This window comes from Streptomyces thermospinosisporus (genome assembly GCF_039526425.1).
Classification (GTDB): Bacteria; Actinomycetota; Actinomycetes; order Streptomycetales; family Streptomycetaceae; genus Streptomyces; species Streptomyces thermocarboxydovorans.
In genome coordinates this window covers 15,126-71,621 of sequence record NZ_BAAAIZ010000008.1, presented here as the reverse complement: position 1 = coordinate 71,621, position 56,496 = coordinate 15,126, and the positions used below count along the sequence as shown (strand labels likewise).

General features: G+C 72.6%; 51 protein-coding genes (1 of these 51 cut by a window edge). 33 read left to right on the top strand and 18 right to left on the bottom strand.

Features of this window, described 5'->3' with window-relative positions:
• Positions 1-486: the 3' portion of a LysR family transcriptional regulator gene (locus ABD207_RS03335; RefSeq protein WP_344009899.1), read on the top strand. It extends 450 nt beyond the left edge of the window; 486 of the gene's 936 nt are visible here — the last part of the coding sequence; the start codon falls outside the window, past its left edge; it ends in the stop codon at positions 484-486.
• A gap of 801 nt (positions 487-1,287) precedes the next feature.
• Here the strand turns inward: ABD207_RS03335 and ABD207_RS03330 are convergent.
• The 3 genes from ABD207_RS03330 to ABD207_RS03320 form a co-directional block, all read right to left on the bottom strand.
• Positions 1,288-1,977 (bottom strand): gamma-glutamyl-gamma-aminobutyrate hydrolase family protein, encoded by a 690-nt coding sequence (locus ABD207_RS03330; protein WP_344009897.1) that lies wholly within the window; start codon positions 1,975-1,977, stop codon positions 1,288-1,290.
• 23 nt (positions 1,978-2,000) lie between these two features.
• A complete protein-coding gene (gene eat, locus ABD207_RS03325) occupies positions 2,001-3,455 on the bottom strand; it encodes an ethanolamine permease (RefSeq protein WP_344009895.1) in 1,455 nt (484 codons plus the stop codon).
• 249 nt (positions 3,456-3,704) lie between these two features.
• Positions 3,705-4,439: a FadR/GntR family transcriptional regulator gene (locus ABD207_RS03320; protein WP_344009893.1), complete on the bottom strand. Its 735-nt coding sequence runs from the start codon at positions 4,437-4,439 to the stop codon at positions 3,705-3,707.
• Between the two features lie 107 nt (positions 4,440-4,546).
• Here ABD207_RS03320 and ABD207_RS03315 point away from each other — a divergent pair, with 107 nt between their 5' ends.
• From ABD207_RS03315 to ABD207_RS03300, 4 genes are read left to right on the top strand one after another with little or no spacing between them, the layout of a single operon-like run.
• A complete protein-coding gene (locus tag ABD207_RS03315; protein WP_344009891.1) occupies positions 4,547-5,908 on the top strand; it encodes a glutamine synthetase family protein in 1,362 nt (453 codons plus the stop codon).
• An 8-nt stretch (positions 5,909-5,916) separates the two neighbouring features.
• Positions 5,917-7,296: an aldehyde dehydrogenase family protein gene (locus ABD207_RS03310; protein WP_344009889.1), complete on the top strand. Its 1,380-nt coding sequence runs from the start codon at positions 5,917-5,919 to the stop codon at positions 7,294-7,296.
• Positions 7,293-8,075: a 3-oxoacyl-ACP reductase gene (locus ABD207_RS03305; protein ID WP_343997798.1), complete on the top strand. Its 783-nt coding sequence runs from the start codon at positions 7,293-7,295 to the stop codon at positions 8,073-8,075. Before ABD207_RS03310 ends, ABD207_RS03305 begins: the two co-directional genes overlap by 4 nt.
• 27 nt (positions 8,076-8,102) lie before the next feature.
• Entirely contained in the window at positions 8,103-9,107 is a 1,005-nt protein-coding gene (locus ABD207_RS03300) for a DUF2510 domain-containing protein (protein ID WP_344010062.1), read from the top strand.
• 27 nt (positions 9,108-9,134) lie between these two features.
• Here the strand turns inward: ABD207_RS03300 and ABD207_RS03295 are convergent, their stop codons facing one another.
• Positions 9,135-10,337: an amino acid deaminase/aldolase gene (locus ABD207_RS03295; RefSeq protein ID WP_344009888.1), complete on the bottom strand. Its 1,203-nt coding sequence runs from the start codon at positions 10,335-10,337 to the stop codon at positions 9,135-9,137.
• 1,241 nt (positions 10,338-11,578) lie between these two features.
• Between ABD207_RS03295 and ABD207_RS03290 the strand changes: the two genes are divergently transcribed.
• The 3 genes from ABD207_RS03290 (at position 11,579) to ABD207_RS03280 (ending at position 14,841) form a co-directional block, all read left to right on the top strand.
• Positions 11,579-12,820, top strand: a complete 1,242-nt coding sequence (locus tag ABD207_RS03290) for a hypothetical protein (RefSeq protein WP_344009887.1) — start codon at positions 11,579-11,581, stop codon at positions 12,818-12,820.
• Entirely contained in the window at positions 12,817-14,040 is a 1,224-nt protein-coding gene (gene mycP, locus ABD207_RS03285; protein ID WP_344009886.1) for a type VII secretion-associated serine protease mycosin, read from the top strand. The genes ABD207_RS03290 and mycP overlap by 4 nt, the downstream gene beginning before the upstream one ends.
• A 69-nt stretch (positions 14,041-14,109) precedes the next feature.
• On the top strand, positions 14,110-14,841 hold the full coding sequence (locus ABD207_RS03280; RefSeq protein WP_344009884.1) for an SseB family protein: 732 nt from the start codon (positions 14,110-14,112) through the stop codon (positions 14,839-14,841).
• Between the two features lie 51 nt (positions 14,842-14,892).
• Here the strand turns inward: ABD207_RS03280 and ABD207_RS03275 are convergent, their stop codons facing one another.
• Positions 14,893-15,273 carry a DUF1844 domain-containing protein gene (locus ABD207_RS03275; protein ID WP_167990523.1) on the bottom strand — a complete coding sequence of 127 codons (381 nt, stop codon included), beginning with the start codon at positions 15,271-15,273 and terminating at the stop codon, positions 14,893-14,895.
• Positions 15,274-15,631: 358 nt separating this feature from the next.
• On the opposite strand from ABD207_RS03275, the gene infC reads away from it, so the two are divergent.
• The 9 genes from infC to ABD207_RS03230 all read left to right on the top strand — a co-directional run bounded on the left by infC (position 15,632) and on the right by ABD207_RS03230 (position 25,606).
• Positions 15,632-16,246 carry a translation initiation factor IF-3 gene (gene infC, locus ABD207_RS03270; protein ID WP_167990828.1) on the top strand — a complete coding sequence of 205 codons (615 nt, stop codon included), beginning with the start codon at positions 15,632-15,634 and terminating at the stop codon, positions 16,244-16,246.
• A gap of 111 nt (positions 16,247-16,357) precedes the next feature.
• Positions 16,358-16,552, top strand: coding sequence for a 50S ribosomal protein L35 (gene rpmI, locus ABD207_RS03265; RefSeq protein ID WP_003977225.1), 195 nt, complete (start codon positions 16,358-16,360; stop codon positions 16,550-16,552).
• Positions 16,553-16,651: 99 nt separating this feature from the next.
• Positions 16,652-17,035, top strand: a complete 384-nt coding sequence (rplT, locus tag ABD207_RS03260; protein ID WP_167990525.1) for a 50S ribosomal protein L20 — start codon at positions 16,652-16,654, stop codon at positions 17,033-17,035.
• A 202-nt stretch (positions 17,036-17,237) separates the two neighbouring features.
• Positions 17,238-18,086, top strand: a complete 849-nt coding sequence (locus ABD207_RS03255) for a TrmH family RNA methyltransferase (protein WP_344009882.1) — start codon at positions 17,238-17,240, stop codon at positions 18,084-18,086.
• 53 nt (positions 18,087-18,139) lie between these two features.
• Complete coding sequence (locus ABD207_RS03250) at positions 18,140-19,297, top strand: sensor histidine kinase (RefSeq protein WP_344009881.1); 1,158 nt, start codon at positions 18,140-18,142, stop codon at positions 19,295-19,297.
• Positions 19,298-19,477: 180 nt separating this feature from the next.
• The gene (gene pheS / locus ABD207_RS03245) at positions 19,478-20,599 is read left to right on the top strand and encodes a phenylalanine--tRNA ligase subunit alpha (protein WP_344009880.1); all 1,122 of its coding nucleotides are present in this window, start codon (positions 19,478-19,480) and stop codon (positions 20,597-20,599) included.
• Positions 20,599-23,112, top strand: coding sequence for a phenylalanine--tRNA ligase subunit beta (gene pheT / locus ABD207_RS03240; RefSeq protein WP_344009879.1), 2,514 nt, complete (start codon positions 20,599-20,601; stop codon positions 23,110-23,112). The genes pheS and pheT overlap by 1 nt, the downstream gene beginning before the upstream one ends.
• Positions 23,113-23,630: 518 nt before the next feature.
• Positions 23,631-24,971: an NsdA family TPR-like regulatory protein gene (locus tag ABD207_RS03235; RefSeq protein WP_344009877.1), complete on the top strand. Its 1,341-nt coding sequence runs from the start codon at positions 23,631-23,633 to the stop codon at positions 24,969-24,971.
• A gap of 107 nt (positions 24,972-25,078) precedes the next feature.
• Complete coding sequence (locus ABD207_RS03230; protein WP_167990537.1) at positions 25,079-25,606, top strand: NUDIX hydrolase; 528 nt, start codon at positions 25,079-25,081, stop codon at positions 25,604-25,606.
• 36 nt (positions 25,607-25,642) lie between these two features.
• On the opposite strand, the gene ABD207_RS03225 is transcribed toward ABD207_RS03230, so the two are convergent.
• Together ABD207_RS03225 and ABD207_RS03220 are read right to left on the bottom strand one after the other, a co-directional pair.
• On the bottom strand, positions 25,643-25,900 hold the full coding sequence (locus ABD207_RS03225; protein ID WP_344009876.1) for a hypothetical protein: 258 nt from the start codon (positions 25,898-25,900) through the stop codon (positions 25,643-25,645).
• 181 nt (positions 25,901-26,081) lie between these two features.
• Positions 26,082-26,942 (bottom strand): 3-hydroxybutyryl-CoA dehydrogenase, encoded by an 861-nt coding sequence (locus ABD207_RS03220; protein WP_344009875.1) that lies wholly within the window; start codon positions 26,940-26,942, stop codon positions 26,082-26,084.
• A gap of 191 nt (positions 26,943-27,133) precedes the next feature.
• On the opposite strand from ABD207_RS03220, the gene ABD207_RS03215 reads away from it, so the two are divergent.
• Positions 27,134-28,411: a glycoside hydrolase family 10-like protein gene (locus ABD207_RS03215; RefSeq protein WP_344009873.1), complete on the top strand. Its 1,278-nt coding sequence runs from the start codon at positions 27,134-27,136 to the stop codon at positions 28,409-28,411.
• Here ABD207_RS03215 and ABD207_RS03210 read toward each other — a convergent pair.
• Both ABD207_RS03210 and ABD207_RS03205 read right to left on the bottom strand, forming a co-directional pair.
• Positions 28,383-28,580, bottom strand: a complete 198-nt coding sequence (locus ABD207_RS03210; RefSeq protein ID WP_344009871.1) for a DUF1918 domain-containing protein — start codon at positions 28,578-28,580, stop codon at positions 28,383-28,385. The genes ABD207_RS03215 and ABD207_RS03210 overlap by 29 nt on opposite strands.
• 92 nt (positions 28,581-28,672) lie before the next feature.
• Complete coding sequence (locus ABD207_RS03205; RefSeq protein ID WP_344009870.1) at positions 28,673-29,614, bottom strand: DMT family transporter; 942 nt, start codon at positions 29,612-29,614, stop codon at positions 28,673-28,675.
• Between ABD207_RS03205 and ABD207_RS03200 the strand changes: the two genes are divergently transcribed.
• The 3 genes from ABD207_RS03200 (at position 29,613) to ABD207_RS03190 (ending at position 32,413) form a co-directional block, all read left to right on the top strand.
• On the top strand, positions 29,613-31,073 hold the full coding sequence (locus ABD207_RS03200; RefSeq protein ID WP_344009868.1) for an aminotransferase-like domain-containing protein: 1,461 nt from the start codon (positions 29,613-29,615) through the stop codon (positions 31,071-31,073). The two genes, ABD207_RS03205 and ABD207_RS03200, sit on opposite strands and share 2 nt — an antisense overlap.
• 40 nt (positions 31,074-31,113) lie before the next feature.
• Positions 31,114-31,557, top strand: a complete 444-nt coding sequence (locus ABD207_RS03195) for a GNAT family N-acetyltransferase (protein WP_344009866.1) — start codon at positions 31,114-31,116, stop codon at positions 31,555-31,557.
• A gap of 256 nt (positions 31,558-31,813) precedes the next feature.
• Positions 31,814-32,413: a histidine phosphatase family protein gene (locus ABD207_RS03190; RefSeq protein ID WP_344009864.1), complete on the top strand. Its 600-nt coding sequence runs from the start codon at positions 31,814-31,816 to the stop codon at positions 32,411-32,413.
• Between the two features lie 11 nt (positions 32,414-32,424).
• On the opposite strand, the gene ABD207_RS03185 is transcribed toward ABD207_RS03190, so the two are convergent.
• Positions 32,425-32,865: a DUF6314 family protein gene (locus ABD207_RS03185; RefSeq protein ID WP_344009863.1), complete on the bottom strand. Its 441-nt coding sequence runs from the start codon at positions 32,863-32,865 to the stop codon at positions 32,425-32,427.
• A gap of 234 nt (positions 32,866-33,099) precedes the next feature.
• On the opposite strand from ABD207_RS03185, the gene ABD207_RS03180 reads away from it, so the two are divergent.
• Positions 33,100-33,603, top strand: a complete 504-nt coding sequence (locus tag ABD207_RS03180; protein WP_344009861.1) for a nucleoside deaminase — start codon at positions 33,100-33,102, stop codon at positions 33,601-33,603.
• A gap of 86 nt (positions 33,604-33,689) precedes the next feature.
• Here the strand turns inward: ABD207_RS03180 and xdhC are convergent, their stop codons facing one another.
• The 3 genes from xdhC to ABD207_RS03165 are packed head-to-tail and all read right to left on the bottom strand — an operon-like array spanning position 33,690 to position 38,384.
• The gene (gene xdhC / locus ABD207_RS03175; protein ID WP_344010060.1) at positions 33,690-34,499 is read right to left on the bottom strand and encodes a xanthine dehydrogenase accessory protein XdhC; all 810 of its coding nucleotides are present in this window, start codon (positions 34,497-34,499) and stop codon (positions 33,690-33,692) included.
• A 1-nt stretch (position 34,500) separates the two neighbouring features.
• Positions 34,501-36,912, bottom strand: a complete 2,412-nt coding sequence (gene xdhB / locus ABD207_RS03170) for a xanthine dehydrogenase molybdopterin binding subunit (protein WP_344009860.1) — start codon at positions 36,910-36,912, stop codon at positions 34,501-34,503.
• Positions 36,909-38,384: a xanthine dehydrogenase small subunit gene (locus ABD207_RS03165; protein ID WP_344009859.1), complete on the bottom strand. Its 1,476-nt coding sequence runs from the start codon at positions 38,382-38,384 to the stop codon at positions 36,909-36,911. The genes xdhB and ABD207_RS03165 overlap by 4 nt, the downstream gene beginning before the upstream one ends.
• Before the next feature lie 540 nt (positions 38,385-38,924).
• Here ABD207_RS03165 and argC point away from each other — a divergent pair.
• The 5 genes from argC (at position 38,925) to ABD207_RS03140 (ending at position 43,844) form a co-directional block, all read left to right on the top strand.
• Entirely contained in the window at positions 38,925-39,953 is a 1,029-nt protein-coding gene (argC, locus tag ABD207_RS03160) for an N-acetyl-gamma-glutamyl-phosphate reductase (RefSeq protein ID WP_344009858.1), read from the top strand.
• A gap of 82 nt (positions 39,954-40,035) precedes the next feature.
• Positions 40,036-41,187, top strand: coding sequence for a bifunctional glutamate N-acetyltransferase/amino-acid acetyltransferase ArgJ (gene argJ / locus ABD207_RS03155; protein ID WP_344009856.1), 1,152 nt, complete (start codon positions 40,036-40,038; stop codon positions 41,185-41,187).
• Entirely contained in the window at positions 41,184-42,095 is a 912-nt protein-coding gene (gene argB, locus ABD207_RS03150; protein WP_343997771.1) for an acetylglutamate kinase, read from the top strand. Before argJ ends, argB begins: the two co-directional genes overlap by 4 nt.
• Positions 42,092-43,288, top strand: coding sequence for an acetylornithine transaminase (locus ABD207_RS03145; RefSeq protein ID WP_344009854.1), 1,197 nt, complete (start codon positions 42,092-42,094; stop codon positions 43,286-43,288). Before argB ends, ABD207_RS03145 begins: the two co-directional genes overlap by 4 nt.
• Before the next feature lie 7 nt (positions 43,289-43,295).
• Positions 43,296-43,844: an arginine repressor gene (locus tag ABD207_RS03140; RefSeq protein WP_343997769.1), complete on the top strand. Its 549-nt coding sequence runs from the start codon at positions 43,296-43,298 to the stop codon at positions 43,842-43,844.
• A 174-nt stretch (positions 43,845-44,018) separates the two neighbouring features.
• Here ABD207_RS03140 and ABD207_RS03135 read toward each other — a convergent pair whose 3' ends face one another.
• The 4 genes from ABD207_RS03135 to ABD207_RS03120 form a co-directional block, all read right to left on the bottom strand.
• On the bottom strand, positions 44,019-44,756 hold the full coding sequence (locus ABD207_RS03135) for an FAD:protein FMN transferase (protein ID WP_344010059.1): 738 nt from the start codon (positions 44,754-44,756) through the stop codon (positions 44,019-44,021).
• A gap of 55 nt (positions 44,757-44,811) precedes the next feature.
• Entirely contained in the window at positions 44,812-45,564 is a 753-nt protein-coding gene (locus ABD207_RS03130) for an FMN-binding protein (protein ID WP_344009853.1), read from the bottom strand.
• A gap of 61 nt (positions 45,565-45,625) precedes the next feature.
• Entirely contained in the window at positions 45,626-47,008 is a 1,383-nt protein-coding gene (locus ABD207_RS03125) for a ferredoxin reductase family protein (protein WP_344009852.1), read from the bottom strand.
• A 123-nt stretch (positions 47,009-47,131) separates the two neighbouring features.
• A complete protein-coding gene (locus ABD207_RS03120) occupies positions 47,132-47,836 on the bottom strand; it encodes a L,D-transpeptidase family protein (RefSeq protein WP_344009850.1) in 705 nt (234 codons plus the stop codon).
• Between the two features lie 201 nt (positions 47,837-48,037).
• Between ABD207_RS03120 and ABD207_RS03115 the strand changes: the two genes are divergently transcribed.
• The 5 genes from ABD207_RS03115 (at position 48,038) to ABD207_RS03095 (ending at position 54,053) form a co-directional block, all read left to right on the top strand.
• Positions 48,038-49,231, top strand: coding sequence for an argininosuccinate synthase (locus ABD207_RS03115; RefSeq protein ID WP_344009849.1), 1,194 nt, complete (start codon positions 48,038-48,040; stop codon positions 49,229-49,231).
• Between the two features lie 88 nt (positions 49,232-49,319).
• Complete coding sequence (argH, locus tag ABD207_RS03110) at positions 49,320-50,753, top strand: argininosuccinate lyase (RefSeq protein ID WP_344009848.1); 1,434 nt, start codon at positions 49,320-49,322, stop codon at positions 50,751-50,753.
• A 103-nt stretch (positions 50,754-50,856) separates the two neighbouring features.
• Positions 50,857-51,828, top strand: a complete 972-nt coding sequence (locus ABD207_RS03105) for an aldo/keto reductase (RefSeq protein WP_344009847.1) — start codon at positions 50,857-50,859, stop codon at positions 51,826-51,828.
• Positions 51,829-51,951: 123 nt separating this feature from the next.
• Positions 51,952-52,533 (top strand): TetR/AcrR family transcriptional regulator, encoded by a 582-nt coding sequence (locus ABD207_RS03100; RefSeq protein WP_344009845.1) that lies wholly within the window; start codon positions 51,952-51,954, stop codon positions 52,531-52,533.
• Positions 52,530-54,053 carry an MFS transporter gene (locus tag ABD207_RS03095; RefSeq protein WP_344009844.1) on the top strand — a complete coding sequence of 508 codons (1,524 nt, stop codon included), beginning with the start codon at positions 52,530-52,532 and terminating at the stop codon, positions 54,051-54,053. Before ABD207_RS03100 ends, ABD207_RS03095 begins: the two co-directional genes overlap by 4 nt.
• 130 nt (positions 54,054-54,183) lie before the next feature.
• Here the strand turns inward: ABD207_RS03095 and ABD207_RS03090 are convergent, their stop codons facing one another.
• Positions 54,184-54,858 (bottom strand): lysophospholipid acyltransferase family protein, encoded by a 675-nt coding sequence (locus tag ABD207_RS03090; RefSeq protein WP_167990580.1) that lies wholly within the window; start codon positions 54,856-54,858, stop codon positions 54,184-54,186.
• Positions 54,859-55,261: 403 nt separating this feature from the next.
• On the opposite strand from ABD207_RS03090, the gene ABD207_RS03085 reads away from it, so the two are divergent.
• Entirely contained in the window at positions 55,262-56,461 is a 1,200-nt protein-coding gene (locus tag ABD207_RS03085) for a glycerophosphodiester phosphodiesterase (protein ID WP_344009842.1), read from the top strand.
• Positions 56,462-56,496 lie beyond the last annotated feature (35 nt).

Here is a 56,496-nt window from a genome sequence, read left to right as displayed (position 1 = left end):
TCGGCCGCGGTGGCCGAGCGGCTGCTGTCCGGGGTAGCCGACCTGGGCTTCGTGGAGGGGCTGACCGTCCCGTCGGGCCTGGACTCGGTGGTGGTCGCGCACGACCGGCTGATCGTGGTGACGGCCCCGGCCCACCCCTGGGCCCGCCGCAGACGCCCGCTGGCCGGCGAGGAGCTGGCGGCCACACCGCTGATCCTGCGGGAGAAGGGCTCCGGCACCCGGCAGGTGCTGGACGCGGCACTGGGCGGACTGGCGCGGCCGCTGATCGAGGTGTCCTCCACCACCGCGGTCAAGGCGGCGGCGGTCGGCGGCGCGGGCCCCGCGGTCCTCAGCGAACTCGCCGTCGGCGAGGAACTGGCGATGCGCCGCCTCGTCCGCATCCCGGTCGACGGCATCGCCCTCACCCGCGACCTGCGAGCCGTCTGGCCCATGGGCCACCGCCCCACGGGCCCGGCCCGCGACCTGCTGTCGCTGACGAGGGGGTAGGCGCCGGCCGGCGCCTGGTTCGAGGCAGACCATCCGGCGGGGCGGCTGCGCCGTCCGTGCCGGTCTCCGCCGTCCGTGCCGGTCTCCGCCGTCCGTGCCGGTCTCCGCCGTCCGTGCCGGTCTCCGCCGTCCATGCCGGTCTCCAGCCGGGAGCGACGTGCCGGCGGCGCGGCCGGCGGTCGGCAGAGGTCGCGCGTGCGGATGAGCCGGAGGGCAGCCTCCAGTGGTGCGTCGAGCCGGTCCGGTGGTCGTGCGGGGCTGCGTCCCGCGAGGCGTGCGCGTGTTCTGTCGGCACCGGGGCGGCGGTGGGCGGTCGGCGCGGCGGTCCGCACCGACCGTGGTCCGGCCGCCGCCCGCCGGGGCGGTCGTCCGGCGGCGCAGGGGCGTGACGGACGGGCCGGAGGGCGACCGGGCCGAGCGGAGACCGGCCGGGTGCAGCGGATCAGGTGTTGGCTGCTGCGGTGACTGCGGAGGTCGCGCGCGCGGGTGAGTAAGAGGGCAGCCTCCAGTGGTGCGTCGAGCCGGTCCGGTGGTCGTGCGGGGCTGCGTCCCGCGAGGCGTGCGCGTGTTCTGCCGGCACCGGGGCGGCGGTGGGCGGTCGGCGCGGCGGTCCGCACCGACCGTGGTCCGGCCGCCGCCCGCCGGGGCGGTCGTCCGGCGGCGCAGGGGCGTGACGGACGGGCCGGAGGCGGGCCGGGGCGGACGGGCCGGAGGCGGGCCGGGGCGGACGGGCCGGAGGCGGGCCGGGGCGGACGGCTCGGAGGCGGGCGGGGCGGGCGGAGAGCGGCCGGGTGCTGCTGGTCAGATGTAGGCCGCTGCGGTGACCAGGGACTGGACGACTCTGAGGTCGTCGTCCATTTCGGGGTGCCACTGGACGCCCAGGGTCCAGGGCGCCTTGGGGAGTTCGATGGCTTCGGCCGTGCCGTCCTCCGCGTGGGCCGAGGGGATGAGGCCGGTGCCCAGGCGGTCCACCGACTGGTGGTGGTAGGTGGGGACCTCGGTCTCCTCGGGGACGATGGAGGCGTAGCGCGTGCCGGGCACCGGCTTGACCGGGTGGCGGCCGAAGACACCCGGGGTGCCGGCATGGCCGTCGATGTGCTGGACCAGCGTGCCGCCGAGGGCGACGTTCAGCAGCTGCATGCCCCGGCAGATGCCGAGCAGCGGCAGCTCGCGCTTGAGCGCCGCCCGGATCAGCGCCAGCTCCCAGGCGTCCCGCGCCCGCGCGGGCGGCCCGGTGCGCGGGTCCGGCTCGGCGCCGTAGTGGACCGGTTCGATGTCCGGGCCGCCTGCGATCACCAGGCCGTCCAGCCGGGACACGGCCGCCTCGGCCAGCTCCGGCGCGTCCGGCGGGAGCATCGCGGCCAGGCCGCCCGCCCGCTGTACCAGCCGTGGGTATCCGGCGGGCAGCAGCGCGGCGTCCAGCTGCCACACTCCCCAGCGCACGCCGGACTCCGCGTAGGTGCTGATGCCGATGAGCGGCCTGGACGTCATCTGCTTGATTCCTCCTGCTCTCGTCAGTCCCGTGACAACTCTGCCTCGGCCGCGGCCAGTGCCGCGAACTCTTCCTCCGGCGCCTTCGCGACCAGGTGCTTGCGGCTGTAGAGGCCGAAGTAGGCGAGGGCCACCAGGTACACGGCGAGCGCGATGAACGCCGCCGTCACATCCACCAGGAACGTCGCCACCAGCGCCGCGCAGGCCAGCACCAGCGCCACCGACGACGTCCACACACCGCCCGGCGTCCGGTACGGCCGCGGCAGCTCCGGCTCGCGGCGGCGCAGCACGATGTGGGAGAGGGACATCAGCGCGTAGGAGATGGTCGCGCCGAAGACCGCGATGTTCAGCATGCGCGCGCCGTTGCCGGTGCCCGCCGCCAGCGCGAAGCCGATCGCTCCGGGCACCAGCAGACCGAGGTAGGGCGCCTTGCGGCTGCTGGTCAGGGACAGGAACTTCGGCAGGTACCCGGCCCGGGAGAGCGCGAACAGCTGGCGCGAACCGGCGTAGATCAGCGAGAAGAAGGAGGCGACCAGGCCCGCCAGGCCCGCGTAGTTGACGATGCGGCTCAGCGCGGTCGGCTCGCCGTCCGGCTGGAGCGCCTCCACCAGCGGGTTGCCGGCGTCCTGGATGGCCGAGGAACCCCGTGCGCCCGCCGCCGTGAAGAAGGTCAGCAGGGCCAGCGCCACCAGGATGCCCATGGACCAGCGGATCGCCCGGGGCAGCGTACGGGCCGGCTCCTTGGTCTCCTCCGCTGCCAGCGGCACGCCCTCCACGCCCAGGAAGAACCACATGCCGAACGGGAACGCCGCCCAGATGCCGAGCAGCCCCATCGGCAGCCAGGAACTCGCACCGAACGCCGAGGAGTCGACCGGGATGTCGTCCAGCGAGGAGGCGTCGAACCCGGGCAGCGCGCCCAGGGCGAACACCAGCAGCGCGGCCACCGCGATACCGGTGACGACGAAGCTGAAGCGCAGCGCCTCACCGACGCCCCACAGGTGGATGCCGATGAAGACGATGAAACAGGCGAGATAGACCGGCCAGCCCGACTCCAGGCCGAAGAGGCCGAGCGACTCGACGTAGTCGCCGATGAAGATGGAGATCGCGGCGGGCGCCAGCACGTACTCGATGAGGATGGCCGTGCCGGTGAGGAAGCCGCCCCAGGGCCCGAGCGCCCGGCGGGCGAAGCCGTAGCCGCCGCCGGCGGTGGGCAGGATCGACGACAGCTCGGCCAGGGCGAAGACCATGCAGGTGTACATGGTGCCCATCAGCACCATGGCGATCGCCAGGCCGCCGAAGCCGCCCTCGGCGAGGCCGAAGTTCCAGCCGGAGTAGTCGCCGGAGACGACATAGGCGACGCCGAGCCCGGTCAGCAGCAGCCAGCCGGCGCTGCCGCGGCGCAGCTTCCGGCGCTCCAGGTAGTCGTCCGGTTCGGTGGCGGATCGTCGGGAGTCACGAGACGTGGACGGAACGGTCATGGGGCTACTCCCCAGGGGGCGGTGGAGATGACGGAGGCAAGCAATGGCATGGATCCAGACCTTTGTGGGCCCATACCTTCGTGGGCCCGGCGGCCGGAACGCAAGACCCTTGCGTGAAGCCGCTGTGAACTCTCACCGCCCCGGCGCATGCCGAGCCCGCTCGCCTCACGCCCGGCGCGCCGCTCTCCTCACGCCCGACGGGCCGCGCTTCTGGCCTCCGGTGAGTCCGCTCGCCCGCGCCCGCCGGTGTCACGCCAGGAAGCCACGCAGCAGCGCCGCCGTCCCCGCGCAGTGCTCGTGCATCATCTCCCGCGCCCCGTCCACGTCACCCTCCAGCACCGCCTCGACCAGCGCCGTGTGCTGCTGCTGGGAGTGCTCCAGGTTGCGCACCAGCAGCGGGATGCAGTCCAGCAGGTCGTTGACCCTGGCCCGCACCGCCGCGTACTGCGCGGTGAGCGTGGGGGAGCCGCTCAGCTCGGCCAGGGTGAGGTGGAAGAGCGTGTCCAGGCGCCGGTAGTCGGCCAGCGGGGCGTCCCGCGTGCCGGCCAGCGCCTCCCGAAGCCGTGCCGCCTGCTCGTCCGTCAGGCCGTGCGCCGCGCACAGTTCCGCGGCGCCCACCTCCAGCACCTCCCGGAACCGCAGCACGTCCTCGATGTCGACCTCGGCGGTCCGCCGCCGCAGCTCGTCACCGCCGGTGTCCGTGGGCCGGGGCAGCACGAAGGTGCCGCCGTAGCGCCCGCGCCGGGACTCCACAAGACCCTGGTCCTGGAGCACCTTCAGCACCTCGCGCAGCGTCACCCGGCTGATGCCCAGCCGGTCGGCCAGCTCCCGTTCGGCCGGCAGCCGCTCGCCCGCGGGCACCAGGCCCAGGCGCACCACCTGGAGGATCTGCTCCAGCGCCTCCTCGAAACCGTTGCCCGCCCGCACCGGCCGCAGCACCGGCGCCAGCCGGTCCCCGAGCCCCTCGACGACTTCCCCGGTCATCTGGCCGTGCCCCCTTCCCAACCAATGGTTCTCGGCAATACCTTATGGCTCCCGACCGGTCACGGACGACCGGGAATCAGCTCACAGCAGCCCGAGGAGGCCCTCCCGTGGCAGACCGCACACCACCACTCGGCGTCGAGGAGCTGCGCACCCTCGTCGCGAGCGGTGAGATCGACACTGTCGTCCTGGCCTTTCCCGACATGCAAGGGCGGCTGCAGGGCAAGCGCTTCGCCGCACCCTTCTTCCTGGACGAGGTCCTCCATCACGGCACCGAGGGCTGCAACTACCTGCTCGCCGTCGACGCCGAGATGAACACCGTCGACGGCTACGCCATGTCGTCCTGGGACAACGGCTACGGCGACTTCGCCATGCACCCGGACCTGGCCACCCTGCGCCGCGTGCCCTGGAACGAGGGCACCGCCCTGGTCATCGCCGACCTCGGCTGGGCCGACGGCTCCCCCGTGCACGCCGCACCCCGCCAGATCCTGCGCCGCCAGCTGGAGCGCCTCGCGGAACACGGCCTCACCGCCCAGGTCGGCACCGAGCTGGAGTTCATCGTCTTCAAGGACACCTACGAGCAGGCCTGGGACGCCGGCTACCGGAACCTCACCCCGGCCAACCAGTACAACGTCGACTACTCCGTCCTCGGCACCGGACGCATCGAGCCGCTGCTGCGCCGCATCCGCAACGAGATGGCCGGCGCCGGCCTCACCGTGGAGTCCGCCAAGGGCGAGTGCAACCCCGGCCAGCACGAGATCGCCTTCCGCTACGACGAGGCCCTGGTCACCTGCGACCAGCACGCCATCTACAAGACCGGCGCCAAGGAGATCGCCGCCCAGGAGGGCGTCTCCCTCACCTTCATGGCCAAGTACAACGAGCGGGAGGGCAACTCCTGCCACATCCACCTCTCGCTGGCCGACGCCGACGGCAACAACGCCATGTGCGACCCCGACGGCGGCATGTCCGCGCTGATGCGGCACTTCCTTGCCGGGCAGCTCGCCGCCCTGCGCGAGTTCTCCCTGCTCTACGCGCCCAACATCAACTCCTACAAGCGGTTCCAGCCGGGCTCCTTCGCCCCGACCGCCGTCGCCTGGGGCCACGACAACCGCACCTGCGCGCTGCGCGTCGTCGGCCACGGCCGCTCGCTGCGCTTCGAGAACCGCCTGCCCGGCGGTGACGTCAACCCGCACCTCGCCGTGGCCGGCATGGTCGCGGCCGGCCTCTACGGCATCGAGCAGCGGCTGGAGCTCCCCGAACCCTGCCCCGGCAACGCCTACACCGCCGACTTCGAGCACGTGCCCACCACGCTGCGCGAGGCCGCCGAGCTGTGGGAGACGTCCGCCATCGCCAAGGACGCCTTCGGCGACGAGGTCGTCGCCCACTACCGCAACATGGCGCGGGTCGAGCTGGACGCCTTCGACGCCGCGGTGACCGACTGGGAGCTGCGCCGCTCCTTCGAACGCATGTGAGGCCCTTCTTGTCCCACGAGCACGAGCTGCAGGTACTCAACCCCGCCACCGAGGAGGTCGTCGCCACCGTCCCGGCCGCCGGCCCGGCCGACGTGGACGCCGCCGTCGCCCGCGCCACGGCGGCGCAGACCGCCTGGGCCGCCCTCGCGCCCGGCGACCGCGCCCGGACGCTGCGCCGCTTCGCCGCCGCCGTCGACGCCCATGTCGAGGAACTGGCCCAGCTGGAGGTCCGCGAGGCCGGGCACACCGTCGGCAACGCCCGCTGGGAGGCGGGCAACGTCCGCGACCTGCTGGACTACGCGGCCGGGGGAGTGGAGCGGCTGACCGGACGTCAGATCCCGGTGCCCGGCGGCCTGGACGTCACCATCCTCGAACCGCTCGGCGTGGTCGGCGTGATCGCCCCCTGGAACTTCCCCATGCCCATCGCGGCCTGGGGCACCGCCCCCGCGCTCGCCGCCGGCAACGCGGTCATCCTCAAACCGGCGGAGACCACCCCGCTCACCGCGCTGCGGCTGGCCGAACTGGCCCTGGAGGCCGGGCTGCCCGAGGGACTGTTCCAGGTGCTGCCCGGACACGGCCCGGTCGCCGGCAACGCGCTCGTCGAGCATCCCGGCGTCGCGAAGATCGTCTTCACGGGGTCCACCGCGGTCGGCAAACAGGTGCTGGCCAAGGGCTCGGAGCGGCTCAAGCGGGTCACCCTCGAACTCGGCGGCAAGAGCCCCAACATCGTCTTCGCCGACGCCGACCTCGAGGCCGCCGCGGCGGCTGCCCCCATGTCCTTCCTCGACAACGCCGGCCAGGACTGCTGCGCCCGCACGCGCATCCTGGTCCAGCGCTCCGTCCACGACCGGTTCCTCGAGCTGCTCGCCCCCGCGATCGAGGCGGTGCTGGTCGGCGACCCGGCCGACGAGAAGACCCAGATGGGCCCGCTGATCTCCCGGACCCAGCTCGACCGCGTCCGCTCCTACGTCCCCGACGACATGGAGGGGATCCGCGGCAAGGCCCCCGAGGGCCCCGGCTTCTGGTTCCCGCCCACCGTCCTCACCGGCGCCGGCCCGCGCGACCGCGTCGCCGTCGAGGAGGTCTTCGGCCCCGTCGCCGTCGTCCTTCCCTTCGACGACGAGGCCGAGGCCGTGAAGCTCGCCAACGCCACCGACTACGGCCTGTCCGGCTCCATCTGGACCCGGGACGTCGGCCGCGCCCTCAGGGTGTCCCAGGCGGTCCGGGCCGGAAACCTGTCCGTCAACTCCCACTCCAGCGTCCGCTACTGGACACCCTTCGGCGGATTCAAGCAGTCCGGCATCGGCCGCGAGCTGGGCCCGGACGCCCTGACCGCCTTCACCGAGACCAAGAACGTCTTCATCAGCACGGAAGGCCCCGCACAGTGACCGAAGAGATCATCTGCCGCCGGCTCGTCGGCCGCACCGCCGTCGTCACCGGAGCCGGCAGCGGCATCGGCCTCGCCGCCGCCCGCCGGCTCGCCTCCGAGGGCGCCAACGTCGTCTGCGGCGACGTGGACGAGGCCCGCGGCAAGGCCGCCGCCGAGGAGACCGGCGGGATCTTCGCCGGCGTCGACGTCACCGACCCCGAGCAGGTCGAGGCGCTGTTCAAGACCGCGTACGACACCTACGGCAGCGTCGACATCGCCTTCAACAACGCCGGCATCTCGCCCCCCGACGACGACTCCATCCTGGAGACCGGGCTTGAGGCCTGGAAGCGCGTCCAGGAGGTCAACCTCACCTCCGTCTACCTGTGCTGCAAGGCCGTGATCCCCTACATGCGGCGCCAGGGCAAGGGCTCCATCATCAACACCGCGTCCTTCGTGGCCCGGATGGGAGCGGCCACCAGCCAGATCTCCTACACCGCGTCCAAGGGCGGCGTCCTCGCCCTGTCCCGCGAGCTCGGCGTCCAGTTCGCCCGCGACGGTATCCGCGTCAACGCGCTGTGCCCCGGCCCGGTCAACACCCCGCTGCTGCAGGAACTCTTCGCCAAGGACCCCGAGCGCGCCGCGCGCCGCCTTGTGCACATCCCGCTGGGCCGGTTCGCCGAGGCCGAGGAGATCGCCGCCGCCGTCGCCTTCCTGGCCAGCGACGACTCCTCCTTCGTCAACGCCACCGACTTCCTCGTCGACGGCGGAATCTCGGGGGCCTATGTCACACCGCTGTAGACCGCGTCCTACAGTGCCGGAATGAGCATGACGCCCCCGCCCGGCTGGTACCCCGATCCCAAGGCACCCCACCTGGAGCGCTGGTGGGACGGCACGGCCTGGACCGAGCACCGCCGCACCCCCGAGGCCGCCCCCGGGGCACCGGGGGCACCCGGGGTACCCGTGGCGCCGGTGCCCCCCGCCCAGGGCGGTCCCGTCGGTCCCGGCGGTCCCGTCGGTCCCGTCGGTTCCGGCGGTCCCGGCGGCACCGGCCGCTCCAAGGTGATCGCCCTGACGACCGCGGGGGCGGTGCTGGTGGCCGCCATCGTCACCGGAGCGGTGTTCCTCGGCCGGGACGACGGCGAACCCCGGGCCCGCACCGAGGCCTCGTCCGGTGCCGACCCGGTACCGGGCGGTGGCTCGGCCTCCCCGAGCGAGACGCCGTCGCCGTCCGCGTCCTCGTCCGAGCCCTCGGCCGACGACCCGGCCGTCGTCGAGGACCCCCTGAACGGCATCACCTTCCCCCTCCTCGACGGCTGGATCCGCCCGAAGCACGTCGCCGACGACGACGTGGTGATGACCACCGACGGCACCTACGACTGCCCCGGCGAGGGCATCGTCTGCCGTCACGGCACGGTGATCTCCCGCACCATCACCGGGACCGACGAGACCTCGCCCGAGGTGCTCGCCAAGGAGGACATCTCCGACGCGGCCCAGGACGCCTTCGACGAGGACGAGCTCGGCCAGCGCCCCTACGGCGGCCTGAAGTCCCACACCGTCGTCAAGTCCGGCCCGGTCGCGGTGGCCGGCCGCGCCGGCTACCTGGTGCGCTGGCGGGTCACCACCGGCAAGGGCCCCGGCGGCTATGTGCAGTCCATGGTCTTCCCGTCCAGCGTCGGCACCGAGTCGCCCGTCGTGGTGCGGTACGTCTTCGACGCCGGCGAGGACGGCCCGCCGCCGGCCGACATGGACCGCATCACCAAGGGCATCCGCTCCATCGACGACGCCGGCTCGGGCGGCGGAGTGGGCAGCAGCATCGGCCCCGAGGACTGACCGGCGCAGCCGGAGGGCCGGGCGGGGCTACAGGAAGGTGCGGCCCTCGCCGCGATACGTCGGCACCGTGTCCGTCACCGCCTCGCCCTCCACCAGGTGCAGCGCGTCGAACCGCTCGCACAGCTCGCCCGCCTTGGCATGCCGGAACCACACCTTGTCGCCGATCAGCAGATCGTCGGCGGGTGAACCCAGCAGCGGCGTCTGCACCTCACCGGCCGCCTCCTGCGGGTCGTAGCGCAGCCCCTCGGGCAGATACGGCATCGGCAGCCGGTCGGCACCCGGCGCGCCGGAGGCCGGATACCCGCCGCCGAGCACCGTCACCACGCCGACGCCGGGCCGGCGGACCACGGGCAGCGCGAACAGGGCCGCCGGGCGGCCGGTGAACGAGGTGTAGTGGTCGAACAGCCTCGGCACATACAGCCCCGAACCTGCGGCGACCTCCGTGACCGCCTCCTCGGCGGCGGTGTGCTGCACACTGCCCGTGCCGCCGCCGTTGACGAACTCCAGATCCGGCACCACGGCACGCACCGCACGCACCGCAGCCGCCCGCCGTTCGGCCAGCTCCCGCCGGGCCGCCGCCTGCATCAGCCGGATCGCCCGGGAGCGCAGCGGCCGCCCGGCCACCGCGTCGCCGACCCCGGCGACATGACCCTCGTACGCCATGATCCCCACGACCCGGAACCCCGGTCGCCGGTCCACCGCCCGTGCCACATCGGCGAGTTGCGCGGGGGAGTGCAGCGGGGAGCGCCGGGCGCCCACCCGCACTCGCCCGCCGAGCAGCTTCAGCGAGGTGTCCAACTCCAGGCACACCCGCACCTCTTCGCCTCCGCCGGAACGCGAGGCGTCGATGAGGTCCAGTTGCGCCGGATCGTCGATCATCACCGTGACGGCCGAGGCGAGCTTGGGATCGGCGGTGAGCTCGGTGTACCCGGCGCGGTCGGCGGAGGGGTAGGCCAGCAGCACGTCGTCGAACCCGGAGCGGGCCAGCCACAGCGACTCGGCGAGCGTGAACGACATGATCCCCGCGAACCCGTCCCGGGCGAGGACCCGTTCGAGCAGCGCACGACAGCGCACGGACTTGCTCGCCACCCGGATCGGCTTTCCGCCGGCCCTGCGGACCAGATCGTCCGCGTTCGCGTCGAAGGCGGCCAGATCCACGATCGCCAGCGGGGCGTCGAGATGGGCGGTGGCCCGGTCGTAACGGGCCCGGTCAAAGGCGCGCGCAGTCATGGACGCAGCCTGCCAGACCGGATTACCGCAGGGTAGGGGGACGTTCCGGGCAGATGCCGCCGCCATGCGGACCGGTTCCCGTTCGGGTGGCACCACGCCGTAGAGTGACGCGCACGCAGGGCGGCCCGCCACCGGCAGCGTGAACGCGCCGGGATGACGGACCGCCGGTGCGGGTATCTGTGCGACGAGGAGACGGGGGGTGCATGAGCACGGAAGCCCAGCGCACTCCCTACCCCCCGCGCCCGGCGACCCCGCCGCCTCCGCCGCATCCCCCGGCCGCGGCCCCCACCGACGCGCCCGGCACCGGCCCTCGCCGCCGGCCCGCGGGCCCCACGCCCGACGGCCACGGCCCTACGCCCCCGGCGTCGGCCCCCTTCGGCCTCGCCGACCGCACGCCACCCGGCACCGGCCGCCCGCCGGCCCCTCGCCGTCCGGCGGCGGGCGAGACCGGCGAGGCCACGAACGCGTCCGGTGCGGCGCCCTGGTCCCGTACGGCGGCGGGCGAGTTCCGTGCTGCTGGGACCGGCGGTCGTGCCGCGCCGGGAGAGCAGCGTCCGACGGCGAGTGAGGGCCGGGCGGGCACGGCCGGATTCCGCGCGGCGAACGAGCCTCGTGCCACGGGCGACCAGCGTTCGGCGGCAGGCGACGCCCGGGCCACCGATGCGGCGGCGCATGCGCCTCGCAGTGCGGTGGACGAGTTCCGGACGACCGCGAACGACCGCCGCGGAACAGGAGATCAGCGCCCCGCGATGAACGCCCCCCGTTCGACGGTCGATGACGGTCGCCCCGTGGCCGGCAACCGCCGCCCGGCCGCGGGTGAGACCCGCGCGGCGGTCCACGACGCTCGTGCGGCGGTGGACGCTCCCGGCCCGGCGGGGCGTGACCCCCGTGCGTCGGTGAACGACTTCCGCGCAGCCGGCGACGGTCGGACCGCGACGGGAAACCAGGGCGCGGCGACGGGCGACGCCCGCGGCCCGATGAACGATGGCCGCCGGGCGGCTGATGCCCCCCGTTCCGCGGCGCATGATCTCCGCACGTCGGCGAATGATGGTCGCGCGGTGGTGAATACGTCCCGCCAGGCGGCCGATGACGGTCGCGGCGCGGCGGGAGATCAGCGCGCGGCGGTGAACGAGGCCCGTTCGGCGGGCGCCTCCGGGACGGCGGCGCGGGATGCGCGCTCGGCCGGCCACGGTGTCCGCACCGCGGCGGATGACGCTCGCCCCCAGCGCGGCGGAGAGGCCGTGTCGAAGGACGCCGGACCGCACGGAGCCGGTGCCCGTGCCTCCGCCGACACGGCGGATTCCGCACGGGCTCCCCGCTACCCGAGCTTCGGTGCCGGGCTGCCGGCCGGCAGGGAACCCATGGCGCCGCCTCCACCGCAGGCGTCCGCCCGGTTCCCCGACTCCCCGCCGACCGTCGGCCGGGGCCTCCGGTCCACGGCCGTACCACGGCAGCCGCACCACCGCCCCGGCACCGGCGACGCGGACACCCTCGACAGGACCTCGCCCGCGCCGGATCCCGGGCCGCCCTCCGCGCCGCCGCGGCCGGCGGCGTCCGCGTACCCGCTGCCCGACCCCGCCCTGTCCTGGAGCGCCACCTCCCCCGCGCATGCGGGCATGACGGGCGAGGTGCCCGTACGGCAGGCGTCGCAGACGACACAGACGACACAGACGACACAGACGACGCAGACGGCGTCGATGTGGCCGCGCAGGGCCACGGCCCGGGGGCAGGCCGTTGCCGCCGCGGTGTGTCTGGTGCTCGGGATCGGGCTCATCGGGGGAGCGGTGACCGGAAGCTATCTGTCCGGGGACTCCGAGGAGGCGGGCCGGCGCACGGGATTCGCCGCCGGGCGGGACCTGTGGCACAGCGTGCCGGTGGACCAGCTGTTCCCGCCGGTCGTCAAGGGGACCGGTGCGGGACCCGGCGAGGCCGACCGGATCTGGACGCGGATAGCCGTGGCCCCGGACAGCGGCTGCAAGGACGCCTTCGACCCGCTGCTGCGCAAGGTCCTCGCGCCCGTCGGCTGCGAACGCCTGCTGCGCGCCACCTACACCGACGCCACCCAGAGCCATGTCACCACCGTGGGCCTGCTGTTCACCAAGGCCGACCCCGCCGGGATGACCGTCCTGGCCCGCCGTTTCGAACGCGAGCGCCTGGACCGGCGTACCGATCTGATGCCCCTGCCGTACGCCGCCAAGGGCACCGCCGCCGAGGACTTCGGGAAGCAGCAGCGGGCCGCCTGGGCGATCTCCGTGCTGACCGACGCACCCGTCGTGGTCTACGCCGTCTCCGGGTGGGCCGACGGGCGCGCCGTCGACGACCCGCAGCCCGCCGCGGACGCCCTGGAGTCCGGCGCCACCACGGCCCCGGCCCAGTCCGGCCTCGGCCACGAGGCACAGGGGCTCGCGGACCGCGCCGAACGCGGACTGCGCAAGGCCGTCGGCAACGACGACGACACGGCGAACCGGGAGCATGCCTCATGAACCCGACCCCTGCGCCTACTTCCCGCGTGGGCCGCGCCCGCCGTGCCGCGCGCGCCGGACTCGGCATCGCGCTGGCCGCCACGCTCGCCCTGCTGCCCGCCACCGCCGCGCACGCGGACGGCATCCGCGCCCGGCAGTGGGCCCTGGACGCCCTGCACACCGACGAGGTGTGGCGGACCACCAAGGGAGAGGGCGTCACCGTCGCCGTCCTGGACACCGGGGTCGACTCCGACCACCCGGACCTCGCCGGGAACGTGCTCACCGGCAAGGACCTGATCGGCTTCGGCGCCGGGCCGGGCGACCGCGCCTGGGCGCGGCACGGCACCGCCATGGCCGGGATCATCGCCGGTCACGGACACGGGCCGGGCAACGCCGACGGCGTCATGGGCGTCGCCCCCGAGGCGAAGATCCTCCCCGTCCGCGTGATCCTCGAGGACCGCGACCCCTCCCGGAGCAAGGCCCGCAGCACCCGCGGCAGCGCCCTCGCCGAGGGCATCCGCTGGGCCGCCGACCACGGCGCCGACGTCATCAACCTCTCCCTGGGCGACGACTCCGCCTCCGCCCACCCCGAGGCCGGCGAGGACGAGGCGATCCAGTACGCCCTGCGCAAGGGCGTCTCCGTGGTCGCCTCCGCCGGGAACGGCGGCGAGAAGGGCGACCACGTCTCCTACCCGGCGGCCTACCCGGGCGTCATCGCCGCCACCGCCGTGGACCGCTACGGCACCCGCGCCTCCTTCTCCACCCGCCGCTGGTACACCACGGTCAGCGCCCCCGGCGTCGACGTGATCATCGCCGACCCCGACCGCAAGTACTACGAGGGCTGGGGCACCAGCGCGGCGGCCGCGTTCGTCTCCGGCGCCGTCGCCCTCATCAGGTCGGCCCACCCCGACCTCACCCCCGCCCAGGTCAAACGCCTCCTGGAGGACACCGCCCGCAACGCCCCCGCCGGCGGCCGGGACGACAGCCGCGGCTTCGGCTTCATCGACCCCGCCGCGGCGATCAAGGCGGCGGGACGCATGAAGCCGGAGGGCCTGCGCTCGGCCGCCTACGGGGAGAAGTACTTCGGGCCCGGCCCCGACGAGGCCCGGGCCGGCGACGACGCCGCCGACTGGGCCGCCCCGCTCGCGGGCGGCGCCGGCGGGGTGCTGCTGGTCGCCGCGGTCGTCCTGTGGCGGGGCCGCCGCAGCGCGAGCCGCGAGGACCCGCCGGGCGGCATCTAGCTCCGTCGCGCCGTCACCGGGCGCTCCCGCCGCGAGGGTGCCCGCAGGCTGCCGATAGGGTCGGTGACCGTGGCGATGAAGAACATTCCCGACCCCGGTTTCCGCGACGACGACGGCTCCGCCGACCCCCGGCTGAGCGCCGCGCTCGCGGCCTGGGCCGAGGACCGCGACGCCGTCGGACCCGTCCTGGAGGCGCTCAAGGGCGCCCGGCTGCTCGTCCCGGTCGTGGCGGTGCTCGGCGAGGTGGAGGAGGACGAGAACGGGCTGCGCCGCGAGAAGACCAGCGACATGGCCGTCCCCACCCTGAAGGCCGGCAACCGCACCGCGCTGCCCGCCTTCACCTCCACCGACTCGCTGGCCCGCTGGGACCCCCAGGCCCGCCCGGTCGCCGTACCGCTGCACCAGGCCCTGCAGGCCGCCGCGCAGGAGAAGGCGGACACCGTGGTCCTGGATCTGGCCGGCCCCGTGCCGTTCGAGCTGACCGGGCCCGCGCTGCTCGCACTCGCCGAGGGACGCACCAGCACCGACCCGCTTCAGGACCCCGCGGTCACCGAGGCCCTCCGCGCGGTGGTCGCCGCCGAACCCGCCGTCCGGCGCGCGCACCTCGGGCCCGGCCGGGCCGACGGCACCCTCGCCCTGGTCCTGGACCCCGCCGTGCCCGCCGCCGAGGCCGCCCGGGCCGTGGCCGAGCGGCTGGCCGCCGACGAGACGCTCAGGGCCCGCCTGGTGCGCGGTCTCGACCTGGCGGTCCTGCCGGCCGGGACCGTCCCACCGGGCGAGCCCCTGTACGTGAAGAAATAGAAGAAGGAAGAGAAGAAGGAAGAGAAGAGGGAGCGGGCGCGGCTGCGGTGCTCAGCCGCCGTAGACCGGGCCGGTGTACTTCTCGCCCGGGCCCTGGCCCGGCTCGTCCGGCACCAGGGAGGCCTCGCGGAAGGCCAGCTGCAGCGACTTCAGGCCGTCCCGCAGCGGGGCCGCGTGGAAGGAGCTGATCTCGGTCGTGCTGCCGTCCAGCAGCCCGGCCAGGGCGTGGATCAGCTTGCGTGCCTCGTCCAGGTCCTTGAACTTGTCCCCCTCCTCGGTCAGGCCGAGCTTCACGGCGGCCGCGCTCATCAGGTTCACGGCCACGGTCACGATCACCTCGACCGCCGGTACCTCCGCGATGTCGCGGGCCATGGCGTCGAAGTCGGGGTTGCCTGGGGTCTCGGCGCTGTCCGAGGGGGAGGTCTCACTCATGGCCCACACGATAGGCGGTGAGGTCCGGTGCCCTCCGGTTAGCCCTTGTCAATCGATCCTGGTAATCTGGACAACGACCGGTCGGACACGCTGTGCCCGGCCCACAAGTGGAGGCTCTTGAACTCCCACCTGGTCACCCTCGCGGGTGGCGGGTCACCGGTCAGGCGGCGCAGTCCCCGAGAGTGCACCGCCCGAAAGCGCGCCCCGCGACCGAACGCGGCGGTGTTCCGGTAGTTCGAGGAGCCCCGCCTGTGATCGTCCGGGGCATTTTTTCTGCGCCGGCGCGGTTAGGTCTAACGAACACACACGTTACGCGGCTGTCCGCCAGACCGTCGCGTGGTGCTACCGAGGAGGATCCATCAGCGCCGAGCCCCGCATCAACGACCGGATTCGCGTTCCCGAGGTGCGACTTGTCGGTCCCAGTGGCGAGCAGGTGGGCATCGTCCCCCTGGCCAAGGCACTGGAGCTTGCGCAGGAGTACGACCTGGACCTGGTCGAGGTCGCGGCGAACGCCCGTCCGCCCGTGTGCAAGCTCATGGACTACGGGAAGTTCAAGTACGAGTCGGCCATGAAGGCCCGTGAGGCGCGCAAGAACCAGGCGCACACGGTCATCAAGGAGATGAAGCTCCGGCCGAAGATCGACCCGCACGACTACGAAACCAAGAAGGGTCACGTAGTCCGGTTCCTCAAGCAGGGCGACAAGGTCAAGATCACGATCATGTTCCGTGGTCGTGAGCAGTCCCGGCCCGAGCTGGGCTACCGGCTGCTGCAGCGTCTCGCGGAGGACGTGGCCGACCTCGGGTTCGTGGAGTCGAACCCGAAGCAGGACGGCCGCAACATGATCATGGTCCTCGGTCCGCACAAGAAGAAGACCGAGGCGATGGCCGAGGCCCGCCAGGCTCAGGAGGCCCGCAAGGCTTCCGCGAAGGCCAACCCCGGCCGCTCGCAGAACCCTGCGGACGCCGAGGCGTGATCCCGGGGACCGCCAGGTCCCAGGAAGCAACCGAAACCAGTACGACGCTCCACAGTGCCCGGTTCTCGCAACCGGGCACAGGAGCGCCACCGACGAGGAGAGAACGGCGCTATGCCGAAGAACAAGTCGCACAGCGGTGCCAGCAAGCGCTTCAAGATCACCGGCTCCGGCAAGGTGCTCCGCGAGCGTGCCGGCAAGCGCCACCTGCTCGAGCACAAGTCGTCCCGTGTGACGCGTCGCCTCACCGGCAACGCCGAGATGGCCCCGGGCGACGCCGCGAAGATCAAGAAGCTTCTCGGCAAGTGACGCCCGGCGCCTTCACTGAGCGCCGTACGTCGGACCGGGACCCAATCGATTTCCGGGCCGTGTGAGGACCACCGCGGCCCCGCTACAAGGAGTTAACAAGTGGCACGCGTCAAGCGGGCAGTCAACGCCCACAAGAAGCGCCGGGCGATCCTCGAGCAGGCTTCCGGCTACCGCGGTCAGCGTTCGCGCCTGTACCGCAAGGCCAAGGAGCAGGTCACCCACTCGCTGGTCTACAACTACAACGACCGCAAGAAGCGCAAGGGTGACTTCCGCCAGCTGTGGATCCAGCGCATCAACGCCGCTGCCCGCGCCAACGGCATCACCTACAACCGCTTCATCCAGGGTCTGAAGGCCGCGAACATCGAGGTCGACCGCAAGATGCTGGCGGAGCTGGCCGTCAACGACGCGACGGCGTTCGCCGCGCTCGTCGAGGTCGCCCAGAAGGCGCTGCCGGCGGACGTCAACGCGCCCAAGGCTGCGTGACGCCGGCGCCGGCCTTTGAGCCGACGTGAGTGAAGGACCCGCAGGTTTACAGGCCTGCGGGTCCTGTCGTGTGCGGGTTTGTCCGGTCGTCGTTCGGCTGCGGACGCGTCGTGGCTGGTCGCGCAGTTCCCCGCGCCCCTGGGCAGGCGCACCGACCGCCCGCCGGTGGGCGCACCGAGATTCTCTGAAGGTGAAAAAGAAGATGGCCCCTGCTGGTCCCGAGCTGATCTCCCCCCGTTCCTCGCGTGTGGTGGCCGCGCGGCGGCTGGCCAAGCGGAACTTCCGGGGGAAGGAGCGGCTGTTCCTGGCCGAGGGGCCGCAGGCCGTGCGGGAGGCGGTCCGGCACCCGGACACCCTCACCGAGCTGTTCGCCACGCCCGAGGCCGCGAAGCGGTACGCGGAGATCACCGGAGCGGCCCGGGACGCCGGCGTCCGCATCCACCTGGCCTCCGAGCAGGTCATCGCCGACATCTCCACCACCGTCACTCCGCAGGGCCTGGTCGGGATCTGCCGGTTCCTGGACACGCCGTTCGAGGAGATCCTCGCCGCCCGGCCCAAGCTGGTCGCCGTCCTCGCCCACGTACGCGACCCCGGCAACGCCGGCACCGTGCTGCGCTGCGCGGACGCCGCCGGGGCCGAGGCCGTGGTGCTCACCGATGCCTCCGTCGACGTGTACAACCCCAAGGCCGTGCGCGCCTCCGTCGGTTCGCTGTTCCATCTGCCCGTCGCCGTCGGCGTGCCCGTGGAGCGGGCCGTGGCCGGGCTGAGGGACGCCGGGGTGCGGGTGCTCGCCGCCGACGGCGCGGGCGACCGCGACCTGGACGAGGAGCTCGACAAGGGCACCATGGGCGGGCCCACCGCCTGGGTGTTCGGCAACGAGGCCTGGGGACTGCCCGAGGAGACCCGCGCCCTCACCGACGCCGTCGTGCGGGTCCCCATCCACGGAAAGGCCGAGAGCCTGAACCTCGCCACCGCCGCCGCCGTATGTCTCTACGCGTCGGCACGTGCACAGCGCGCCGTCGGAGGGTGCCGCTCCGTCACCGGAGCCTAGTAGTGTGACCAGCTCGGGAGCCCCCTGAGAAGTCCGAGAGGCGGGGTACGTGGATGAGCGTCGGCACGAGCAGGGCAACGGGAGCACACGGTGCGGCACGCCCGCCCTCGTCCCGGCCCGGTGACCTCGCCGGCCTCGGCATCGACCCCGACGAACTGCCCGACGGGCTGGTCGTCGCCGACGAGCACGGGCGGGTGATCTGCTTCAACGCGGCCGCCGCGCGGATCACCGCCGTACCCGCCGAGGAGGCCCTCGGGCAGCGGCTCGACAAGGCGCTGCCGCTGGAGGACCTCGAGGGCCGGCGCTGGTGGCAGCTGACCGACCCCTACGGCGGGCTGTCCATCCGGGTCCGGCAGCCCGAGCGGAACCTGCTGCTGCCCGGCGGCCGGGAGGTCCTCGTCGCCGCCCGCTACGTACGCACCCGGCCCGCAGGACCGGTGCACCGCGTCGTCGTCACCCTGCGGGACACCGAGGCCCGGCGCCGCACCGAGCGCAGCCACGCCGAACTGATCGCCACCGTCGCCCACGAACTGCGCTCCCCGCTCACGTCTGTCAAGGGCTTCACCGCCACCCTGCTCGCCAAGTGGGAGCGGTTCACCGACGACCAGAAGCGGCTGATGCTGGAGACCGTCGACGCCGACGCCGACCGGGTCACCCGGCTCATCGCCGAACTGCTGGACATCTCCCGCATCGACTCCGGCCGGCTGGAGGTGCGCCGCCAGCCCGTCGACATGGGCGCCGCCGTCTCCCGGCACATCCAGGCGCACGTCGCCGCAGGCCAGGCCGCCGACCGGTTCCTGCTGCGGGTCCAGCAGCCGCTGCCCGACCTGTGGGCCGACCCCGACAAGATCGACCAGGTGCTCAGCAACCTGCTGGAAAATGCCGTGCGGCACGGCGAGGGAACGGTCACGATCGACGTCACGGCCACGGCGTCACCCCGCGAGGGCGAGGACGCCGGCACGTCGGTCACCGTGAGCGACGAGGGGCCCGGCATTCCGGAGGAGTCCATGAACCGTGTCTTCACCCGCTTCTGGCGGGGCAGCAAGCGCGGCGGGACGGGCCTCGGGCTGTACATCGTCAAGGGCATCGTCGAGGCCCACGGCGGCACCATCACGGTCGGCCGCGCCCCGGGCGGCGGCGCCCAGTTCCGATTTACCTTGCCCGTGGGGGCACCGGCCATCGACTTCGACCTGCCGCGCACCGTCCGCTAGGACGCAGGGTCCGCCAGGACGCAGGCGAGCAGGTGGGCCGGAGCAGCCCGCGGGCGCATTCGCATATCTCCACCCCGTTAGACTCGGCCTTTGGCACCTATGTGTCCCGAAAGCCGTGACAAGCCGTCCATGCGTCGGTGACGGGGACCTTCAGCCAGCCAATCGGAAGCACGGGAAGAGATGTCGGCACCGAACAAGTCGTACGACCCTGTCGAGGTCGAGGCACTGAAACCAGAAGAGATCGAGCGCATGCGGGACGAGGCGCTCGCCGCTTTCGCTGCCGCGGACTCCCTCGACGCACTCCATGAGGCCAAGGTCGCCCACACCGGCCCCGCCTCCCCGCTGGCCCTCGCCAACCGCGAGATCGGCGCCCTGCCCCCGCACGCCAGGGCGGAGGCCGGCAAGCGCGTCGGCCAGGCCCGCGGCGCCGTGAACAAGGCGCTCGCCGCCCGCCAGGCCGAGCTCGAGGCCGAGCGGGACGCGCGCGTGCTGGTCGAGGAGGCCGTGGACGTCACGCTGCCCTACGACCGGGTGGCGCCCGGCGCGCGGCACCCGCTGACCACGCTGTCCGAGCGCATCGAGGACATCTTCGTGGCCATGGGCTACGAGGTCGCCGAGGGCCCGCAGGTCGAGGCCGAGTGGTTCAACTTCGACGCGCTCAACATCGGCCCGGACCACCCGGCGCGCGGCGAGCACGACACCTTCTTCGTGCAGGGCCCCCAGGGCGGCACCGAGTCCGGCGTCGTGCTGCGCACCCACACCTCGCCCGTGCAGATCCGCTCCCTGCTCGACCGCGAACTGCCGGTCTATGTGATCTGCCCCGGCCGGGTGTACCGCACCGACGAGCTGGACGCCACGCACACCCCCGTCTTCCACCAGGTGGAGCTGCTCGCCGTCGACGAGGGCCTGACCATGTCGGACCTCAAGGGCACCCTGGACCACATGGTGCAGTCGCTGTTCGGCGAGGGCATGAAGACGCGGCTGCGGCCCAACTTCTTCCCCTTCACCGAGCCGAGCGCCGAGATGGACATGCTCTGCTACGTGTGCAAGGGCGAGTCCGTCGGCAACCCCGACCGGCCCTGCCGCACCTGCTCCTCCGAGGGATGGATCGAGCTGGGCGGCTGCGGCATGGTCAACCCGCGGGTGCTGACCGCCTGCGGAGTCGACCCGGAGAAGTACAGCGGCTTCGCCTTCGGGTTCGGTATCGAGCGGATGCTGATGTTCCGCCACAACGTCGAGGACATGCGAGACATGGTCGAGGGTGACGTCCGGTTCACCCGGCCGTTCGGGATGGAGATCTGATGCGGGTCCCGCTTTCCTGGCTGCGGGAGTACGTCGACCTGCCGGCGACGGAGACCGGCCGTGACGTACAGGCCAAACTGATTTCGGCCGGCCTCGAGGTGGAGACCGTCGAGCACCTCGGCGCCGACCTCAAGGGCCCCCTCGTGGTGGGGCAGGTGACGACCATCGAGGAGCTGGAGGGCTTCAAGAAGCCCATCCGCTTCTGCACCGTGGACGTCGGGCAGGCCAACGGCACCGGCGAGCCCCAGGAGATCATCTGCGGCGCGCGCAACTTCCAGGAGGGCGACAAGGTCGTCGTGGCCCTCCCCGGCGCGGTGCTGCCCGGCGACTTCCAGATCTCCGAGCGCAAGACGTACGGCCGGATGTCCCGTGGCATGATCTGCTCCAGCGACGAGCTGGGCATGGGCGACGACGGCAGCAAGGGCATCATCGTCCTGCCGCCGGAGACCGAGGTCGGCAAGGACGCCATCGAGCTGCTCGAACTGGTCGACGAGGTGCTCGACATCGCCGTCACCCCCGACCGCGGCTACTGCCTGTCGATGCGCGGCGTCGCCCGCGAGACGGCCATCGCCTACGGGCTGCCGCTGCGCGACCCGGCCCTGCTGGACGTGCCCGCGCCCAACGCCTACGGCTACCCGGTGAAGGTCTCCGACCCCGCCGGCTGCGACCGCTTCACCGCGCGCACCGTCACCGGGCTCAGCCCCGAGGCGCGCTCACCGATCTGGCTGCAGCGCCGGCTGCAGAAGGTCGGCATGCGCCCGATCTCGCTGGCCGTCGACGTCACCAACTACGTGATGATGGAGCTCGGCCAGCCGCTGCACGCCTACGACCGCTCCCTGATCCAGGGCGCCATCGGCGTGCGCCGGGCGGAGCCGGGCGAGAAGCTCACCACCCTCGACGGCGTCGAGCGCACGCTCGACCCCGAGGACCTGGTGATCACCGACGAGCGCGGCCCGATCGGCCTGGCCGGCGTGATGGGCGGCGCGGACACCGAGATCGCCGACCACGACGACGCCGAGAACGCCACCACCGACGTGGTGATCGAGGCGGCGCACTTCGACCCGGTGTCCATCGCGCGCACGGCCCGCCGGCACAAGCTGTCCTCCGAGGCCTCCCGGCGCTTCGAGCGCGGCGTCGACCCGATGGCCGCCTCGGCCGCCGCGCAGCGCACCGTGGACCTGCTGGTGCTGCTCGCCGGCGGCACCGCCGAGGCCGGTGTCACCGAGGTGATCGCGCCGTCCGCGCCCACCACCATCACCATCCCGGCCGACCACCCCGACAAGGTCGCGGGCGTCGCCTACGGCCGGGAGACCGTGGTGCGCCGCCTCCAGGAGGTCGGCTGCGACGTCTACGGGCAGGACGAGCTGATCGTCACCGTGCCGTCCTGGCGGCCCGACCTGACCGACCCGAACGACCTCGCCGAGGAGGTCATCCGCCTCGAGGGCTACGAGAACCTGCCCTCCACGCTGCCCAGGCCGCCCGCCGGGCGGGGCCTGACCCGCAGGCAGCGGCTCCACCGGCGAATCGGCCGGGCCCTGGCCGGTGCGGGTTACGTCGAGGCGCCCAACTACCCGTTCATCAGCGAGCAGATCTTCGACCAGCTCGGACTCGATGCCGACGACCCGGCCCGCCGGGTGGTGAAGCTGACCAACCCGCTCAGCGACGAGGAGCCCGCGCTGCGCACCTCGCTGCTGCCGGGCCTGCTCGGCGCGCTGCGCCGCAACGACGGACGCGGCAGCCACGACCTGGCCCTGTTCGAGACGGGCCTGGTGTTCCACCCGCGCGACGAGCAGCGGATCGCCGTCCGCCTGCCCGTCGACCGGCGGCCCACCGACGAGGAGATCGCCGAGCTGAACGCGGCGCTCCCGGACCAGCCGCGGCATGTCGCCGTGGTCCTCGCGGGCGCCCGCGAGCAGGCCGGCTGGTGGGGCAAGGGCCGTCCCGCCGAGTGGGCCGACGCCGTCGAGGCGGCGCGGACCGTGGCGCGCGAGGCCGGTGCGGAACTCACCGTCCGCAAGGGCCAGTACGGGCCGTGGCACCCCGGCCGGTGCGCCGAGCTGGTGGTCACCGTCGACGGGACCGAGCGGGTCGTCGGACACGCGGGTGAGCTGCACCCGCGGGTGCTGAAGACGCTGGGGCTGCCCGCGCGCACCTGTGCGATGGAGCTGGACCTCGACGTCCTCGAGCGGGTCGGCGACGACACCCCGCAGGCGCCGAGCATCTCCACGTTCCCGGTCGCGACGCAGGACGTCGCCCTGGTCGTGGACGCGTACGTGCCGGCGGCGGACGTCGAGGCGGCGCTGCGCGAGGGTGCGGGTGAACTGCTGGAGTCCATCCGGCTGTTCGACGTCTACGAGAACGCGGAGCAGCTCGGCGAGGGCCGCAAGTCCCTTGCGTACGCGCTGCGTTTCCGGGCGGCGGACCGGACGCTGACGGTCGACGAGGCGTCGGCGGCGCGGGACGCGGCGGTGGCCCTCGCGGGCGAGCGCACGGGTGCTGTGCTGCGCAGCTGAACTGTCCAGCCGACGTGAGCTGAGAAGCGCCCAAGGGGCGGGGAACTGCGGCGACATGGCGACTGCGGGTGTGCAGTGGTCGCTCGCGCAGTTCCCCGCGCCCCTTCAGGTGGGTCCACTGCACGTACCTCTCAGGGGCGCGGGGAACTGCGCGACAAGCCACAACGCCCCCGCAGGCGACAACGCACCCCCGCCCCTACGGCGATCAGTCGCCCCCTTCACCGCACCAAGGGCAACAACTGAACCCCCTGAAAGCCCTGGCGGCAAGCCGACCGGCGACGCCGTCCGCCCCGCCACGGAGTGTCGGGCAGGCAGCTGGGCGGACGGCGTGGAAGCGGGCCGCCGCACTGTACGAGGGGGAGCCGGCGGCCCGGCCGGTCTCTTTCGAGGCATTTCAGTCAACCGGCTGGAAACTCTCCGCAACAGTGCGCGCACCCTGCGGATTCGAGCACTCCGTTCACACCCCGTGTGAAGCGGGTGCCACTACGCTGACGGGCACCGGACCCGGGGGGCCAGACATGCAGCCCAACACTCTGCTCGACGCGATCCTGGACGAGGCGGGAATCTCCCACGCCGGGCTGGCCGCGCACGTCAACCAGGCCGGGCGGGCCCGCGGACTGAACCTGAGATACGAACACACGGCCGTGGCCCGCTGGTTGAAGGGCCAGCGGCCCAGGGGCCAGGTACCCGACCTGATCTGCGAGGTGCTCGCCGCCCGGCTGCACCGCCCGGTCACCCTGGACGACATCGGCCTCGGTGTGCCCGGGGAGCCGTCCGCCCCGCACACCGGCTCGCTGTCCGGCTTCGTCGACCGGGCCACCGCCCTGTGGCGCTCCGACCAGCAGCAGCGGCCGCACATACTGGGCGCCCCCGCGGTCACCGGCACACCCGCCGTGATGCCGGTGTGGGAGTGGGAGAACCCGCCCGAGGACACGGACGTCTCCCGCGGCGGCCGGCACCGGGTCACCGCGAGCGACCTCGCCATGCTGCGTGCCGCCCGCAGCCACTACGAGCAGATGTACCGCAAGGCCGGCGGCATCGCGACCCGCGCCCGGATCGTCGGCTTCCTCAACGCCGAGGCCGCGCCGCTGCTGCGCGGCAGCTACACCGACGCCGTCGGCCGCCAGCTGCACCGCGCCACCGGCGGCCTGGTGGCGATCGCCGGGATCTGCGCCTACGACTCCGACGCGCACGGCCTCGCCCAGCGCTACTTCCACCAGGCGCTGCGCCTGGCCAAGGCCAGCGGCGACCGGGGGCTCGGCGCCTATGTCATCGCGCTGCTGGTCAACCAGTCGCTGTTCATGCGGGAGTTCCGGCAGGCCGTCGCCTTCGCCGAGTCCGCGCTGCGGGCGGCCGGCAAGCACATCACCCCGGCGCTCGCCTCCGATCTGTACGCGATGCAGGCAAAGGCGTATGCGCACCTCGGCGACGGCAGCAGCGCGCTGGACTGCATCCGGCGTGCCGAGCAGGCCGCCGAACGCATCCGGCGCGGCTACGAGCCGGACGAGACCGGCTATGTCCAGCCGGGCCTGGTCAATGTGCAGGTGGCCGAGGCGCTGCTGAGCCTCGGCGAGCTCGCGGCGGCCGGTGAGCACGCGGCGGCCGCCGTGGACAATCCCGCGCACGACCGGGGCCGGGTGCACCGGCTCGCCATGCTCAGCACCATCGAACTGCGGCAGGGCAATGCCGACAAGGCGGTGGCGGTGGCGGTGCAGATGGCCGAGCAGGCCCGGGGGATGGAGTCGCAGCGGCTGCGGGACAGACTCCGCGCGGTGCGCGAGCACCTGATGCGCAGCGGCTGCGCGGGCACCGCCGAGGCGGCCGAACTCATCGACGGGGCGCTGCGCGTACCGCTGTAGACCCTGCCCGGCCGCCGCGGCGGCGCGGCACGGCCGTAAGAGGCGCACTGCTGCCGGACCGTCTCTGCTGCGATATTGCCCCTTACCCGGCGGAAGGTGGCAGAACCGTGCAGTGGACGAAGCAGAACGAACAGACTGTGTACTCAAACCGCTGGTTCAGCGTCAACCTCGCGGATGTCCAACTACCCGACGGCCGGCACCTGGACCACTTCCTGATACGGCTGCGGCCGGTCGCCGTGGCCACGGTGGTCAACGAGGCCAACGAGGTGCTGCTGCTGTGGCGGCACCGCTTCATCACCGACAGCTGGGGGTGGGAACTCGCCGCGGGTGTGGTCGAGGACGGCGAGGACGTCGCCGTCGCCGCGGCCCGGGAACTGGAGGAGGAGACCGGCTGGCGGCCCGGCCCGCTGCACCATCTGATGAGCGTGGAGCCGTCCAACGGGCTCACCGACGCCCGGCACCACATCTACTGGTCCGAGGAGGGCGAGTACGTCGGCCACCCCGTGGACGACTTCGAGTCGGACCGCCGCGAGTGGGTGCCCCTGAAGGTCGTCCCCGATCTGGTCGCCCGCGGCGAGGTCCCGGCCGCCAACATGGCGGCGGCCTTACTCCTGCTGCACCATCTCAGGATCTAGCAGGGCCTCAGGATCTCAGGATCCGAAAGACAGCCCCTAGCGCCCGAGGGCCTGCCAGACGGCCACGATCAGGGCCGCCACGGCGGTGAGCACCGTGACCGACTGCAGGGGCCAGCGGGCCTGCTCCAGCGCCGTCAGACGGGTGCTGAGGTCCTCCAGTTCCCGGGCCGTCTCCTCGGTGCGATGGGAGAGCAGCGCCAGCCCGCCCTCGACGCGGGCCTGCGCCACGTCCGTCCTGCGTCGTAACTCTGCGAGTTCTCCCTTGACGGCCAGGTGCTCGGGCTCGGCGGTCACGGAACCGCTCCTTTCCGTAGTCGTGCGTGTCCTTGTATGCGCATGCTGAGTCAACTCGCCTGGTGGGCGCGTGGGGAGAGTGTGCGTCAGGCATATGCGGGCCCGGTGCGCACACGGTGTGTGAAAGCCGCGGGCCCGGCACTTCGTGAAGTGCCGGGCCCGCGGTGGTCGCTGAGCGTGGTCAGCCGTAGGTGTAGAAGCCGGAGCCGGTCTTGCGGCCCAGCCGGCCCGCGTCGACCATCCGCTGGAGCAGCGGGGGAGCGGCGTACAGCGGCTCCTTGTACTCCTCGTACATCGAGTACGCGACCGAGGCGACCGTGTCGAGGCCGATCAGGTCGGCCAGCTTCAGCGGGCCCATCGGGTGGGCGCAGCCCAGCTCCATGCCGTTGTCGATGTCCTCGCGGCTGGCGATGCCCGACTCGAACATCCGGATCGCGGACAGCAGGTAGGGGATCAGCAGGGCGTTCACCACGAAACCGGAGCGGTCCTGGGCGCGGATCGCGTGCTTGCCCAGCACCTTCTCGGTGAAGACCTGGGCCCGGCCGAGGGTGCCCTCCGAGGTGGTCAGCGCCGGGATCAGCTCGACCAGCTTCTGCACCGGGGCCGGGTTGAAGAAGTGAATGCCGATGACGTGGTCCGGCCGCGCGGTGGCGACCGCCAGCTTCACCAGCGGGATCGAGGAGGTGTTGGAGGCGAGGATCGCGTCCGGGCGGGTCACCACCTGGTCAAGCACCTGGAAGATCTCGGTCTTGACCTGCTCGTTCTCGACCACTGCCTCGATCACCAGATCGCGGTCGGCGAACTCGCCGAGGTCCGTGGTGAAGCTCAGCCGGGCCTGGGTGGCCTCCAGCTCCTCCTCGGTGATCTTGCCCCGCTCGACCGCCTTCGCCAGGGAGTTGAACAGCCGGGTACGGCCGATCTCCAGGGCCTCGCCGGTGGTCTCGGCGACCTTCACCTCCAGACCGGCGCGGGCGCACACCTCGGCGATCCCCGAGCCCATCTGGCCGCAGCCCACCACTCCGACGCGTTCGATGTCGGTCACATCGTCCCCTTCACCTGTTACGGGCAGCTCGCCTGTTCGCTGCTACGGCTTGCGCAGGTGCCGGGTCCCGGTCCCTGCTCCGTTCGTGCACGTTACTCCCAGGAATCGATGATCGATCGCGGGGGTCGGGCATCCTGGGGCCCGGAAACGGTCCGTGACGGGCGGACCGGCGCGACTTCAGGGGTGTGCGCATGGGACGAGTCTCACGCAGGGCGTTCGCGGCGGCGGCACTGTCGGCGCTCACGGTGATGCCGACGGCCTCGGCCGCGGCGCGGCGGCCCGCCGGGGGCGGCGCGGCGACCGGCGAGATGCGCGGGATGTGGATCGCCAGCGTGGACAACCGGGACTGGCCTTCCGCCCCCGGGCTGAGCGCCGCCGAGCAGCAGGCCGAGCTGACCGCCCTGCTGGACACCGCCGTGCGGTACCGGCTCAACACGGTGATGCTCCAGGTGCGGCCGACCGCCGACGCCCTGTGGCCCTCGCCGTACGAGCCGTGGTCGCAGTACCTCACCGGCACCCAGGGCAGGGACCCCGGCTGGGATCCGCTGGGCACGGCCGTGGCGGAGGCGCACGCCCGGGGGCTGGAGCTGCACGCCTGGTTCAACCCGTACCGCATCGCCCTGCACGCCGACCCGTCCCGGCTGGCCGCCTCCCACCCGGCGCGGCGCAACCCCGACTGGGTGGTGCCGTACGGCGGGCGGCTCTACTACAACCCGGGGCTGCCTCAGGTGCGGGCCTTCGTCCAGGAGGCGATGCTGGACGCCGTGCGCCGCTACCCCGTGGACGCGGTCCACTTCGACGACTACTTCTACCCGTACCCCGTGCCGGGGCAGAGCTTCGACGACGACGCCGCCTACGACGCCTACGGCGCCGGCTTCCCCGACCGTGCCTCCTGGCGGCGGGACAACGTCAACCGGCTGGTGCGCGAGATGGCCGCCCGGATCAAGGAGATCCGCCCCGGCACACAGTTCGGGATCAGCCCCTTCGGGGTGTGGCGCAACAGCGACGTGGACCCGCGGGGCTCGGACACCGCGGCGGGTGTGCAGACCTACGACGACCTGCACGCGGACACGCGCAGATGGGCCCGCGAGAACTGGATCGACTACATCTGCCCGCAGCTGTACTGGCACATCGGTCACCCCGCCGCCGACTACGCCACGCTGCTCGCCTGGTGGGCCGGGGTGGTACGGGACGCGCGGACCCGGCTGTACATCGGCGAGGCGCTCTACAAGGCGGGTGACCCGGCCCAGCCGGCCGCCTGGCAGCAGCCGGCCGAGCTCTCCCGGCACCTCACGCTGGCGAAGAGGTACCCGCCGGTGCGCGGTCACGTCTTCTTCTCCGCGCGCGAGGTGACGGCCGATCCGATCGGGGCGATGTCACGGGTGGCCGCCGACCACTACCAGCGGCCGGCCGGCTCCCCGTACCGAGCCCCTGTGCGTGTTACCGGGTCGTGGTCGTCCGGTGCCTGATCTCGGTGTCGGGGCCGGGGGAGCAGATACCCTCGTGGCCGTCCTCGAAGCGGACGCGGTAGGGCGGGTTTCCGTCCCGGCCGAGTACTTCGACGATCTCGCCGACCTTGTCGTGCTGACCGACCACCCTGCCGTGCTGGACAAGCTGGTCACCGACGTTTGCGTGCATCGATGCCTCCTCACCGAAATTGGGGGAGCAGCGGTCCGTGACCTCGAGTCTAGGGCCTGGGCGCGCCACTCGGCAGCGGGCCTGCGGGCCCATCAGCCGCGTGTCCGCTGGGTCACCGCGATGCACACCAGCACCGCGACGGCCGTCAGCGGGGCGGCCGGTGTCAGGTGCTCGCCCAGCAGCAGCACCGACCACACCAGTGTGAGCGGGGGCTGGGCGAGCTGCAACTGACTGGCCCGCGGAATGCCGATCGCGGCCATGCCCCGGTACCAGACGACCAGCCCGAGGAACTGCGAGCCGGCCGCCACCCACAGCAGCCCGGCCACGGCACGGCCGGTCAGCTCGACCGGCTCGTACGACAGCGCCACCGCCGCGACCGGCACGGTGAGCGGCAGGCACAGCACCAGGGCCCAGCCGACCACCTGCCAGCCCGGCATCACCCGGGCCAGCCTGCCGCCCTCGGTGTACCCGGCCGCGCACACCAGCAGCGCGGCGAACAGGTACAGGTCGGCCGGGCTGAGCGCCCCGCTGCTCTGCTGCACGGCGAACGCCACCACCGCGGCGGCTCCGGCGAGCGCCGCCGCCCAGAACGTGCGCGAGGGGCGGGCGCCGACCCGCAGGGCGGACGCCAGCGCGGTGGTGAGCGGAAGCAGGCCGACCACCACGGCCGCGTGCGCGGTGGTGGACGTCTGAAGGGCGAGCGTGGTCAGCATCGGGAAGCCGAGGACCACCCCGGCGGCGACCACCGCGAGTCCGGGCCAGTGCCGGCGGGCGGGCAGCGGAACGCGCAGGGCGAGCAGCGCGCCGCCCGCGATGAGCGCCGCCAGCACGGTGCGCAGCGCCACCAGCGACCAGGGCCCGAAGCCCTCCAGTCCCCACGCGGTGGCCGGGAAGGTCAGCGAGAAGGCGACGACACCGAGGGCGGCCTGGAGCAGACCGAACGCGCGGCGACTCGTACCGGTCCGCTCGGCGGGGGTCCCGGTTCCGGTGACCGCTATCGCCGAGGAGTCAGTAGCGCTACTCTGTGTTCTCATGCAACAGCGTAGCAGCGTGGCGGAACTGGCGGAACAGCTGCGGCGGGAGCTCGATCGCTACTCGCCTGGTGGAAAGCTGCCGTCAAGCCGGGCCCTGGTGGAGCGGTTCCGGGTGAGCCCCGTGACCGTCTCCCGCGCACTCGCCCAGCTCGCCGCCGAGGGACTGGTCGTCACCCGCCCGGGGGCCGGGGCGTTCCGCGCCCACCCCCGCACACCCGCCGCCGCCCCGCCCGGCGACACCTCCTGGCAGGAGGTCGCCCTCAGCGCCGACGGCAGCCCCGAGCTCGTCCCGCGTTCGGTCGACGCCTCCGGGGTGCTGGTCTCCCTGGCCGCGCCGCCGCCCGGTGTGATCGAGTTCAACGGCGGCTATCTGCACCCCTCCTTGCAGCCGGAGCGCGCCCTGGGCGCCGCCCTCTCCCGCGCCGGACGCCGTCCGGGCGCCTGGGGGAGGCCGCCCATGGAGGGCATCGCCGAGCTGCGCGAATGGTTCGCGCGCAGCATCGGCGGCCCGGTGACCGCAGCCGGCGTCCTGATCACCGCGGGCGGCCAGTCCGCGCTGACCACCGCCCTGCGCGCCCTCGCCCCGCCCGGTGCCCCCGTCCTCGTCGAGTCCCCCACCTACCCGGGCATGCTGGCCATCGCCCGCGCCACCGGACTGCGCCCGGTGCCGGTCCCGGTGGACGCCGACGGCGTACGGCCCGCACTGCTCGCCGACGCCTTCCGGGCCAGCGGCGCCCGGGTGTTCGTCTGCCAGCCGCTCTTCCAGAACCCCACCGGCGCCGTGCTCGCGCCCGCACGGCGCGCTGAGGTGCTGCGCATCGCCCGCGAGGCCGGCGCCTTCGTGGTCGAGGACGACTTCGTGCGGCGGCTGGTGCACGAGGACGCCGGGCCCCTGCCGCCCCCGCTCGCCGCCGAGGACCCGGACGGCGTGGTCGTGCACGTCTCCTCGCTGACCAAGGCGACCTCGCCCAGCTTCCGGGTCGGCGCCCTGACCGCCCATGGACCCGTACTCGAGCGGCTGCGCGCCATCCAGATCGTCGACTCCTTCTTCGTGCCCCGGCCCCTGCAGGAGGCCACCCTGGAGCTCGTCGGCTCGCCCGCCTGGCCGCGCCATTTGCGGGCGATCTCCGCCGAACTGCGCGTCCGCCGCGACGCGATGGCCGCAGCACTCCGGCTCCACCTGTCCGATCTTGTCCTGCCGCACATCCCGTCCGGCGGCTACCACCTGTGGCTCAGGCTGCCCGAGGGTGTCTCCGAGTCCGCGCTGACCGCCGCCGCCCTGCGCGCGGGTGTCGCCGTCACGCCCGGCCGGCCCTACTTCAGTGCCGAACCCCCGGCCGGACACGTCCGGGTGAGCTTCGCGGCGGTGGCGGGCACCGCGGAGATCGCCGAGGGCGTCCGGCGGCTGCGCACCGCCTGCGACGAGGTGCTGGGGCGCCCCGTCCAGCACTCGGGATAACCGCTCGACGCCCGTCGGCGCCGCCTGCCAGCATCCGGGTATGACCGAGACCGGGACGCCGCGCCTGCCCGAGGGCTACGAGATCTCCACCGACCCCGACCGCATCGACGTCGAGCGCGTGCACCGGTGGCTGTCCACCGACGCCTACTGGGCGCTGGGCCGCCCCCGTGCCAAGCAGGACGCGGCGATGCGGGGCTCGCTCAACTTCGGGGTCTACGAGAGCGTCTCGGGCGAGCAGGTGGCCTACGCACGGGTCATCACCGACCGGGCGACCTTCGCCTGGCTGTGCGACGTGTACGTCGCCCCCTCCGTGCGCGGCAAGGGCATCGGCACGGCTCTGGTGGCCGGTGTGCGCGAGGAACTGCGCCCCTGCGGACTGCGCCGCATCGTGCTCGTCACCCACGACGCGCACGGCGTCTACGCGAAGCTGGGGTTCCGCACGCTCGAACGGTCCGACGACTGGATGGTGCTCGGCTACGAGTGAGCTTCCGGCGAGGCGCTTGGGGTGAGCCTGCGGTGAGGCACTGGGAGTGAGCCTCCGGTGAGACGCTGCCGGTGAGCCTCCGGTGAGGCGCGAGTGAGCTTCGAGTGGTGCTCCGGTGAGGACGGGCTGCCGGGACAGGGGATCCGGGCCGGTTTGCCTGATAGGTCCTTACTGGCGAGTAACCCTCGGTGCACTGAGCGTCACGGCCGGACGGGACCTCTTGACCTGGGCACATCCGCGGCTGACGATTCGCCGCATGGCACTTCGGGTCACGTTCGTCGCCGCCGCGGGGAGCTCCACGGTGCTGGGCGAGCGCTTCGACGACGACCGGCCGCTGGACCAGGCCGGCTGGAGCGAGGTGCAGCGTGTCGCCCATGAACTCCTGCCGCTCGCCGCGGCCGATCTGCGCTACTGCTCCCCGGCCCCGCGCAGCCGGGCCACCGGGGACGGACTGGGCTACGCCCCGCTGGTGCAGCTCGCTCTGCGCGACTGCGACATGGGCCGCTGGCGGGGGCTCACCCTGGGCGAGGCGATGGCCCGCGAGCCGCAGACGGTGGACGCCTGGCTCGCCGACCCCACCGCCAAGGTGCACGGCGGGGAGTCGATGCTGGAGTTCATCATGCGGGTCGGCGGCTGGCTGGACACCCGGCCCGTGGAGGACGGCTGCCGGATCGTCGCCGTGGCCGAGCCGTCCGTGATCCGAGCCGCCCTCGTCTATGTGCTCAAGGCGCCGCCCGCGACGTACTGGAACCTCGATGTGCGCCCGCTGTCCACGACCACCGTGACGGGCCGGGCGGGCCGCTGGAGCCTGACGCTGGACAGCGTGTCCGCCCAGCCCACCCGGGCCTGGGCGTAGGTCGTGCCGGGTCAGCCGGCCCGCGTGTAGTCGGTGGTGATCTCCAGGTCCTTGGCGGGGCCGCGCACCCGCCAGACCGTACGCCAGTGATCCGCGTCCCGGACCGTGAACTCGCCCCGGTACAGGTCCGCCGAGCAGGGGTGGCCGGCGATGTGCCTCCCGCTGCTGAGATCCAGGTCGTGGAACGGGCGGCCGTCCGCGAACCGCACGTCCGCCGTGCCGTCCGGCCCCGGCAGGAACCGCAGCGTCCGCTCGGCGGGCCGGGCGACACCGCGCCAGGTGAAGGTGCCGGACTCCTCGTGCAGCAGGCCGCCCCCGGACTCCGGGCGGAACGCGGTCGTCCCCCGGAACTCACCCTCGTCGCCGCTCGCCAGGTCCCGCACGGTGCGGGTCACCCGCCAGCCGCCGCGCAGATACGCCAGCGTGTCCGGCACCGGCCAGAACTCGCCCATCCCGCTCCGTTCCCACGTCTCTCACGTTCCGTGCGCCGCGGCGCGTCCCGTCCGTCACCGCCGTGCCGCCCGGACGTGCGGGGGCACCCGGCGCATTTGTAGGACCCTACGAGCCGTGGCCCCGCAGCGGCCCCCAGTTGATGGCTTCGGTCCCTGTTCGAGGCTGATCGGCAGGCTGTGTACTCCTCGTACACGACGTACTCCGGGAAGCGTCGCGATGACAAGGAGCTTGCCATGACCACCCGCACGGCCGAGACCGGTACCCGTGAGTTGGAGCGCGCCTGGATGGAGCGGGCCGTCGAACTGGCCACCGAGAGCGTCGCGGGCGGCGGCGGCCCCTTCGGCGCGCTGATCGCCAAGGACGGCGAGATCGTCGCCCTCGGCAACAACCGGGTCACCGCCGACCTCGACCCCACCGCCCACGCCGAGGTCAGCGCCATCCGCGCCGCCTGCAAGAAGCTCGGCACCTTCAGCCTGGCGGGCTGCACCCTGGTCACCTCCTGCGAGCCCTGCCCGATGTGCCTGTCCTCGTCCCTGTGGGCCCGGGTGGACCGGATCATCTACGCCGCCGACCGGCATGACGCGGCCGTGGCCGGCTTCGACGACCGCAAGTTCTACGACCTGTTCGAGAAGCGCCCCCAGGAGGCGTGGCCCCTGGAGATCGTGCACCTCGACCTGCCGAACCGCACCCAGCCCTTCGACGCCTGGATCGCCAAGTCCGACCGCATCGACTACTGACGGGCGACGTACGTACGACGGACCACGAAAGGTGCCCCGCGCCGACACCGGTCGCGGGGCACCTTTCGTGTTCGTGGGCGTCCGCTTCAGCCGCCCTCGGACTCGAAGGTGCGCAGCAGGTCCGCGGCCACGCTCACGGCGATGGTCGCCGGTTCCTTGCCGCCGATGTCCGGCAGGCCGATCGGGGTCTTGATCCGGTCGATGGCCGCGTCGTCGTGCCCGCCCTCGGTGGCCAGCCGCTTGCGGAACCGCGCCCACTTGGCCGCCGACCCGATCAGCCCGATCGAGCCGAGGTGCGGGGCGCGCAGCGCGGCGTCGCACAGGGCCGCGTCCTCGGCGTGGTCGTGCGTCATGATCAGCACATGAGTGCCGCGCGGCAGCTCCTCCAGGACCTCCTCCGGCAGCAGCGGAGTGTGGTGGACGTGCACCCGGGCCACCGAGTCGGCCAGCGCCTGGAGCCGTTCCGGGGCGAGGACGTCGGCCCGTGAGTCGATCAGATGCAGATCGAGGTCCTGACGGGCCAGGATCCGGGCCAGTTCGAGGCCGACGTGGCCGACCCCGAAGATCGCCACGGAGCGCACCACCGGCAGCGGTTCGAGCAGGACCGCGACGGTGCCGCCGCAGCACTGCACGCCGTGATGGTTGGTCACCTTGTCGTTCAGCGCGAAGTCCATCAGCTCCGGCTTCCGCTCGCCCGCGGCGATCATCTCCCGGGCCCGGTCGATCGCCACGGCCTCCACATTGCCGCCGCCGATGGAGCCCCACGTCTCCCGCTCGCCGACGACGAGCTTGGCACCGGCGTCCCGCGGGGCATGGCCGCGCACGGCCGCGACGGTCACGAGCACGCCGGGCTCCCGGCGTTCCCGCAACCGCGCGACCGCGGCGATCCACGTCAGGTCAGGCACCGCTCAGCGCTTCCGCGTCGGTACGGACCCGGCCGCCGGCGCCCTCGGCGGCGTGCCCGTTCTCCGGGGCCCCGCCCCGGCGGGCGGCCTGGATCGCCCAGTACACCGCCTCCGGTGTCGCGGGCGAGGCCAGTTCCACGGAGACCCCGGCGGGCCCGAAGGCGGCCGCGGCCTGCCGCAGCGCCTCGCGCACCGAGAAGGCCAGCATCAGCGGGGGCTCGCCCACCGCCTTGGAGCCGTAGACCGCGCCCTCCTCGTGGGCGTTCTCCAGCAGCGTGACATTGAACTCCTCGGGCATCTCCGAGAAGCTCGGCAGCTTGTACGTGCTCGCCGCCTGGGTGAGCAGCCGGCCCCGGTTCGGCCCGTCGCCGGTGTCCCAGCGCAGGTCCTCCAGCGTCAGCCAGCCCGCGCCCTGCACGAAGGCGCCCTCCACCTGACCGATGTCGATCATCGGGGAGAGGCTGTCGCCGACGTCGTGCACGATGTCCACCCGCCGGATGCGGTAGGCGCCGGTGAAGCCGTCCACCTCCACCTCGGTGGCGGCGGCACCGTAGGCGAAGTACTTGAACGGCGAGCCGCGGAAGCTCTCGGCGTCCCAGTGCAGGCCCTCGGTCCGGTAGAAGCCGGCCGCCGACAGCTGGACCCGCTGGAAGTACGCGGTGCGCACCAGGTCGTCCCAGGCCAGCTCCTTCTCGCCGCCCAGGGCGCGGGCCACTCCGTCGACGATGCGCACATCCGAGGGGTTGGCCCCGAGCTGGGTGGCGGCCACCCGCAGCAGCCGTTCGCGCAGCTGCTCACAGGCGTTCTTGATCGCCCCGCCGTTCAGGTCCGCGCCCGAACTGGCGGCGGTGGCCGAGGTGTTGGGCACCTTGTCGGTGCGGGTCGGCGCCAGGCGGACCTTGTGCAGCGGGATGCCCAGGGTGGTCGCGGCCACCTGCATCATCTTGGTGTGCAGGCCCTGGCCCATCTCGGTGCCGCCGTGGTTGATCAGGACCGAGCCGTCCTTGTAGATCAGCACCAGCGCGCCGCCCTGGTTGAAGGCGGTGAGGTTGAACGAGATGCCGAACTTGATGCCGGTGAGCGCGAGCGCCCGCTTGGTGTGCGGGTGCGCGGCGTTGAAGGCGGCGATCTCCCGCTTGCGGTCGGCGAGGCCGGCGCGGTCCTTGACCTGCTCCCAGACGGTGGTGAGCCGCTCGGCCTGGGTGACCAGCTGCCCGTACGGCGTGGTCTGGCCCTGGCCCGGCCGGTAGAAGTTGCGCTCCCGCAGCTCCGTCGGGTCGAGCCCGAGCTTCGGCGCGCAGCGGCCCAGGATGTCCTCGATCACCAGCATGCCCTGCGGCCCGCCGAAGCCCCGGAAGGCCGTGTTGGAGACCGTGTTGGTCTTGGCGATGAGGCCGGCGACCCGGGCGTTGGGGATCCAGTAGGTGTTGTCGATGTGGCACAGGGCGCGGGCCAGCACCGGCTCGGACAGGTCCAGGCTCCAGCCGCCGTCCGCGACCAGGGTGGCGTCCAGGGCCTGGATCCGGCCCTCGGCGTCGAAGCCGATCCGCCACTTGGCGTGGAAGCCGTGCCGCTTGCCGGACATGGTCAGGTCCTGGGTGCGGTTGAGCCGGAACCGCACCGGACGGCCGGTGAGCTTGGCGCCCAGCGCGGCGATCGCCGCGAACCCGTGCGGCTGCATCTCCTTGCCGCCGAAGCCGCCGCCCATCCGCAGGCACTGCACGGTCACCTCGTGCGACGGCACGCCGAGCACATGCGCGACGATCTCCTGCGTCTCGGAGGGGTGCTGGGTGCTGCTCTGGATGAACACCTGCCCGTTCTCGTCGATCTGGGCCAGCGAGGCATGCGTCTCCAGGTAGAAGTGCTCCTGGCCGGAGAACTGGAACTCGCCGGTGAACACATGCGCGGACTCGGCGAATCCGGCCTCGATGTCGCCGGTCTCCATCACGGGCCGGGCACCGTGGTAGCTGCCGGCCGCCATGGCCTCCTCGAGGGTGACCAGGGAGGGCAGCTCCTCCAGCTCCACCTCCACGGCCGCCGCGCCCAGCCGGGCCGCCTCCAGGGTCTCGCCCAGCACCCAGGCGACCGCGTGGCCGTGGAACATGACCTCGTCGGGGAAGAGCGGTTCGTCGTGCTTCATGCCGGCGTCGTTGACGCCGGGCACGTCCTCCTTGGTCAGCACCCGCACCACACCCGGCACCTTCAGGGCGGGCTCGGTGCGCAGGGCGGTGATCCGGGCGTGCGCCTTCATCACCTGCACCGGGTAGGCGTGCAGCACGTCCTTGGTGCGGTACACCAGGTCGTCGGTGTAGAGCGCCGCGCCGGTGACGTGCTGGACGGCGCTCTCGTGCGGCAGCGGGACACCGACGACGGGCTTCTCGGGGCGCTCGGACAGATGGCTCATGACGACACCGCCTCGGTGGTCTGGGTCTGGGCGTACAGCTTCAGCAGGCTCTGGCCGAGCATCGCGGAACGGTAGAGGGAGCTGGCCCGGTGGTCGTCCATCGGCGTCCCCTCGCCGCGCAGCACCCGCGCGGCGGCCTCGGCGGTCTCGGCCGTCCACGGCCGGCCCTGAAGATCCGCCTCGGTGTCCAGCGCGCGGATCGGCGTGGCGGCCACACCGCCGAGACCGATACGGGCCTTGCGCACGACCCCGTCCTCGATGTCCAGCGCGAACGCCACCGCGACGCTGGAGATGTCGTCGAAGCGCCGCTTGGCGATCTTGTAGAAGGCGGTCACCGGCGACAGCGGCAGCGGGATGCGCACGGAGCGGATCAGCTCGCCGGGCCGGCGCACGCTCTGCCGGTAGCCGGTGAAGTACTCGGCGAGCGGGACCACCCGCTCACCGTCGGCGCCGGCGAGCACCACCGACGCCTCCAGCGCCAGCAGCACCGGCGGGCTGTCCCCGATGGGGGAGCCGGTGCCGAGGTTGCCGCCGAGGGTCGCGCTGTTGCGGATCAGCCGGGAGGCGAACTGCGGGAACAGCTCGTCCAGCAGCGGCACCGTGCCGTCGAGGCGGCGCTCGATCTCGGTGAGCGTCAGCGCGGCACCGATCTCGATGTGGTCGTCCGTCACGCGCAGCTCGCGCAGTTCCGGCAGCCGGTCGACGGCGACCACGCAATCGGCCCGCCGGCCGCGGAGGTTGACCTCCACGCCCCAGTCGGTGCTCCCGGCGACCACCACCGCCTCGGGCCGCTCGCGCAGCAGCCGCAGCGTCTCGGCCAGGGAGGCCGGCCGCACGAAGGTGCTGCCGTCGAGGCTGTAGTCGGTGGCGGCGGGCTCGGGCGGAGCCTGCTCGCGGCGCCGCGCCAGCGGGTCGTCCTCGTCGGGCTCCCCGACCGCGAACGCGGCGTCGCGGATCGGGCGGTAGCCGGTGCAGCGGCACAGGTTCCCGCTCAGCGCGTGCAGATCGAACCCGTTCGGGCCGTGCTCCGGGTCCGTGCCGCCGTCCCCGTCCGGGTGCGCACAGCGGTCCGGGCGGTAGTACTCGGCGGCCATGCTGCAGATGAAGCCGGGGGTGCAGTAGCCGCACTGGGAGCCGCCGCGGACGGCCATCTCCTGCTGGACCGGGTGCAGCGTGGGCGGGGTGCCGGGTGCGCCCTGGGCGGCGAGGCCCTCCGAGGTGACGATCTCCTGACCGTCGAGTGCGGCGACCGGCACCAGGCAGGCGTTGACCGCCACCCAGTCGGTCGGCTTGTTCACGCCGGGACGGGCCACCAGGACCGAACAGGCACCGCACTCACCCTCGGCGCAGCCCTCCTTGGTGCCGGTCAGACCGCGCTCACGCAGGAAGTCCAGCGTCGTGGTGTGCGGCGCGGCCGGCGCGATCGGTGTGTCTTCTCCGTTGACCGTGATCCGCGCAGTTGTCTTTGCCAATGTTCAGGCAGCTTTCTGTGCTCGGTGCGCACCGGATGAGGGGAGCGGGCGCTACAGGGGCATGTGCTGGGACGGCTCATGCCGTGCCGATGAAGGAATTTCCGACGTAGCGGGGAGGCGCGGAAGGTGCCACGCGCGGGGCGCATGCGTCCCGTGCGGGGGACACATAGGTGCCACGGGCGGGCACGCGGGAAACGGCGCGTTCAGCTGCCGTGAGCGATACGACCCGGAACCCAGACCGTGCGGTGGGCGAAACCAGCCAGATCAGCGTGCCTGTACATCCGCCGGTCGCCTCCTTCCGGTCCTTACGGGGTCGGTTTGCTTCGAAACGTAGTGGCTGCCCTCACACAGGTCAATAGGCCGGCCCCCTGACCAGGCCGGATGCATGACCGAGGCTCTCAGCTCCGCACAGCCTCCGCGATCCGCCGGGCGGCCTGGGCGGGCGTGAGGCGCGTCATGCCGGAGGCCACGGCCGGCGGGAACCGATTGCATAGATCTGCAGCTCGCCGTATAGTCATGCCTCCGAGGAGGAGGATATTCATGGCGGTACGAGCGGCAGTGGCCGGAGCGAGCGGATACGCGGGCGGGGAACTGCTGCGTCTGCTGCTGGCCCACCCCGAGATCGAGATCGGCGCCCTGACCGGCAACAGCAACGCCGGGCAGCGGCTCGGCACGCTCCAGCCCCACCTGCTGCCCCTCGCCGACCGCGTCCTGGAGGTCACCACCGCCGAAGCCCTCAGCGGCCACGACGTGGTGTTCCTCGCGCTGCCGCACGGCCAGTCCGCCGCCGTCGCCGAGCAGCTCGGACCGGACGTCCTGGTCGTCGACATGGGCGCCGACTTCCGGCTGAAGGACGCCGGCGACTGGGAGCGGTTCTACGGCTCCCCGCACGCCGGAACCTGGCCCTACGGCCTTCCCGAACTGCCGGGTGCCCGCGCCGCGCTGGAGGGGTCCAAGCGCATCGCGGTGCCCGGCTGCTACCCGACCGCCGTCTCGCTGGCCCTGTTCCCGGCCTACGCGGCGGGGCTCGTCGAGCCCGAGGCGGTGATCGTCGCCGCCTCCGGCACCTCCGGCGCGGGCAAGGCACCCAAGCCGCACCTGCTGGGCAGCGAGGTCATGGGCTCCATGTCGCCCTACGGCGTCGGCGGCGTCCACCGGCACACCCCCGAGATGATCCAGAACCTCAGCGCGGCGGCGGGGGAGCCGGTCACCGTCTCCTTCACCCCGACCCTCGCACCCATGCCCCGCGGCATCCTCGCCACCTGCAGCGCCTCCGCCCGGCAGGGCGTGACCGCCGATGCGGTGCGCACCGCCTACGAGAAGGCCTACGCCGACGAGCCCTTCGTCCACCTGCTCCCCGCGGGCCAGTGGCCGGCGACGGCCTCGGTGTACGGCTCCAACGCCGTCCAGGTGCAGGTCGCGCTCGACGAGGCCGCGGGACGGGTCATCGCCATCAGCGCCATCGACAACCTGACCAAGGGCACCGCAGGAGGTGCCGTCCAGAGCATGAACATCGCCCTCGGCCTCGACGAGACCACCGGGCTGACGGCCACCGGGGTCGCCCCGTGACCGTTGCGACGGCAGCCGCCGGGCCGCAGACGACGACCGCACCGCCGCACCGCGCGGGCGGAGAACTGAACGAGGAGACGCAGTGAGTGTCACGGCAGCCAAGGGATTCACGGCGGCGGGCATCGCCGCCGGGATCAAGGAGAACGGCAACCCGGACCTGGCCCTCGTGGTCAACAACGGTCCCCGCCGCGCCGCCGCCGGCGTCTTCACCTCCAACCGCGTCAAGGCGGCACCCGTCCTGTGGTCCGAGCAGGTCCTCAAGAGCGGGCAGCTGACCGCCGTCGTCCTCAACTCCGGCGGCGCCAACGCCTGCACCGGCCCCAAGGGCTTCCAGGACACCCACGCCACCGCCGAGAAGGCGGCCGAGGTGCTCGGCATCGGCGCCGGCGAGGTCGCCGTCTGCTCCACCGGCCTGATCGGCGTCCTGCTCCCCATGGACAAGCTGCTCCCCGGCGTCGAGACCGCCGCCGCCCAGCTGTCCGAGCACGGCGGCGAGAAGGCCGCCATCGCCATCAAGACCACGGACACCGTGCACAAGACGTCCGTCGTCACCAGGGACGGCTGGACCGTCGGCGGCATGGCCAAGGGCGCCGGCATGCTCGCCCCCGGCCTCGCCACCATGCTGGTCGTCCTCACCACCGACGCCGACGTCGACAGCGAGACCCTGGACAAGGCCCTCCGCGCCGCCACCCGGGTCACCTTCGACCGCGTCGACTCCGACGGCTGCATGTCCACCAACGACACCGTGCTGCTGCTCGCCTCCGGCGCCGCCGAAGTCACCCCCGGCTACGAGGAGTTCGCCGAGGCGGTGCGCGCCGTCTGCGACGACCTCGGACAGCAGCTCATCCGGGACGCCGAGGGCGCCAGCAAGGACATCAAGGTCGAGGTGATCAACGCCGCGACCGAGGACGACGCCGTCGAGGTGGGCCGCTCCATCGCCCGCAACAACCTCCTCAAGTGCGCCATCCACGGCGAGGACCCCAACTGGGGCCGCGTCCTGTCCGCGATCGGCACCACCAGCGCCGCCTTCGAGCCGGACCGCCTCAACGTCGCCATCAACGGCGTCTGGGTCTGCAAGAACGGCAGCTTCGGCGAGGACCGCGAGAAGGTCGACATGCGCTACCGCGAGGTGCACATCGTCGCCGACCTCGCCGCCGGCGACGAGACCGCCACCATCTGGACCAACGACCTCACCGCCGACTTCGTCCACGAGAACAGCGCCTACTCCTCATGACCCATCCCACGCGGAAGCACACCGCCCTCCCCAAAGCGCAGATCCTCATCGAGGCGCTGCCCTGGCTGGTCCGGCACAACGGCAAGACCGTCGTCATCAAGTTCGGCGGCAACGCCATGGTCGACGACGAACTCAAGGCCGCCTTCGCCCAGGACGTCGTCTTCCTGCACCACGCCGGACTCAAGCCCGTCGTCGTGCACGGCGGCGGCCCCCAGATCAGCGCCGCCCTCGACAAGCACGGCATCGTCAGCGAGTTCAAGGCCGGCCTGAGGGTCACCACCGAGGACGCCATGGACGTCGTGCGCATGGTGCTGGCCGGGCAGGTGCAGCGCGAACTCGTCGGACTGCTCAACCGGCACGGGCCGCTGGCCGTCGGCCTGACCGGCGAGGACGCCCACACCATCACCGCCACCAAGCACCAGCCCGAGATCGACGGCGAGGCCGTCGACATCGGACGGGTCGGAGAGATCACCGCCATCGACACCGGCGCCATCGAGGCGCTGCTCGCCGACGGACGCATCCCGGTCGTCTCGTCCATCGCCCGCTCCCAGGACGACCACCATGTCTACAACGTCAATGCCGATACGGCGGCTGCGGCACTCGCCGCCGCGCTGGGCGCCGAGACCCTCATGGTCCTCACCGACGTCGAGGGCCTCTACGAGGACTGGCCGAACTCGGACGAGGTGATCAGCCGCCTCACCGCCTCCCAGCTCGAGAAGCTGCTGCCGGAGCTGTCCTCCGGCATGGTCCCCAAGATGGAGGGCTGCCTGCACGCCGTGCGCAACGGCGTCAACACCGCCCGCGTCATCGACGGCCGGGTCCAGCACTCGATCCTGCTGGAGATCTTCACCGACGAAGGCATCGGCACGATGGTCGTGCCCGACGAGGACCCCGAGGGGGAGTCATGAGCAACCAGGAGCTCACCGAGCGGTGGCAGGGCGCGCTCATGAACAACTACGGCACCCCGCGCCTGCCCCTGGTGCGCGGCGCCGGCGCCAAGGTCTGGGACGCCGACGGCAAGGAGTACACCGACTACGTCGGCGGCATCGCCGTCAACGCCCTGGGGCACGCCCACCCGGCCGTGACGGAGGCGGTGAGCCGGCAGATCGCCACCCTCGGCCACGTCTCCAACCTGTTCGTCGCCGAACCCCCGGTCGCCCTCGCCGAACGGCTCCTGGAGCTCTTCGGCCGCGACGGCAAGATCTTCTTCTGCAACTCCGGCGCCGAGGCCAACGAGGCCGCCTTCAAGATCGGCCGGCTCACCGGGCGCACCCACATGGTCGCCACCGAGGGCGGCTTCCACGGCCGCACCATGGGCGCCCTGGCCCTCACCGGCCAGCCCGCCAAACAGGACCCGTTCCGGCCGCTGCCCGGCGACGTCACCCACGTCCCCTACGGCGACGCCCAGGCGCTGGCCGCCGCGGTCACCGAGGACACCGCCCTGGTGATCATCGAGCCGATCCAGGGCGAGAACGGCGTCGTCGTCCCGCCGCCCGGCTACCTCAAGGCCGCACGGGCCATCACCGCCGCCACCGGTGCGCTGCTGGTCCTCGACGAGGTGCAGACCGGCATCGGCCGCACCGGGCACTGGTTCGAGTACCAGGCGCACGAGGGCGTCCTGCCCGACGTGGTGACCCTGGCCAAGGGCCTGGGCGGCGGACTGCCGCTCGGCGCCACCGTCGCTTTCGGCCGCGCCGCGGGCCTGCTGGCGCCCGGCCACCACGGCACCACCTTCGGCGGCAACCCCGTCGCCTGCGCCGCCGGACTCGCCGTGCTGGACACCATCGCGAGCGAGGGTCTGCTGGACAACGTCAAGCGGCAGAGCGAGCGGCTGCGCGACGGCATCGAGGCCCTGAACCATCCTTTGATCGCCCATGTCCGGGGCGCGGGGCTTCTCCTGGGTATCGTGCTCACCGAGCCGCTCGCACCGAAGGTGCAGCAGGCGGCTCAGGACGCCGGCTTCCTGGTGAACGCGCCCGCCCCCGATGTCGTACGGCTGATGCCGCCGCTGAACCTCGGCGACGACGAGGTGGACGCGCTGCTCCGGGCGCTGCCCGGCATCCTCGACACGGCACACGGGGACGGACGATCCGGAGAATGAGACGACGATGAGCCAGGCGCCGCAGGACCGGGGACCGGGCGGGAGCACCGGTCCCGCCGTGCCGCAGACCCGCACCGCACGCCACCGCCGGATCGTGGACATCCTCAACCGGCAGCCGGTGCGGTCGCAGAGCCAGCTGGCGAAGCTGCTCGCCGACGACGGGCTGAGCGTCACCCAGGCGACGCTCTCCCGCGACCTGGACGAGCTGAACGCGGTGAAGATCCGCAACACCGACGGCGACCTGATCTACGCGGTGCCGAGCGAGGGGGGCTTCCGCACCCCGCGCGCGCCGCTGGGGGAGTCGGCCAAGGAGGAGCGGATGCGGCGCCTGTCGCAGGAGCTGCTGATCTCCGCGGAGGCCTCGGCCAACCTCGTCGTCCTGCGCACCCCTCCCGGCGCCGCCCAGTTCCTGGCCTCGGCGATCGACCAGGCCGAACTGCACGACATCCTGGGCACCATCGCCGGCGACGACACGGTGCTGCTCATCAGCCGTGACCCCAAGGGCGGACAGGCCCTGGCCGACCACTTGCTGAGGCTGGCTCAGAACGGGCACTGAGCCCCGCAGCAGCCGCCGAGGAGGTCAACGGCCATTGCGGGGCCGGGAGTTGAACGGGAGTTGAATACGCGGGAGTTGAATACGGGCACGGAAAAGGCCGGGGCCGCCGTTCGGCAGCCCCCGGCTCCGCGCCCCTCGCCGGGGCCTTCGCGGCCCGGCCGTCCACCTCCCCGCTCAGCCGAGCCGCTCGGCCAGACCCCCCGTCCAGCGCACCTCGTCGCCCGCCGTGATCAGCAGGGCCTCCACGTCCGGCAGCGACTCCAGCCAGGCCAGACCCTCCCGCGACCCCATCGCGAAGGCCGCCGTGGCCCAGCAGTCCCCCCACGTCAGCGACGGGGTCACCACCGTCACCGCCACCAGGTCCGTCACCGCGGAGCGGCCGGTGGCGGGATCGACGATGTGCGCACCCCGCTCTGCCGTGCCCGACGTCGCCACCGACAGCTCCCGCGCCCCCGCCGCCGACACCACCGCGGCCAGCCCTCCGGGCCGCAGGGGATCCGCCACCCCGACCCGCCAGGGCCGGTCCTCCCCGGGCGCGCCCAGCAGCTGCACATCGCCGCCGCCGTTCACGTTCACCCCGGTGGCGCCCGCCGCCGCGAGCACCCGCGCGGCCCGCTCCACCGCCCAGCCCTTGACGATGCCGGTCGGATCCAGCCGCCCTTCGTAGCGCGGACTGAACCAGCCGTCGCTGACCCGCTCCGCCTCCGCCGCCAGCTCCAGCACCTCGGCGACCTCCGGATCGCACTCGGCGAGCGTCAGCTCGCCCCGCGCCAGCCGGGAGATCTGGCTGTCCTCGCGGTAGGTGCTGAACACCTCGTCGGCCCGGTGCAGCCCCGCCACCGCTTCCTCCAGCGCCGCCCGCACGGCACCGGGTTCCCCGCCGCGGACGTCGAAGGAGAAGACGGTCCCCATCGTCTCCACCACCCGACGTTCCGCGGCGGGCGCCTCGGCGGCCCCGGCCACCACGTCAGCCACCCGCCTTGTCGAGCGCCGACTGCAGGGACTTCTTGTATCCGGCGCTGGTGTAGGTGGCTCCCGAGACGGCGTCGATGCCGGCGTTGCCGGCGGTGACCGCGGCTTGGTTGAGCTTGGGGATGGCGTTGGAGGAGATCTGGTCGCTCTGGCCGCCCTTGGGGGCCTGGACGGCTTCGGCCTTGGTGATCTTTCCGCCGGTGACGGTGATGCGGACCTGGACGGGGCCGTACTGGGTGTCGGCCACGTCCCCGGTGACGGTCCGTGCCTGCGCCTCGCCGCCACCGCCTCCGCCCGCCGCGGCCCGGGCCTTGTCCAGGGCCGACTGGAGCGACTTCTTGTAGCCGGTGCTCGTGTACGTCGCCCCGGACACCGCGTCGATGTCCGCGCTCTGCGCCTCGATCGCCGCCTGGTTGAGCTTCGGAATCGCGTTGGAGGTGATCTGGTCGCTCTGGCCGCCCTTGGGCGCCTGGATCGCCTCGGCCTTGGTGATCTTCCCGCCGCTGACGGTCAGCCGTACCTGCACCGGCCCGTACTGGGTCTTGGCCGCGTCCCCGGTGACCGTGCCGTCGCCGATCGGCTGCGAGCCGCCCTGCGGCGACTGGGCCGCCGCCGGCGGGGCCGCACCCCCTGCCGCCTCGGCCGCGCCCGGGTCCGAGGCCGGCTTCAGCGACAGCAGCAGCACGATCCCGGACACCGTGGCGGCGGTGGCGAGCACGGCACGCCGGACGGGGTGAGACTTCCTCATCGCTTCTCGAGCTCCTGAACTGGGTCCTGATGGGGTGGAGAGAACGTGGCCGGCCCGTCGCTCACATCTCGAACGACTCGTGGTGGATACGGCGTGCCGGGACACCCGCGCCGCGCAGCGCCTCGTACACCTGCTGGGCGAAGCCGGGCGGCCCGCACATGAACACGTCGTGCTTGTCGACGTCCGGGATCTTCCGCTTCAGGCTCTCCGCCGAGATGTCCGGCCGCTCCCCGTCGGGGCTGTTCACCGCGTACATCAGCCGCGCCCCGCGCTCGTCGGCGATCTTCGCCAGCTCGTCCCAGAGGGCGAGGTCCTGCGTGCTGTTGGCCCGGTACAGCAGGGTGATGTCACCGGCGGCGCCCGGCAGGGTCTCGAACAGCGCCCGCATCGGGGTGATACCGACCCCGCCCGCCACCAGCAGCACCTTGCCGCGGCTGCGCCGCTGGGCGGTCAGCGCGCCGTAGGGGCCCTCCGCCCACACCCGGGTGCCGGGCTCCAGCTCGCGCAGCCGGGAGCTGTGGTCGCCGATCGCCTTCACGGTGATCCGCAGCAGATCAGGGCGGGGCGCCGCCGACAGCGAGTACGGGTGGGAGCTGAACCGCATCCCCGGAGCGAGGAACCGCCAGCGGAAGAACTGCCCTGCCTCCGCGCCGATCCGGTGCAGCCGGCGCCCGCGGATCAGCACCGACACGATGCCCGGGGTCTCCTCGATGACCGCCTCGACCCGCATCCGGTGCCGCAGGTTCAGCCGGATCGGGGTGAGGATCCGGTACCACAGCACCATCGCGGTGACCCCGCCGTACAGCCCGTACCAGAAGGTCTTCGCGGACGGCTCGACGGCGAACTCGTTGCCGGTGGTGATCTGGTGCCAGAACGTCAGATACACCGCCGCGTAGGTCAGCAGGTGCACGTGGTACCAGCCGTCGTACGGCAGCTTCCGCCGGATCGGGCCGATGGAGATGAAGGCGATCACGAAGAGCAGGCCGGTGCCGATCGCGGCCTTGCCCATGTCGGGCAGCGTGTCGATGGAGGTGATGGTCTGGTCGACGATGTCGCCGAGTGACTTGCCCGCCTGGAGCGCGTAGCCCCACATGGTGAGGAAGACATGCGCGATGACCAGGCTGACGGTGTAGCGGCCGCTCATCGCGTGCCAGCGGGCGACCCGGTCCGAGCCGACCCGGCGTTCCAGAGCGGGCACCCGCGCCATCTGCAGCACCACCAGGGCCATCAGATAGCCGGCCAGCAGACCGGTGATCCGGCCCGCGGCGACGATCTTCCCGGTGGTGTCCGCGATGGACGGGGTGTTGCTCCACCACAGCCACAGCACGGCCACCGCGCCCGCACCCACGGCGAGCAGCAACGGGACCGCGGGGGAGCGGCGCGGACGGATGCGGCGCATCGTCTGGCGGCGGGCGGCGCGGCCGCCGGCGAGCGTGGTGGTCACGGTGCCTCCGTGGGGACTTGACCCTTGGCCCACAGATACGTGCCGTGACGCCTGAGTGTTCAGACGTGATCGAGGTGCTGGTGAGCTGCGTACCCGGTTCAGTACCGGGTGATCGCCGTTCGTTCAGTACCGGGTGATCGCCGTGCGGCCCGATTCCGTGCCGATCGCGAGATGCGGGGCGCGTGCGGGGTCGGCCCAGCGCAGGATCCGGCGCATCGCGTCCTTCGGCACCGACACGCATCCCGCGGTCGCCCCGCGCCCGTCGACGTGCAGGAAGATGCCGGCACCCCGGCCGCGCACCGGGCGGTGGTAGTTGAAGGCGACGACCAGGGCGTGGGCGTACTGCGTGCGATAGGTGATCAGACGCTCGGCCTCCGTGGCCCGGCAGTCCGCCGCCCGCGGCTCGGTCCAGCGGTTGTAGTGCCGTGAGCGGTTGTCCTGGCACCACCAGGAGTCCGCCCGTACGGGGCGGTAGCGGTACCGGGTCCCGCGCGGCGCCGCCTCGATGCCGAAGGCGTACGGCACCCCGTACAGCCCGGTCGGTGTGGTGCTGGTGCCCTGCCGCCGCGCGGCGCCCTCCACCAGTCCGTTCGCTCCGAAGCGTGCCGGTGCGGAGCCGGCCGCCACCCAGCGTCCGCTCTTCCGGTCCCACCAGGTGACGGTGCCCTTCGTCGAGCCGGTCTTCGGCGCCACCGCGGTGATCAGCTGCGAGCCGCCCCCGGTGTCCGCCATCCGGTCGGGCAGCGGCGCGGACGGCCGCGCGGCCCCGAGCGCGAGCAGCGACAGCGGGGTGAGCACGGCGGCGAGAAGGCGGGCTCCAGGGCGCATGGCTCAGACCGTAGACGGCGGCATCGGCGGCGGCAGCCCGGATGGTCCGTCCAGGTCCGCCCAGGTCCACCGGGAGGGCCGTCCAGGTCCATCCGGGGTCCCCGTCCAGGTCCGGGCAGGGTCCTCCGGGGGGCGATTGACGAATCATGCGGACTCCTGCATACTCATGCACGTCAGCGAATGCACTGTGAGGAGAACCCCGTGACCGAGCGCGTCGTACTCGCCTACTCAGGCGGTCTGGACACCTCCGTCGCCATCGGCTGGATCGCCGAGGAGACGGGCGCCGAGGTCATCGCCGTTGCGGTCGACGTCGGCCAGGGCGGCGAGGACCTGGACGTCATCCGCAAGCGCGCGCTCGCCTGCGGTGCCGTCGAGGCCGAGGTCGCGGACGCCAAGGACGAGTTCGCCGAGGAGTACTGCCTCCCGGCGATCAAGGCCAACGCCCTCTACATGGACCGGTATCCGCTGGTCTCCGCCCTGTCCCGGCCGACGATCGTCAAGCACCTCGTCGCCGCCGCCAAGAAGCACGGCGCCACCACCGTCGCCCACGGCTGCACCGGCAAGGGCAACGACCAGGTCCGCTTCGAGGCCGGCATCGTGGCCCTCGCCCCCGACCTCAAGTGCATCGCCCCGGTCCGCGACTACGCCATGACCCGCGACAAGGCCATCGCCTTCTGCGAGGAGAAGGGCCTGCCGATCGCGACCACCAAGAAGTCGCCGTACTCCATCGACCAGAACGTCTTCGGCCGGGCCATCGAGACCGGCTTCCTCGAGGACATCTGGAACGCCCCGATCGAGGACATCTACGAGTACACCCAGAACCCGGCCGCCGTGCGCGAGCCGGACGAGGTGATCATCTCCTTCAAGGAGGGCGTCCCGGTCGCCATCGACGGCAAGCCCGTCACCGTGCTGCAGGCCATCCAGCAGCTCAACGAGCGGGCCGGCGCCCAGGGCGTCGGCCGGATCGACATGGTCGAGGACCGGCTCGTCGGCATCAAGTCCCGCGAGGTCTACGAGGCCCCCGGCGCGATCGCCCTGATCACCGCCCACCAGGAGCTGGAGAACGTCACCGTCGAGCGGGAACTCGCCCGCTACAAGCGGCAGGTCGAGCAGCGCTGGAGCGAACTGGTCTACGACGGCCTGTGGTTCTCCCCGCTGAAGCGGGCGCTGGACGGCTTCGTCAACGAGGCGAACCAGCACGTCACCGGCGACATCCGGATGACCCTGCACGGCGGCCGCGCGGTGGTGACCGGACGGCGCTCCGAGCAGTCGCTCTACGACTTCAACCTCGCCACCTACGACACGGGCGACACTTTCGACCAGTCCGCGGCGAAGGGCTTCATCGACATCTACAGTCTGTCGGCGAAGATCGCGGCCAAGCGCGACCTGGGCTGAGCGCCGCCGCGCGGCGCACCGCACGGGGGCGGGCCGGCTGCGGCCGGTCGCGCCCCCGTCCACCACCATTCCTTGAGGAGCACAGTCAGTGAGCAGCAACAGCGGTGACGTACGGCTCTGGGGCGGGCGGTTCGCCGACGGGCCCGCCGAGGCCCTGGCCAAGCTGTCCGCCTCGGTCCACTTCGACTGGCGGCTCGCGCCGTACGACATCGCCGGTTCCCGGGCGCACGCCCGCGTGCTGCACCGGGCCGGGCTGCTCACCGAGGACGAGCTGACCCGCATGCTGGCCGGGCTCGACCAGCTCGAGGCCGACGTGGCCGACGGCACCTTCACCGGCACGGTCGCCGACGAGGACGTCCACACCGCCCTGGAGCGCGGCCTGCTGGAGCGCCTCGGCCCCGAGCTCGGCGGCAAGCTCCGCGCAGGCCGGTCCCGCAACGACCAGGTGGCCACCCTCTTCCGGATGTATCTGCGGGACCACGCCCGCATCATCGGCGGCCTGATCGCCGACCTCCAGGACGCGCTGATCGGCCTCGCCGAGGCACACCCGGACGTGGCCATGCCCGGCCGCACCCACCTCCAGCACGCCCAGCCGGTGCTCTTCGCCCACCACGTCCTCGCCCATGTGCAGGCCCTGTCCCGGGACGCCGAGCGGCTGCGCCAGTGGGACGAGCGCACCGCCGTCTCCCCGTACGGCTCCGGCGCTCTGGCCGGCTCCTCCCTGGGCCTGGACCCGGAGGCGGTCGCCGCGGACCTCGGCTTCGAGCACGGCAGCGCGGCCAACTCCATCGACGGCACCGCCTCCCGCGACTTCGTCGCCGAGTTCGCCTTCATCACCGCGATGATCGGCGTGGACGTCTCCCGGATCGCCGAGGAGGTCATCATCTGGAACACGAAGGAGTTCTCCTTCGTGACCCTGCACGACGCCTTCTCCACCGGCTCGTCGATCATGCCGCAGAAGAAGAACCCGGACATCGCCGAGCTGGCCCGCGGCAAGTCCGGCCGCCTCATCGGCAACCTCACCGGCCTGATGGCGACCCTCAAGGCCCTCCCGCTCGCGTACAACCGCGACCTGCAGGAGGACAAGGAGCCGGTCTTCGACTCCATCGACCAGCTGGAGATCCTGCTCCCCGCCTTCACCGGGATGATGGCGACCCTCACCGTCCACCGCGAGCGCATGGAGGAACTGGCCCCGGCCGGCTTCTCCCTCGCCACCGACATCGCCGAGTGGCTGGTCCGGCAGGGCGTGCCCTTCCGCGTCGCCCACGAGGTCGCCGGCGAGTGCGTCAAGGTCGCCGAGGCGGAGGGCAAGGAGCTGGCCGACCTCACCGACGAGCAGTTCGCCAAGATCTCCCCGCATCTCACCCCGGAGGTCCGCTCGGTCCTCGACGTGCCGGGCGCCCTGGCCTCCCGCAACGGCCGGGGCGGTACGGCCCCGAGCGCGGTCGCGGTCCAGCTGGCGGAGGTCAAGCAGGACGTGGCCGCCCAGCACGCCTGGGCCACGGCACGCAGGCGGAGCTGACGGACGCGCGGGACACCGGGCGCGCCGAGCGAGCCGACTCGAAGGGCATCGCGGGTTACGTTGGTCGGAAGGCTGAACCGGAACCGACCGATCGGAGCCCTCGGTGCCCTTCGCGCGACTGGCCACGGCAACCACCCCCACCTGCCACATCGGACTGGGCCTCGCCGCCGTCGGCCGCCCCGGCTACATCAACCTGGGGCGTGACCGGGACCTCGGGGAGGAGCGGAGCGTGGAGGCCCTGCGCGCCCGCACCCATGAACTCCTCGACGCCGCCTACGCCCAGGGCGTCCGCTACATCGACGCCGCCCGCTCCTACGGCCGTGCGGAGGAGTTCCTCGCCGGCTGGCTAGCCGCCAACCCCGGCATCGACGACGTCGTCATCGGCAGCAAGTGGGGCTACACCTACACCGCCGACTGGTCCACCGACGCCGAGCACCACGAGATCAAGGACCACTCCCTCGCCACCTACGAACGCCAGCGCGCCGAGACCGACGCGCTGCTCGGCGAGCGGCTCGACCTCTACCAGATCCACTCGGTGACTCCGGACAGCCCCGCCCTCACCGACAAGAAGCTGCACGCCGAGCTCGCCGAGGCGGCGGCCGGCGGCCTGACCGTCGGCATCTCCACCAGCGGCCCGGCCCAGGCCGACGCCATCCGCGCCGCGCTCGCCGTCGAGGCCGACGGCCAGCCCCTGTTCCGTACCGTCCAGGCGACGTACAACCTGCTGGAGACCTCCGCCGAGCCCGCCCTCGCCGAGGCCCACGACGCCGGGCTCACCGTCATCGTCAAGGAGGGCATGGCCAACGGCCGCCTGGCCGACCCCCACGCCCCGCAGATCCTGCGCGACGTCGCCGCGGAGACCGGCCTGGGCTGCGACGCCGTCGCTCTTGCTTGCATCCTCCGCCGGCCCTGGGCCGGAGTCGTCCTCTCCGGGGCGGCCACCGTCGTCCAGCTCACCTCCAACCTGCACGCCCCGGCCGTCGACCTCACCGACGAGCAGCTGGACCGCCTCGCCACGCTGACCGAGGACCCGCACTCCTACTGGCAGCACCGCGGCAGCCTGCCCTGGCACTGAGCCACATCCAGCACTCTCACCTGCCGACCTCTGAAGCCACACCCAGCACTCTCACCTGTCCAGCTCTGAGACTCACACGCCCCGAGTGAGACAAGAATGTCTCACATGGTCTATCCTCGTCTCATGGCTGTCGATCGTGACCATGTGCTGCGCAGCGCCGCGGCCCTGCTGACCCGCAAATCCACCGCGACCATGGACGAGGTCGCCAAGGCCGCCGGGATCAGCCGCGCCACCCTGCACCGGCACTTCGCCGGACGCGACGCACTCGTACGAGCGCTGGAGGCGCTGGGGATCGCCGAGTGCGAGGCCGCCCTGGAGGCCGCCCGCCCGGAGGAGGGCCCCGCCGAGGACGCCGTGCGGCGCCTGGTCGCCGCGATCGAACCGCAGGCCGGCCTGCTCGCCTTCCTCTACACCGAGAACCAGCTGTTCGAGGGCGAGGAGCAGAACGCGGGCTGGGCCAGGATCGACGAGCGCATCGCCGCCCTGTTCCGGCGCGGCCAGGAGAGCGGCGAGTTCCGCATCGACCTCACTCCGGCCTGGCTGACCGAGGCGCTCTACGGCCTGCTCGCCTCCGCCGCCTGGGCGGTGGCCGAGGGCCGCGTGGCCCCCAAGGACTTCACCCGCATGGTCGTGGAGCTGCTGCTCGGCGGCACCCGACGCCAGAACGACACCGCACCCAGGAAGGAACCGAGGAAGGAATCATGACCAGCACCCTGCAGCCGGCCGACAGCACCGGGGCGGTGAAGCGGCCCGGACGGTGGCTCGCGCTCGGCGTGCTGGTGCTCGCCGTGCTGCTGGTGGCCGTGGACGCGACCGTCCTCGGCCTCGCCACCCCGTACATCAGCGAGGATCTCGAGCCCACCGGCACCCAGCTGCTGTGGATCGGGGACGTCTACTCGTTCGTGATCGCCGGTCTGCTGGTCACCATGGGCAGCCTCGGCGACCGCATCGGCCGCAAGCGCATCCTGCTCCACGGCGCCACCGCGTTCGGCGCGATCTCCGTGCTGAACGCCTACGCCACCACCCCCGAGCTGATGATCGTGGCGCGTGCCCTGCTCGGTGTCGCCGGCGCGACGCTGATGCCGGCCACCCTCGCCCTGATCCGCAACCTCTTCCACGACCCGCGCGAGCGCAGCCTCGCCGTGGGCATCTGGGGCGCGGCCGCCTCCGCCGGTACCGCGATAGGCCCGATCCTGGGCGGCTTCCTGCTGGAGCACTTCTGGTGGGGCTCGGTCTTCCTGATCAACCTGCCGGTGATGGCCGTCCTGGTCCTCGTCGGCATCAGGATGCTGCCCGAGTCCAGGAACCCCAGCCCCGGCCCCTGGGACCTGCTGAGCGTGGTGCTGTCGCTGGTCGGCATGGTCGGCCTCGTCTACGCGGTGAAGGAGGCCGCGGCCCACGGCGTCACCTGGACCACCGCGGCCGCCGCCCTGCTCGGCGCCGCCGCCCTGCACGGCTTCGTGCGCCGCCAGCTCACGCTCCCCGTGCCCCTGCTGGACATGCGGCTCTTCCGCCACCGCGGGTTCAGCGGAGCGGTCCTGGCGGACCTGCTGACCATCCTCGGCCTGTCCGGCCTGGTGTTCTTCCTCTCCCAGTACCTGCAACTCGTCCAGGGACGGCGTCCCTTCGAGGCCGGCCTGGCCGAACTGCCCGCCGCGCTCGGCGCGGTGGCCGCCGGCCTGGTCGCGGGCAGGGCCGCCCGCCGCTTCTCGGTGCGCTCGGTCGTCTCCGGCGCCCTCGCCGCGATCGGCCTCGCCCTGGCCGCGCTGACCGTCATCGGCCAGTCCACCGGCTACCCCCTGCTCGGGACGGCACTGCTGGTCGTCGGCCTGGGCGCCGGCTTCTCCTTCACGGTCACCGCCGACGTGATCCTCTCCAGCGTGCCCAAGGACCAGGCGGGCGCGGCCTCCGCCGTCTCCGAGACCGCCTACGAACTCGGCGCCGCCCTCGGCATCGCCGTCCTCGGCTCCATCGTGACCGGCGTCTACCGCGATTTCACCGGCCCCGCGGGCACGCCGCCCGCCGCCCGTGAATCCCTGGGCGGCGCAGTGGAAGCGGCCGCGCACATGCCCGCACAGACCGCGGCCCCCATGCTGGAAGCGGCCCGGCAATCCTTCGTCGACGGCCTCACCCTCGCAGCCGGCGCAGGCGCGGCAGTCCTCCTCGCCGCCTCGGCAGCAGCCTGGTTCATGCTCCGCAACGAACGCCTGGAGACCCACCCCTGAGGAACACGGGGCGCCTCGACAGTCAACGTGCGCGCAGTTCCCTCAGGGGCGCGGGGAACCGCGCACTCAAGCCGTACCGACCTGACCTGAAAGCCAGCTCCAGCTCAGCGAACCGGCCTGACCGGCGGAGCTAAGCCGCCTGCTTGGCCTTGCTCGCATACATGTCCACGTACTCCTGCCCGGACAGCCGCATCACCTCGGCCATCACCGAGTCGGTGACCGCCCGCAGCACATACCGGTCCCGGTCCATCCCCTCGTACCGGGAGAACTCCATCGCCTCACCGAAACGGACCGTCACCCGCCCCGGCCGGGGCAGCCCCCGCCCGCCCGGCTGCAGCTTGTCCGTCCCGATCATCGCGAACGGCACCACCGGCGCGCCCGTCATCAGCGTCAGCCGCGCGATGCCGGTACGGCCCCGGTACAGGCGCCCGTCGGGCGACCGGGTGCCCTCCGGGTAGATCCCGAAGATCTTGCCCTCCTCCAGCACCCGCCGCCCGGTCATCAGCGCCGCGACACCGCCCCGGCCGCCGTCGCGGTCGACCGGGATCATGCCGACGCCGGTGAAGAACCAGGCCATCAGCCGGCCCTTCAGCCCCTTGCCGGTGACGTACTCGTCCTTGCCGATGAAGAAGACCTGCCGGTCGCAGACGAGCGGGAGGACCATCGAGTCGATGAAGGTCAGATGGTTGCCGGCCAGGATGACCGGACCCTCGGCCGGGATGTGCTCCGCGCCCTCCACCTTGGGGCGGAACATCAGGCGCATGATCGGGCCGAGCACTGCCTTGATGAGCGCGAAGCGGGACAACGGGCCCTCCGGTGGGAAGCGGACGTCGATGGATGCCGTATTGAGTCTGTGCAGGTGAGGACATTACTCGCGGCCCAGGCGGTTGCGCACATCGGGCTCACGGGCTTAACCGAGGTCTTACTCACTGTTGACGCGGGTTCACCTGCGGCCGCCCGCCGCACCGGCCGTGCGACATGTCCGTCACGCTGTGACGGAACTCGCCCGGATCCGCATACCGGACGCCTGCCCCGCTCCGCCCGGCCGAATCCGACGCAACGTCACAACCCCGGCGGAATACGACAGGCATACGACGGACGCAGGACACGCGACACCACCGGTGTGTTCGTCCCGAGGTCTCCCGAACGTCAACCGCACACACCTACGATCGGCCCGCACTGAACCAGCCGACGGCAGGAGGGCGCTCATGAGAACGCGGGACAGCCGGGAGACCGAGCGGACGGGGGAGCGGGACGAGCGGGCGGGCGGCACCGGACGCCGGGCGCTCCTCGGCGCGGCGGTGCTCGCGGCCGGCGGTACGGCCCTCGGACTGGGCGGCACCGCATCGGCCGCCGAGTCCGGCCGCGGCGGCGGGCGAGGCGGCCTGAAGAGCCTGCCCGTCCCGGCGATCATCGGTCACCGGGGGGCCAGCGGCTACCGGCCCGAACACACCCTCGGCGCCTATCAGCTCGCCCTCGACATGGGCGCGGACATCGTGGAGGCCGGCGACCTGGTCCCCACCAAGGACGGTCACCTGGTCTGCCGGCACGAGCCGGAGATCGGCGGCACCACCGACGTCGCCGACCACCCCGAGTTCGCCGGCCGCAGGACCACCAAGACCCTGGACGGGGTCTCCGTGACCGGATGGTTCACCGAGGACTTCACCCTCGCCGAGCTCAAGCGGCTGCGCGCGGTCGAACGCATCCCGCAGAACCGGCCGCACAACACCCTCTACAACGGCCGCTGGGAGATCCCCGCCTTCGAGGAGGTGCTGCGCTGGCAGGACGAGCAGACCCGCAGGCGCGGCCGGCAGGTGTGGATCTACCCCGAGCTCAAGCACCCCACCTACTTCCGCAAGCTGGGCCTCGGCCTGGAGGAGCGGGTCGCCAAGGTGCTGCGCAGGCACCGCAAGGACGGCCGGAACGCCCCGGTGATCCTGCAGTCCTTCGAGCCGACCAGCATCCAGCGGCTGAACGAGCTCGTGGACAACCCGCTCGTGGTGCTGCTGTCCACGGCGGACAGCCGGCCCTGGGACTTCGTCGAGTCCGGCGACCCGCGCACCGTCGCCGACCTCATCACCCGCGAGGGCCTGAAGGAGATCGCCTCCTACGCCCAGGGCATCGGCCCCACCCTCGACCTGATCATCCCGCGCGACGCGAGCGGCCGGCTGACCCGGCCGACCACCCTGGTCCGCGACGCCCACAGCGCCGGGCTGATCCTGCACCCCTACACCCTGCGCAACGAGAACCCCTTCCTGCCCGCCGACTTCCGCAAGGGCACCGACCCCGACGCCTACGGCGACGTCTTCGGCGCCTACCGTGCCTACTTCGCCACCGGCATCGACGGGGTCTTCACCGACCAGCCCGACACCGGGCTGCTCGCCCGGGAGGACTTCGTCAACGACTGAGGGCCCATGCCCCCATGGGGTGACATCCGGCCGCC

What these genes read in the sequence shown, in the direction of transcription:
- ABD207_RS03330 (WP_344009897.1), bottom strand. Translation starts at nt 1,977, where the DNA reads ATGACGTCCAGGCCGCTCATCGGCATCAGCACCTACGCGGAGTCCGGC.
- eat (WP_344009895.1), bottom strand. Translation starts at nt 3,455, where the DNA reads ATGACCGTTCCGTCCACGTCTCGTGACTCCCGACGATCCGCCACCGAA.
- ABD207_RS03320 (WP_344009893.1), bottom strand. Translation starts at nt 4,439, where the DNA reads ATGACCGGGGAAGTCGTCGAGGGGCTCGGGGACCGGCTGGCGCCGGTG.
- ABD207_RS03300 (WP_344010062.1), top strand. Translation starts at nt 8,103, where the DNA reads ATGACGCCCCCGCCCGGCTGGTACCCCGATCCCAAGGCACCCCACCTG.
- ABD207_RS03295 (WP_344009888.1), bottom strand. Translation starts at nt 10,337, where the DNA reads ATGACTGCGCGCGCCTTTGACCGGGCCCGTTACGACCGGGCCACCGCC.
- mycP (WP_344009886.1), top strand. Translation starts at nt 12,817, where the DNA reads ATGAACCCGACCCCTGCGCCTACTTCCCGCGTGGGCCGCGCCCGCCGT.
- ABD207_RS03275 (WP_167990523.1), bottom strand. Translation starts at nt 15,273, where the DNA reads ATGAGTGAGACCTCCCCCTCGGACAGCGCCGAGACCCCAGGCAACCCC.
- rpmI (WP_003977225.1), top strand. Translation starts at nt 16,358, where the DNA reads ATGCCGAAGAACAAGTCGCACAGCGGTGCCAGCAAGCGCTTCAAGATC.
- ABD207_RS03255 (WP_344009882.1), top strand. Translation starts at nt 17,238, where the DNA reads ATGGCCCCTGCTGGTCCCGAGCTGATCTCCCCCCGTTCCTCGCGTGTG.
- ABD207_RS03250 (WP_344009881.1), top strand. Translation starts at nt 18,140, where the DNA reads ATGAGCGTCGGCACGAGCAGGGCAACGGGAGCACACGGTGCGGCACGC.
- pheS (WP_344009880.1), top strand. Translation starts at nt 19,478, where the DNA reads ATGTCGGCACCGAACAAGTCGTACGACCCTGTCGAGGTCGAGGCACTG.
- pheT (WP_344009879.1), top strand. Translation starts at nt 20,599, where the DNA reads ATGCGGGTCCCGCTTTCCTGGCTGCGGGAGTACGTCGACCTGCCGGCG.
- ABD207_RS03235 (WP_344009877.1), top strand. Translation starts at nt 23,631, where the DNA reads ATGCAGCCCAACACTCTGCTCGACGCGATCCTGGACGAGGCGGGAATC.
- ABD207_RS03215 (WP_344009873.1), top strand. Translation starts at nt 27,134, where the DNA reads ATGGGACGAGTCTCACGCAGGGCGTTCGCGGCGGCGGCACTGTCGGCG.
- ABD207_RS03210 (WP_344009871.1), bottom strand. Translation starts at nt 28,580, where the DNA reads ATGCACGCAAACGTCGGTGACCAGCTTGTCCAGCACGGCAGGGTGGTC.
- ABD207_RS03200 (WP_344009868.1), top strand. Translation starts at nt 29,613, where the DNA reads ATGCAACAGCGTAGCAGCGTGGCGGAACTGGCGGAACAGCTGCGGCGG.
- ABD207_RS03205 (WP_344009870.1), bottom strand. Translation starts at nt 29,614, where the DNA reads ATGAGAACACAGAGTAGCGCTACTGACTCCTCGGCGATAGCGGTCACC.
- ABD207_RS03195 (WP_344009866.1), top strand. Translation starts at nt 31,114, where the DNA reads ATGACCGAGACCGGGACGCCGCGCCTGCCCGAGGGCTACGAGATCTCC.
- ABD207_RS03190 (WP_344009864.1), top strand. Translation starts at nt 31,814, where the DNA reads ATGGCACTTCGGGTCACGTTCGTCGCCGCCGCGGGGAGCTCCACGGTG.
- ABD207_RS03185 (WP_344009863.1), bottom strand. Translation starts at nt 32,865, where the DNA reads ATGGGCGAGTTCTGGCCGGTGCCGGACACGCTGGCGTATCTGCGCGGC.
- ABD207_RS03180 (WP_344009861.1), top strand. Translation starts at nt 33,100, where the DNA reads ATGACCACCCGCACGGCCGAGACCGGTACCCGTGAGTTGGAGCGCGCC.
- xdhB (WP_344009860.1), bottom strand. Translation starts at nt 36,912, where the DNA reads ATGAGCCATCTGTCCGAGCGCCCCGAGAAGCCCGTCGTCGGTGTCCCG.
- argC (WP_344009858.1), top strand. Translation starts at nt 38,925, where the DNA reads ATGGCGGTACGAGCGGCAGTGGCCGGAGCGAGCGGATACGCGGGCGGG.
- argB (WP_343997771.1), top strand. Translation starts at nt 41,184, where the DNA reads ATGACCCATCCCACGCGGAAGCACACCGCCCTCCCCAAAGCGCAGATC.
- ABD207_RS03145 (WP_344009854.1), top strand. Translation starts at nt 42,092, where the DNA reads ATGAGCAACCAGGAGCTCACCGAGCGGTGGCAGGGCGCGCTCATGAAC.
- ABD207_RS03140 (WP_343997769.1), top strand. Translation starts at nt 43,296, where the DNA reads ATGAGCCAGGCGCCGCAGGACCGGGGACCGGGCGGGAGCACCGGTCCC.
- ABD207_RS03135 (WP_344010059.1), bottom strand. Translation starts at nt 44,756, where the DNA reads ATGGGGACCGTCTTCTCCTTCGACGTCCGCGGCGGGGAACCCGGTGCC.
- ABD207_RS03130 (WP_344009853.1), bottom strand. Translation starts at nt 45,564, where the DNA reads ATGAGGAAGTCTCACCCCGTCCGGCGTGCCGTGCTCGCCACCGCCGCC.
- ABD207_RS03120 (WP_344009850.1), bottom strand. Translation starts at nt 47,836, where the DNA reads ATGCGCCCTGGAGCCCGCCTTCTCGCCGCCGTGCTCACCCCGCTGTCG.
- ABD207_RS03100 (WP_344009845.1), top strand. Translation starts at nt 51,952, where the DNA reads ATGGCTGTCGATCGTGACCATGTGCTGCGCAGCGCCGCGGCCCTGCTG.
- ABD207_RS03095 (WP_344009844.1), top strand. Translation starts at nt 52,530, where the DNA reads ATGACCAGCACCCTGCAGCCGGCCGACAGCACCGGGGCGGTGAAGCGG.
- ABD207_RS03085 (WP_344009842.1), top strand. Translation starts at nt 55,262, where the DNA reads ATGAGAACGCGGGACAGCCGGGAGACCGAGCGGACGGGGGAGCGGGAC.